Origin of the sequence: Mesobacterium pallidum, assembly GCF_019966535.1 — a bacterium.
In the GTDB taxonomy this organism is placed as follows: Bacteria; Pseudomonadota; Alphaproteobacteria; order Rhodobacterales; family Rhodobacteraceae; genus Mesobacterium; species Mesobacterium pallidum.
Map to the genome: position 1 here is coordinate 108875 of NZ_JAIMID010000005.1, position 57671 is coordinate 166545.

Annotated in this window: 44 protein-coding genes and 1 riboswitch (2 of these 45 running past the window's edge); of the genes, 19 read left to right on the forward strand and 25 right to left on the reverse strand. The window is 68.1% G+C overall.

Annotated elements, in window-relative coordinates:
* From MF270_RS09465 to MF270_RS09475, 3 genes are all read left to right on the forward strand, one after another.
* Positions 1–365, forward strand: partial view of a LysM peptidoglycan-binding domain-containing protein gene (locus MF270_RS09465; RefSeq protein WP_238365634.1) — the final stretch only. Its footprint begins 493 nt before the window's first position; only the last 365 of its 858 coding nucleotides appear in the window; the start codon falls outside the window, past its left edge; the stop codon is at positions 363–365.
* A 185-nt stretch (positions 366–550) separates the two neighbouring features.
* Positions 551–1420, forward strand: a complete 870-nt coding sequence (locus MF270_RS09470) for a DMT family transporter (protein ID WP_238365635.1) — start codon at positions 551–553, stop codon at positions 1418–1420.
* A 90-nt stretch (positions 1421–1510) separates the two neighbouring features.
* Positions 1511–3568 (forward strand): methyl-accepting chemotaxis protein, encoded by a 2058-nt coding sequence (locus tag MF270_RS09475; protein WP_238365636.1) that lies wholly within the window; start codon positions 1511–1513, stop codon positions 3566–3568.
* Between the two features lie 27 nt (positions 3569–3595).
* Here the strand turns inward: MF270_RS09475 and aroC are convergent, their stop codons facing one another.
* A complete protein-coding gene (gene aroC / locus MF270_RS09480) occupies positions 3596–4708 on the reverse strand; it encodes a chorismate synthase (RefSeq protein WP_238365637.1) in 1113 nt (370 codons plus the stop codon).
* Between the two features lie 188 nt (positions 4709–4896).
* Positions 4897–5006: riboswitch (TPP riboswitch) on the forward strand.
* Between the two features lie 34 nt (positions 5007–5040).
* Between aroC and thiB the strand changes: the two genes are divergently transcribed.
* The 3 genes from thiB to MF270_RS09495 are packed head-to-tail and all read left to right on the forward strand — an operon-like array spanning position 5041 to position 8202.
* The gene (gene thiB / locus MF270_RS09485; protein WP_238365638.1) at positions 5041–6027 is read left to right on the forward strand and encodes a thiamine ABC transporter substrate binding subunit; all 987 of its coding nucleotides are present in this window, start codon (positions 5041–5043) and stop codon (positions 6025–6027) included.
* Positions 6003–7520, forward strand: coding sequence for an ABC transporter permease family protein (locus MF270_RS09490; RefSeq protein ID WP_238365639.1), 1518 nt, complete (start codon positions 6003–6005; stop codon positions 7518–7520). Before thiB ends, MF270_RS09490 begins: the two co-directional genes overlap by 25 nt.
* On the forward strand, positions 7507–8202 hold the full coding sequence (locus MF270_RS09495) for a thiamine ABC transporter ATP-binding protein (protein ID WP_238365640.1): 696 nt from the start codon (positions 7507–7509) through the stop codon (positions 8200–8202). The genes MF270_RS09490 and MF270_RS09495 overlap by 14 nt, the downstream gene beginning before the upstream one ends.
* Positions 8203–8276: 74 nt before the next feature.
* Here the strand turns inward: MF270_RS09495 and MF270_RS09500 are convergent, their stop codons facing one another.
* The 3 genes from MF270_RS09500 to MF270_RS09510 form a co-directional block, all read right to left on the reverse strand.
* Positions 8277–10613: an aldehyde dehydrogenase family protein gene (locus MF270_RS09500; protein WP_238365641.1), complete on the reverse strand. Its 2337-nt coding sequence runs from the start codon at positions 10611–10613 to the stop codon at positions 8277–8279.
* A 48-nt stretch (positions 10614–10661) separates the two neighbouring features.
* On the reverse strand, positions 10662–11648 hold the full coding sequence (gene deoC, locus MF270_RS09505) for a deoxyribose-phosphate aldolase (protein ID WP_238365642.1): 987 nt from the start codon (positions 11646–11648) through the stop codon (positions 10662–10664).
* Positions 11649–11842: 194 nt separating this feature from the next.
* A complete protein-coding gene (locus MF270_RS09510) occupies positions 11843–13015 on the reverse strand; it encodes a thiolase family protein (protein ID WP_238365782.1) in 1173 nt (390 codons plus the stop codon).
* 88 nt (positions 13016–13103) lie between these two features.
* Here MF270_RS09510 and MF270_RS09515 point away from each other — a divergent pair, with 88 nt between their 5' ends.
* From MF270_RS09515 to MF270_RS09530, 4 genes are all read left to right on the forward strand, one after another.
* Positions 13104–13442: an STAS domain-containing protein gene (locus MF270_RS09515; RefSeq protein WP_238365643.1), complete on the forward strand. Its 339-nt coding sequence runs from the start codon at positions 13104–13106 to the stop codon at positions 13440–13442.
* On the forward strand, positions 13435–13926 hold the full coding sequence (locus tag MF270_RS09520) for an ATP-binding protein (RefSeq protein ID WP_238365644.1): 492 nt from the start codon (positions 13435–13437) through the stop codon (positions 13924–13926). Before MF270_RS09515 ends, MF270_RS09520 begins: the two co-directional genes overlap by 8 nt.
* 413 nt (positions 13927–14339) lie before the next feature.
* Entirely contained in the window at positions 14340–15917 is a 1578-nt protein-coding gene (locus MF270_RS09525; protein ID WP_238365645.1) for a gamma-glutamyltransferase family protein, read from the forward strand.
* A gap of 2 nt (positions 15918–15919) precedes the next feature.
* Positions 15920–16309, forward strand: a complete 390-nt coding sequence (locus MF270_RS09530; RefSeq protein WP_238365646.1) for a rhodanese-like domain-containing protein — start codon at positions 15920–15922, stop codon at positions 16307–16309.
* 35 nt (positions 16310–16344) lie between these two features.
* Here the strand turns inward: MF270_RS09530 and hspQ are convergent, their stop codons facing one another.
* Positions 16345–16671, reverse strand: coding sequence for a heat shock protein HspQ (gene hspQ, locus MF270_RS09535; protein ID WP_238365647.1), 327 nt, complete (start codon positions 16669–16671; stop codon positions 16345–16347).
* Between the two features lie 85 nt (positions 16672–16756).
* On the opposite strand from hspQ, the gene MF270_RS09540 reads away from it, so the two are divergent.
* The gene (locus MF270_RS09540; RefSeq protein WP_238365648.1) at positions 16757–17638 is read left to right on the forward strand and encodes an AEC family transporter; all 882 of its coding nucleotides are present in this window, start codon (positions 16757–16759) and stop codon (positions 17636–17638) included.
* A gap of 91 nt (positions 17639–17729) precedes the next feature.
* Positions 17730–18320, forward strand: coding sequence for a transglycosylase SLT domain-containing protein (locus MF270_RS09545; RefSeq protein ID WP_238365649.1), 591 nt, complete (start codon positions 17730–17732; stop codon positions 18318–18320).
* 35 nt (positions 18321–18355) lie between these two features.
* On the opposite strand, the gene MF270_RS09550 is transcribed toward MF270_RS09545, so the two are convergent.
* The 6 genes from MF270_RS09550 to MF270_RS09575 all read right to left on the reverse strand — a co-directional run bounded on the left by MF270_RS09550 (position 18356) and on the right by MF270_RS09575 (position 26420).
* The gene (locus MF270_RS09550; protein WP_238365650.1) at positions 18356–18937 is read right to left on the reverse strand and encodes a LolA family protein; all 582 of its coding nucleotides are present in this window, start codon (positions 18935–18937) and stop codon (positions 18356–18358) included.
* 247 nt (positions 18938–19184) lie between these two features.
* Positions 19185–22523 (reverse strand): DNA translocase FtsK, encoded by a 3339-nt coding sequence (locus MF270_RS09555; RefSeq protein WP_238365651.1) that lies wholly within the window; start codon positions 22521–22523, stop codon positions 19185–19187.
* Positions 22524–22536: 13 nt separating this feature from the next.
* Positions 22537–23715 (reverse strand): aminotransferase class I/II-fold pyridoxal phosphate-dependent enzyme, encoded by a 1179-nt coding sequence (locus tag MF270_RS09560; protein ID WP_238365652.1) that lies wholly within the window; start codon positions 23713–23715, stop codon positions 22537–22539.
* A gap of 292 nt (positions 23716–24007) precedes the next feature.
* Positions 24008–25114 (reverse strand): site-specific DNA-methyltransferase, encoded by a 1107-nt coding sequence (locus MF270_RS09565; RefSeq protein ID WP_238365653.1) that lies wholly within the window; start codon positions 25112–25114, stop codon positions 24008–24010.
* A gap of 110 nt (positions 25115–25224) precedes the next feature.
* Positions 25225–25863, reverse strand: coding sequence for a ribonuclease HII (locus MF270_RS09570; protein WP_238365654.1), 639 nt, complete (start codon positions 25861–25863; stop codon positions 25225–25227).
* A 152-nt stretch (positions 25864–26015) separates the two neighbouring features.
* Positions 26016–26420 carry a hypothetical protein gene (locus MF270_RS09575; protein ID WP_238365655.1) on the reverse strand — a complete coding sequence of 135 codons (405 nt, stop codon included), beginning with the start codon at positions 26418–26420 and terminating at the stop codon, positions 26016–26018.
* Positions 26421–26613: 193 nt separating this feature from the next.
* Between MF270_RS09575 and MF270_RS09580 the strand changes: the two genes are divergently transcribed.
* The 3 genes from MF270_RS09580 to MF270_RS09590 all read left to right on the forward strand — a co-directional run bounded on the left by MF270_RS09580 (position 26614) and on the right by MF270_RS09590 (position 29406).
* Positions 26614–26898, forward strand: a complete 285-nt coding sequence (locus MF270_RS09580; protein ID WP_238365656.1) for a hypothetical protein — start codon at positions 26614–26616, stop codon at positions 26896–26898.
* Positions 26870–27574, forward strand: coding sequence for a winged helix-turn-helix domain-containing protein (locus tag MF270_RS09585; RefSeq protein WP_238365657.1), 705 nt, complete (start codon positions 26870–26872; stop codon positions 27572–27574). The genes MF270_RS09580 and MF270_RS09585 overlap by 29 nt, the downstream gene beginning before the upstream one ends.
* Before the next feature lie 281 nt (positions 27575–27855).
* Complete coding sequence (locus tag MF270_RS09590; RefSeq protein ID WP_238365658.1) at positions 27856–29406, forward strand: acetolactate synthase large subunit; 1551 nt, start codon at positions 27856–27858, stop codon at positions 29404–29406.
* An 18-nt stretch (positions 29407–29424) separates the two neighbouring features.
* Here MF270_RS09590 and MF270_RS09595 read toward each other — a convergent pair whose 3' ends face one another.
* From MF270_RS09595 to pncA, 4 genes are all read right to left on the reverse strand, one after another.
* Entirely contained in the window at positions 29425–30984 is a 1560-nt protein-coding gene (locus MF270_RS09595; protein ID WP_238365659.1) for a calcium-binding protein, read from the reverse strand.
* A gap of 323 nt (positions 30985–31307) precedes the next feature.
* Positions 31308–32600 (reverse strand): nicotinate phosphoribosyltransferase, encoded by a 1293-nt coding sequence (gene pncB, locus MF270_RS09600; protein WP_238365660.1) that lies wholly within the window; start codon positions 32598–32600, stop codon positions 31308–31310.
* A 57-nt stretch (positions 32601–32657) separates the two neighbouring features.
* Complete coding sequence (locus MF270_RS09605; protein WP_238365661.1) at positions 32658–34934, reverse strand: hybrid sensor histidine kinase/response regulator; 2277 nt, start codon at positions 34932–34934, stop codon at positions 32658–32660.
* Between the two features lie 71 nt (positions 34935–35005).
* A complete protein-coding gene (gene pncA / locus MF270_RS09610; protein WP_238365662.1) occupies positions 35006–35602 on the reverse strand; it encodes a bifunctional nicotinamidase/pyrazinamidase in 597 nt (198 codons plus the stop codon).
* 117 nt (positions 35603–35719) lie between these two features.
* Between pncA and trhO the strand changes: the two genes are divergently transcribed.
* Positions 35720–36631, forward strand: a complete 912-nt coding sequence (gene trhO / locus MF270_RS09615) for an oxygen-dependent tRNA uridine(34) hydroxylase TrhO (RefSeq protein WP_238365663.1) — start codon at positions 35720–35722, stop codon at positions 36629–36631.
* Positions 36632–36763: 132 nt separating this feature from the next.
* On the opposite strand, the gene MF270_RS09620 is transcribed toward trhO, so the two are convergent.
* From MF270_RS09620 to MF270_RS09635, 4 genes are all read right to left on the reverse strand, one after another.
* Complete coding sequence (locus MF270_RS09620; protein ID WP_238365664.1) at positions 36764–37975, reverse strand: MFS transporter; 1212 nt, start codon at positions 37973–37975, stop codon at positions 36764–36766.
* A gap of 97 nt (positions 37976–38072) precedes the next feature.
* Positions 38073–39146, reverse strand: coding sequence for an acyl-CoA dehydrogenase family protein (locus MF270_RS09625; protein ID WP_238365665.1), 1074 nt, complete (start codon positions 39144–39146; stop codon positions 38073–38075).
* 1 nt (position 39147) lies between these two features.
* Complete coding sequence (locus MF270_RS09630) at positions 39148–40335, reverse strand: acyl-CoA dehydrogenase family protein (protein WP_238365666.1); 1188 nt, start codon at positions 40333–40335, stop codon at positions 39148–39150.
* Between the two features lie 3 nt (positions 40336–40338).
* Positions 40339–42426, reverse strand: coding sequence for a 3-hydroxyacyl-CoA dehydrogenase NAD-binding domain-containing protein (locus MF270_RS09635; RefSeq protein ID WP_238365667.1), 2088 nt, complete (start codon positions 42424–42426; stop codon positions 40339–40341).
* A gap of 155 nt (positions 42427–42581) precedes the next feature.
* Here MF270_RS09635 and MF270_RS09640 point away from each other — a divergent pair, with 155 nt between their 5' ends.
* The gene (locus MF270_RS09640; RefSeq protein ID WP_238365668.1) at positions 42582–43076 is read left to right on the forward strand and encodes a GNAT family N-acetyltransferase; all 495 of its coding nucleotides are present in this window, start codon (positions 42582–42584) and stop codon (positions 43074–43076) included.
* A complete protein-coding gene (locus MF270_RS09645; RefSeq protein ID WP_238365669.1) occupies positions 43069–43773 on the forward strand; it encodes an NYN domain-containing protein in 705 nt (234 codons plus the stop codon). The genes MF270_RS09640 and MF270_RS09645 overlap by 8 nt, the downstream gene beginning before the upstream one ends.
* A gap of 224 nt (positions 43774–43997) precedes the next feature.
* Here the strand turns inward: MF270_RS09645 and pbpC are convergent, their stop codons facing one another.
* Together pbpC and MF270_RS09655 are read right to left on the reverse strand one after the other, a co-directional pair.
* Positions 43998–46037 carry a penicillin-binding protein 1C gene (gene pbpC / locus MF270_RS09650; RefSeq protein ID WP_238365670.1) on the reverse strand — a complete coding sequence of 680 codons (2040 nt, stop codon included), beginning with the start codon at positions 46035–46037 and terminating at the stop codon, positions 43998–44000.
* Positions 46034–51439 (reverse strand): alpha-2-macroglobulin family protein, encoded by a 5406-nt coding sequence (locus tag MF270_RS09655; protein ID WP_238365671.1) that lies wholly within the window; start codon positions 51437–51439, stop codon positions 46034–46036. Before MF270_RS09655 ends, pbpC begins: the two co-directional genes overlap by 4 nt.
* Before the next feature lie 154 nt (positions 51440–51593).
* Between MF270_RS09655 and MF270_RS09660 the strand changes: the two genes are divergently transcribed.
* On the forward strand, positions 51594–53822 hold the full coding sequence (locus tag MF270_RS09660) for a response regulator (RefSeq protein WP_238365672.1): 2229 nt from the start codon (positions 51594–51596) through the stop codon (positions 53820–53822).
* A 3-nt stretch (positions 53823–53825) separates the two neighbouring features.
* Here the strand turns inward: MF270_RS09660 and yaaA are convergent, their stop codons facing one another.
* From yaaA to MF270_RS09680, 4 genes are all read right to left on the reverse strand, one after another.
* Positions 53826–54614 (reverse strand): peroxide stress protein YaaA, encoded by a 789-nt coding sequence (yaaA, locus tag MF270_RS09665; protein WP_238365673.1) that lies wholly within the window; start codon positions 54612–54614, stop codon positions 53826–53828.
* 27 nt (positions 54615–54641) lie between these two features.
* A complete protein-coding gene (gene recQ / locus MF270_RS09670; RefSeq protein WP_238365674.1) occupies positions 54642–56696 on the reverse strand; it encodes a DNA helicase RecQ in 2055 nt (684 codons plus the stop codon).
* Between the two features lie 83 nt (positions 56697–56779).
* Positions 56780–57193 (reverse strand): alternative ribosome rescue aminoacyl-tRNA hydrolase ArfB, encoded by a 414-nt coding sequence (gene arfB / locus MF270_RS09675; RefSeq protein WP_238365675.1) that lies wholly within the window; start codon positions 57191–57193, stop codon positions 56780–56782.
* 273 nt (positions 57194–57466) lie between these two features.
* Positions 57467–57671, reverse strand: partial view of a queuosine precursor transporter gene (locus MF270_RS09680; RefSeq protein ID WP_238365676.1) — the 3' end only. 425 nt of this gene lie beyond the right edge of the window; only the last 205 of its 630 coding nucleotides appear in the window; its start codon lies off the right edge, out of view; its stop codon occupies positions 57467–57469.

Genomic DNA, 57671 nt, shown 5'->3' on the forward strand with positions numbered 1-57671 from the left:
AGGCCGCGGGCCGGGGCGACGTGTCGGTCCCCAAGGCGCTGGTCACGAACGAGGGCCGCGTCGACACTTCGACCCTCTTGGCCAGCATCGTCGCCCAGGCCCGTGTCGCGGCAGGCGAAGAGATCGCCCCGCCCGAGGTCGCGGGCGGCCGCGGCGTCGAGGTCCGGCTGCAACAGGGCATCGGCAGCGAGATGCAGCAGCGCCAGTTCTACACGGTGAGCAGCGGCGACAGCCTTGGCGCCATCGCCGTCAAGTTCTACGGCGACGCCAGCCGCTTTACCGCCATCTACGAGGCCAACCGGCGCATCCTGTCCAGCCCGGACCAGATCCGTGCCGGCCAGCGCCTTGTCATCCCGACCATCTGAGTTTTCCCGCAGGCAGCAATACCGACGGCAGGAAGGATTGAGGGGCCGAACCAACGGCCCCCTTTCTTTTTCGGCCTTTCGTCCCGCCCGGGCGGCCGGTAGAGGGTTCGGGCATGTTACTGCCCGGCGGGCTATGCGTGGCCCGGCGCCCCGGGCACAGTCGCGCCGAAGTCAAAGGGGACCACATGGACATCCGCGCACTCTTCATGGGCCTGGCCTTTGCCTTCATGTGGTCCTCGGCCTTCACCGCCGCCCGGACCATCGTGGCCAGCGCGCCGCCGCTTTTCGCGCTGTCGATCCGGTTTTTCCTCGCCGGGATCATCGGCATCGTCCTTGCCCGCGCGCTGGGGCAAAGCTGGAAGCTGAGCCGCGTGCAATGGCGCGCCACGATCATCTTCGGCTTTTGCCAGAACGCGCTGTATCTCGGGCTGAACTTCGTCGCGATGCAATGGATCGAGGCCTCGCTGGCCGCGATCATTGCCTCGACCATGCCGCTGATCGTGGCGCTGCTGGGCTGGCTGGTCTACGGCGAAAAGGTCCGTCCGCTGGGCGTCGCCGGCCTTGTCATGGGCCTGGCTGGCGTGGCGCTGATCATGGGCGCGCGGCTGCAGGGCGACGCCGATCCGCTGGGCATCGCGCTGTGCATCGTGGCCGCGATTTCGCTGGCCGTGGCGACGCTGGCGGTGCGCGGCGCGTCCAGCAATTCCAACGCGCTGATGGTCGTGGGCCTGCAGATGCTGGTCGGCAGTGTCGCGCTGATCGGGCCAGCCCTGGCGCTCGAGACCTTCGACGTGACCTGGTCCTGGACCCTGATCGCCGCCTTCACCTACACCACGCTGGTGCCGGGGCTGCTGGCGACCTTCGTCTGGTTCAAGCTCGTGCACCGGATCGGCACGGTCAAGGCCTCGACCTTCCACTTTCTCAACCCGTTCCTCGGCGTCGCCATCGCCGCCGCCCTGCTGGGCGAGACGCTGGGCGCCTGGGACGTCGTCGGCGTCGCTGTGATCACGCTGGGCATCCTGGCCGTGCAACTGTCGAAACAGGTCAAGGTCTGACCCGGGCGGCGGAAAGCATTCCTTAAGCCGGATGCCCTAGACCCAACGCGGACGCACGGCGTCTGACGACTGGTCACAAGGGTTCGGCGCATGGACAACGGGTACATCCGGCTTTCCGCCTTCATGAATTTCATCCTGTCGGTCCTGATGATCGCCGGCCTCGTCGGGGCCTGTGTCTGGATCGTCCATTCCAGCACCAGGGTGATCCACGCCACCCACGACGCGATGGACCAGCGCATATTCGTCGCCGAGGCGGAGGCAGAGGCGCGCAGCCTTGCCCAGGCGGGGGATGCCGGCGCCGACCTGTCGGCGTTCCGGACCGAGTTGAGCGAGGCGCAGCGCCTCTTCGACACGCCCTCGGTCGCCGACCTTGCCGACCCGGAGGCCTCGCGCGAGGTGCAGGATGTGACGCGCCAGGTCATCGCGCTGGCAGGGGAAGACCCCGCCGCGTTCACCGCCGGCATGATCGAGGTGGCAGACAGGCTTGCCCGGCTCGGCACGCGGCTTGACGCCCGTCTGGCCGGGGTCGAGGAGCAGGGCGATTTCGTCTCGACCGTGCTGGATCGCGTCGCGATCTACGGCGGCATGGTGGTCGTCCTGGGCTTCATCGTTCTGGGCTTCATCCTGTCATCCAGCAGCCTGCGCACCCGCTGGCAGGTGGCCCAGGCCATCGCCCGCATCCGCGAGGGCGATCTTGATACCCAGGTCACGGGGATCGAACGGACCGATATCATGGGCGACGTCTTCCGCAACGTCGAGGACCTGCGCCTGTCGACCCGCAAGTCCCGCGACGTCGAGGCAAGGTCCAAGGTCGAGAACGACCGCCGCCAGGCCCTGCTGGACGAATTGAGCAAGGTGCTTTCGGCCTTCACCGTGGGCAAGTTCACCGACCGGATCGACCCGTCGCGCTATGAATCGCTGGGCGAGGAATACGCGATCATCTGCCAGGACATGAACGAGCTGGGCGGCCATCTGTCGGCTTTGGTCACCGCGGTGCGGGGCAGCGTCGACACGGTCGAAAAGGACGCGCAAAGCCTCAAGACCATGGCCGACAACATGTCGGACCGGTCGCAATTCCAGGCCGCCGCGCTCGAGGAAAGCTCGGCCGCGCTGCAGCAGCTGGCGCAAAGCGTCAAGAATTCCGCCTCGCGCGCCGAGGATGCGAACAAGATGGTCACGCAAGGCCGCGACCGCGCGGGCGAAGGCGGCCGGGTGATGAAACGCGCGCTCGAGGCGATGGCCTCGATCGCCAATTCCTCGCAGCAGATCACCCAGATCATCGGCGTGATCGACGACATCGCCTTCCAGACCAACCTGCTGGCCCTGAACGCCGGGGTCGAGGCGGCGCGCGCCGGCGAATCCGGGCGCGGATTCTCGGTCGTCGCCTCCGAGGTGCGGTCCCTGGCCCAGCGCGCGTCGGAATCCGCAAAGGAAATCAAGGCGCTGGTGTCCAATTCCTCGCAGCAGGTCAAGGACGGCGAGGACCTGGTCGAGGAAACCGGCACCGTGCTGGAAGGCATCGTCGCCAGCGTCAGCGAGGTCGCCGACATCGTCCGCGACATCTCGGTCACGGCGCGCGAACAGGCGCTCAGCGTCGAAGAGCTGAGCTCGGGCGTGTCGCAGCTGGACAAGTCCACGCAGGAACACACCCAGATCGTCGAGGATGCCGCCGCTTCCAGCCAGCGTCTCAGCGACGAGGCCTCGCGCCTGTCGGTGCTGATCGGCAATTTCGCGATGGATGCGCCCGGCAAGCCCTCGGCATCGAAACCGGCCGCCGCGACCAGCCCCGCGCGCGCCACACCCAGGCCCTCCGCACCCGCGAGATCTGCGCAGACACCGCGCAGCGCGAAAGCCGCGCCTCCGGTCGTCACCGCCAAGCCCGCGCCCGCCCGCAAACCCGCCCCGGCTGAGCCTGCACGCAAGCCCGCCACGGCGGCGAAAGGCGCCCAGCGCAAGACAGCGCAGGACCTCTGGGCCGAGGACGGCGCGCCGGTCGGCAAACCCGCCGCCTTCCCTGGCGAAAAGCGTGACGCGGCGAAGCCCCGCGAAACCGCCAAGCCCGCCGCGGCCAAGTCGCCCCCGCCGCCTGCGCCGGCTGCCAAGGCGGTCAACGCCCCGTCGAACGATGGCGGTTGGGAGGATTTCTGACCGTGCCGCGGCTGGCCGACCCTTTGGTCAGCCGATCTTGCCGCGGGTCTCGCCGACCGCCCCGCCGACCTGGCCCCGGTGCAGCAGGATGTGATCCAGCAGCACGCAGGCCATCATCGCCTCGCCCACCGGCACGGCGCGGATGCCGACGCAGGGGTCATGCCGCCCCTTGGTCACCACCTCGATCGCGCTGCCATCCTTGCGGATCGACTGGCGCGGTGTGAGGATCGACGAGGTCGGCTTGACCGCGAAGCGCACGACGATCTCCTGCCCGGTCGAGATGCCACCGAGAATGCCGCCAGAATGGTTCGAGGAATATTCCGGCCCCTCGGGCCCCATGAAGATCTCGTCCGCATTGTCGGTCCCGGTCAGCTCCGCCGCCGCCATGCCTTCGCCGATCTCGACGCCCTTCACGGCATTGATCGACATCATCGCCGCCGCGAGGTCCGTGTCGAGCTTGCCATAGACCGGCGCGCCCAACCCCGCGGGGACGCCGCGCGCCACGACCTCGACCACCGCCCCGACCGAGTTCTGCGCCTTGCGGATCTGGCTCAGGTAGCTGTCCCATTCCTCAGCCGCGACCGGATCCGGGCACCAGAACGGGTTCCGCTCCACCTCGGCGGCATCGAACCGCGCCCGGTCGATGACCTTCGCACCGATCCGCGTCATGTAGCCCTGGATCTCGATCCCCGGCGCCAGCGCCTTGAGCGCGGCCCGCGCCACGCCCCCCGCCGCGACCCGCGCCGCGGTCTCGCGCGCCGAGGAGCGCCCGCCGCCGCGATAGTCGCGGATGCCGTATTTCTGCCAATAGGTGATGTCGGCATGGCCGGGCCGGAAAGTCTCGGAAATCTCGCCGTAGTCCTTGGACCGCTGGTCGGTGTTGCGGATCATCAGCTGGATCGACGTGCCGGTCGACTGCCCTTCGAACACCCCCGACAGGATCTCGACCTGGTCCGGCTCGCGCCGCTGCGTCGTGTGCTTCGACTGCCCCGGCTTGCGCCGGTCAAGCCAGTGCTGCAGCGCCTCCGCCTCGATCGGCACACCCGGCGGGCAGCCATCGACGGTCGCCCCCAACGCCGGGCCATGGCTTTCGCCCCAGGTGGTCACGCGAAACAGGTGTCCGAAGCTGTTGAACGACATGGTGCTCTCCTTTGTCCCGCCCTCTAGCCGAAAGCGCCTCTGCTTGGAAGACCCGCAACGCTTGCACAGGGGCCGGCGGGGGCCGGGCGGCGCAGCCGCGCGGCCCCCGCCCCCGGTCGGATCGCGCCAGCGATCCGAAACCAGCCCCAAACCACCCCTTGAAACCCGCGCGCCGCCGCTCTACCCCTTAAGACACCTCGGGGTGCCCCGCCGAACCGGCGCGGGGCTGAGATGCGAATGCGAACCCGTTGAACCTGAACCGGTTAGAACCGGCGGAGGGAAGGTCGCAGGCACAATCCTACGCCCCCTTCCGCGTGCAAAGGAGACATGCCATGCGCATCCCATCACTTGCTGCGGGAATCCTGATGACCACGGCCAGCCTGGCCGCGGCAGAGACCCCCGTGCTCACCGTCTACGCCCCCGACTATTTCACCTCCGAATGGGGCCCCGGCCCGGTGATCGAGGCCAAGTTCGAGGAAACCTGCGCCTGCGACCTGCAGTTCCTGCCCGGCGACCTGATGCCGCGCCTGCTGCTCGAAGGCGCGCGCACCCGCGCCGACGTGGTCATCGGCCTGGAAACCGACGTCACGAAGAAGGCCCGCGAAACCGGCCTCTTCGCGCCCCATGGCCAGGACCTGTCGTCGCTGACCCTGCCGCTCGACTGGACGGACGACACCTTTCTGCCCTTCGACTGGTCCTACGTTGCCTTCGTCTACGACACGACGAAGATCGACACGCCCCCGACCAGTTTCGACGACCTCATCGCCATGCCCGAGGACGTGAAGATCGTGATCCAGGACCCGCGCAGCTCGATCTCGGGCCTCGCGCTGCTGCTTTGGGTCAAGCAGGTCTACGGCGACGAGGCCGAGGCCAAGTGGGCCGCCCTCGCCCCCCGCATCCTGACCGTCACCAAGGGCTGGTCCGAGGCTTACGGGCTCTTCACCGATGGCGAGGTGCCGATGGTGCTCAGCTTCAACACCTCGCCCGCCTACCACATCGCGGCCGAGGGGGACGAGACCAAGGCCGCCGCGATCTTCGATGAAGGGCATTATGCCTACGTGGAACTCGCGGCCAAGGTGGCCTCTACCTCCCAGCCCGAGCTGGCGGATGCCTTCATGTCCTTCATCCTCTCGCCCGCCTTCCAGCAGGCGATCCCGGAGACGAACTGGTCCTACCCCTCGGCCCTGCCGCGCGAAGACTGGCCGCAGGTGTTCCGCGACCTGCCTGCGCCGGACACCGCGATCCTGCTGGACGAGGACGCGGCTGCCGCGATCCGTGACGAAGCGTTGGACGAATGGCGCCGCGCGCTGTCGCAATAATCCCGGCGACGCTGGTGGCGGGGCTGGTCCTGGCCCCGCTGACCGCCGTGCTGATCCGCGGGGGCGGGCCATCCGCGCTTGGCCCCGCGGACTGGGCCGCCCTGCGCTTCACGCTGCTGCAGGCCGTGGTGTCGTCTGCCCTGTCGGTCGGCCTTGCGATCCCCGTGGCACGGGCGCTGGCCCGCCGCCGCTTTCCCGGCCGGAGCCTGCTGATCACCCTGCTCGGCGCGCCCTTCATCCTGCCGGTCCTCGTGGCCGTGCTGGGCCTGCTGGCCGTCTTCGGCCAGAACGGCTGGCTGTCGGCCCTGCTGGGTGTGTTTGGCCTCCCCCCCGTGCAGGTCTACGGGCTGCACGGCGTGGTCCTGGCCCATGTCTTCTTCAACCTGCCGCTGGCGACGCGGCTGATCCTGCAAGGCTGGCTCTCGATCCCGGCCGAGCGCCTGCGCACCGCGGCCACCCTCGATCTGCCTCCCTTCGCCATATTCCGGCTGATCGAGGGCCCCATGCTGCGCCACATCGCCCCCGGCGCGGCACTGATCGTCTTCACGCTCTGCCTCGGCAGCTTCGCCGTGGCCCTCACCCTGGGCGGCGGCCCGGCCTCCACCACCGTCGAGCTGGCGATCTACCAGAGCTTCCGCTTCGATTTCGACCTGTCGCATGCGGCCACGCTGGCGACGGTGCAGCTGGCGCTGGTCGCGGTCTCGGCGCTGCTCCTGCTCCGCCTGCCGCTGGGCGAGGCGATGGGCGCCGGCCTCGACCGCACCCTGCGCCGCTGGGATGCCGAGACACCGCGGCTGCGCGTGCTGGACGCGGTCTGGATCGCCCTCGCCGCCACCTTCCTGCTGCTGCCGCTTCTCGCCATCGCCCTTCGGGGCGTGCCGGGCCTCGCCACCCTGCCGGCATCGGTCTGGCAGGCCGCCGGCTTCTCACTGGCCGTGGCGCTTGGCTCGACCGCCCTCTGCCTCGCCCTTGCCCTGCCGCTGGCGCTGGGGCGCGGAGAGCCCGCCGCGCTCCTCGGCCTCGCCATCTCGCCGCTGGTGCTGGGCACCGGGCTCTTCCTGCTGATCCAGCCCCATGCCAGCCCCTTCACCCTCGCCCTGCCGGTCACGGCCCTCGTCAACGCGCTGATGTCGCTGCCCTTCGCGCTGCGCGCCCTGCGCCCCGAGGTGCAGGCCATCACGGCCCAGTACGGCCCCCTCGCGCAATCGCTCGACCTCAGCCCCCACGCCTGGACCTTCCGAATCCTGCTGCCCCGCCTGCGCCGCCCATTGGGCTTTTCCGCCGGGCTGGCGGCCGCCCTGTCGATGGGCGATCTCGGCGTCATCGCCCTCTTCGCCGACCCCGAGCGCGCCACCCTGCCGCTGCAGATGTACCGCCTGATGCAGGGCTACCGGATGGAGAGCGCCGCCGCCGCGGCACTCCTGCTGCTCGTGCTGTCCCTGGGCCTGTTCTGGATCTTCGACCGCGGAGGCCGCGCCGATGCTGACACTTGACCGCGTGATCATCCGTCAGGGCGATTTCGCCCTCTCAGCCGACCTGACCCTGCCCAAAGGCGCGATCACCGCCATCATCGGCCCCTCGGGCGCCGGGAAATCGACCCTGCTGAGCGCCATCGCCGGCTTCCTGCCGGTCTCGGGCCGCATCGCCTGGGACGGCACCGACCTCGGCCCCCTGCCCCCCGGCAAGCGCCCGCTGGCCATGCTGTTCCAGGACAACAACCTCTTTCCCCACCTCACCGCCGCGCAGAACGTCGCCCTGGCCCTCACCCACCGCGCCCGGCTGACCGAGGCGCAACGGGACAAGGTCACCGACGCCCTCGCCCGCACCGGCCTGTCAGGACTGGAAGACCGCAAGCCGTCGCAACTCTCCGGCGGCCAGCAAAGCCGCGTCGCCCTCGCCCGCGTGCTCTTGCAGGACAAGCCGCTCCTGCTGCTGGACGAACCCTTCTCCGCCCTCGGACCCGCGCTGAAATCCGAGATGCTCGACCTCGTGGCAACCCTCGCGCGGGACACCGGCCAGACGGTGCTGATGATCACCCACGACCCCGCCGACGCCCGCCGCATCGCCGATCACACGCTGGTCGTCGCCGATGGCACCGCCAGCCCGCCACAGCCGACCAAAGACCTCTTCGCCAACCCTCCCAAGGCCCTGCGCACCTATCTCGGCACAGCCTGACCCCAGGTCTTCATTGTTTCGAAAATACCTCGGGGGGAGCCGCAGGCGGGGGGCAGCGCCCCCCTCTTCCCCGCTCACTCCCCGTAGGGCACCCAGACGGTCTTCACCTCGGTCGCCTGCGCCAGGAACGCGCGCCCCTCGGCAGCCTCCCAATCCGTCGTCTGCCCGCTGTTGACCCAAGTCCGTTTCAAATTCCCCGCCGCCTCGCGCTCGATCACGCCCGACAGGTCCGAGGACGAGAAGGACCAGACCGCGTCGACGCCAAGGTGCCCCGCCAGCTGCGGCGCCAATTCGGTATGACTGCCGGTCAGGATGTTGACCACCCCGCCCGGCACGTCCGAGGTGTCGAGCACCTGGTAGAAATCCGTCGCCGCCAGCGGGAAGGGCTCGGACGCCACCGCCACGACGCGGTTGCCCATCGCCATGGCCGGCGCGATCACCGAAACCAGCCCCAAGAGCGGCGCCTCGTCCGCGCAGAAGGCGCCGATCACGCCCACGGGCTCGTGCATCGCCAGCGCCACGCCGCGGATCGGCACGCCCTTGACGGCGCCGTCGTACTTGTCTGCCCAGGCCGCATAGGTGAAAAGCCGCCGGACCGAGGCCTCGACCTCCGCCGCGCCACCTCTCTTGCCGGTCATCGCGTCGATCCGCGCGGCGAACTCGCCGGCGCGGGCCGACAGGTTCTCGGCCATGTAGTAAAGGATCTGCGCCCGCAGGTGCCCCGTCGTCCTGGCCCAGCCGGCGGCACCCGTCGCCGCCTCGACCGCGTTGCGGATGTCCTTGCGGTTGGCCAGTGGCGCCTGCCCCAGCAGCGCGCCCGACTTGCCCCAGACGTTGCGCGAATAGCCGCCATCGGGCCGCGCCTGCTTGCCCCCGACATAAAGCTTGGCCGTCCGGTCCAGCGGATCGGCAGGCGCACCTTCGCCGGCAAAGGCCTCGACCTTGGCAAGCGGCTTCGCCTTGCCGGTCCCGCGGGTGTAGGCCGACAGCCCCTCCCACCCGCCTTCACGGCCAAAGCCGCTTTCGCGCACGCCGCCGAACCCGGCCGCCGCGTCGAACATGTTGGTCCCGTTGACCCAGACCACGCCCGCCGCCAGCTTGGGCGCCACGTCGAGCGCGAGGTTCACGTTCTCGGACCAGAGCGTCGCGGCCAGGCCATAGCGCGTGTTGTTCGCCAGCTGCACCGCCTCTCCGGGCGTGCGGAAGGTCGTGGAGACGAGCACCGGGCCAAAGATCTCTTCCTGCATCAGCGCATGCGCAGGATGCAGCCCGGTGATCAGCGTCGGCGGGTAGAAACAGCCCGCCCCCGGCACCTGCCCGGCGCTGAAAACCTCTCCGCCCTCGCAGCCGTCCACCAGCGACTTGATCCGCTCCAGCTGCACCGGGTCGACGATGGCGCCGACGTCGATGCACTTGTCCAGCGGATCGCCGATGCGCAGCTTGCCCATGCGGGCCTTGAGCCTGGTGTGGAACGCCTCGGCAATGCCTTCCTGCACCAGCAGGCGCGAGCCGGCGCAGCAGACCTGCCCGCCGTTGAACCAGATCGCGTCGACCAGCCCTTCGATCGCGGAATCGATATCCGCGTCATCGAAGACGATATAGGGCGACTTGCCCCCCAGCTCGAGCGTCAGCGCCTTGCCCGACCCGGCGGTGGCGATGCGGATCGCGCGGCCGACCTCGGTCGAGCCGGTAAAGGCGATCTTGTCGATCCCGTCGTGCGCCACGATCCTCTCGCCCACCGCGCCGTCGCCGGTGACGATGTTCACGACGCCCTTCGGCACCCCTGCCTGCCGGCAGAGATCGGCAAAGCAGAGCGCGGTCAGCGAAGTATACTCGGCCGGCTTCAGAACCACCGTATTGCCCATCGCAAGCGCCGGCGCGATCTTCCACGCCAGCATCAGCAGGGGGAAATTCCACGGGATGATCTGCCCGCAGACGCCCAGCGCCTCGCGGCCGGGCAGTTCCGCCTCCATCAGCTGGGCCATGCCCGCGTGGTAGTAGAAATGCCGCTGCGCCAGGGGGATGTCGATGTCCCGGGCCTCACGGATCGGCTTGCCGTTGTCGAGCGTTTCCAGCACCGCCAGAAGCCGGGAATGTTTCTGCATCAGCCGCGCCAGCGCATAAAGCACCCGCGCCCGGCCATGGCCGCCCAGCTTTTCCCACCCCGGCTGCGCGCGCCGCGCGGCCTTGACGGCTGCGTCCACTTCGGCCTGCGTTGCCTGAGACAGCGTCGCCAGCACCTCGCCCGTCGCCGGGTTGCGACTGTCGAACCCGTCGCCGGGGGCGGTGAAGGCACCGTCGATGAAGTGACCGAACCGGCTGCCGTGGTCCACGAGCCAGGCCAGCGCCTCGGCGGCGGATTCGGGGGCGGGGCCATAATCCATGGTCTCAAAGATCTCGCTCACGCTCATGCTTTCATTATTCCCCAAATACTCGAATCCAACAGCTCAACCCCACGATCACGCCAGCGCATGGCGGTACCCGACCGAGTAGCGCCCGGTCACGTAGTGCTCGAGCTGCCGTTCGATATCGCCCAGCAGCGACGAGGCGCCAAAGCGGAAAAGGTCGGGCCGCAGCCAGCGGTCGCCGAGTTCGTCCTTGATCAGCGACAGGTAAGTCAGCGAGTCCTTTGCCTTGGAAATCCCGCCCGCCGGCTTGTAGCCGACGCGGTAGCCGGTCCGTTCAAAGTAATCGCGGATGGCGCGGATCATCACCAGGCTGACGGGCAGGGTCGCATTGACGCCCTCCTTGCCGGTCGAGGTCTTGATGAAATCCGCCCCGGCCATCATGCAGATGACGCTGGCCCGGGCGACGTTGCGCAGGGTCCCCAGCTCTCCGGTGGCGAGGATCGCCTTGACATGCGCCTCGCCGCAGGCGGCGCGGAAGGCGCGCATCTCGTCATACAGCGCCTGCCAGTTGCCGGTCAGCACGTGGCGGCGCGAGATGACGATGTCGATCTCATGCGCGCCGGCGGCGACGCTGGCCTCGATCTCCGCCACCCGCAGCGGGAAGGGCGAGAGGCCGGCCGGAAAGCCGGTCGAGACGGCCGCGACCGGGATGCCCGAGCCCGCGAGCGCCGCGACGGCCGGTTCGATCATGTCGTGGTAGACGCAGACCGCGCCGACCGTGAGGTCCGGCAGGCCGATGGCGTCCAGGATATCCGCCCGCACCGGCTGCCGCGCCTTGGCGCAAAGCCGCGCGACGCGGCCCGCGGTGTCATCGCCCGCCAGCGTCGTCAGGTCGATGCAGGAGATGGCGCGGGCCAGCCAGGCGGCCTGGTAGTCCTTCTTGACCGAGCGGCGGCCGGGCAGCGTGGCCGCGCGGCGTTCGATGGCCGAGGTATTGGCCTGAAGCCCCCGCACCCAGTCGAGGTCGAGATCCATCCCCGGGTTGCGCGGCTCAAGCGCCTGGGCCGTACGCGAGCTGTGGGTCGTGCTGCTGTCCATGGGAAATTTTGACCTCTTGGTAAAATTTCTGCCAACCTGCCAGTCTTTGGCCGGTCGGGCAATCCCGGTTGAGTATAGACGTTCCGTCGCCTGTGGCGAGGGATTGCATCAAGGTCGGCGATGCGCCCTGTGGCCGGGGGCGGGACCGGGGCGCTGCCCCGGACCCCGGAGTATTTGTGGAATAATGAAAGGGATCAGGGGCGCTCGATGGCGATGGCGGTGCCTTCGCCGCCGCCGATGCAGATCGCCGCGATGCCGCGTTTCAGCCCGCGTTTTTCCAGTGCGTTGAGCAGCGTCACCATGATCCGTGCGCCGCTGGCGCCGATGGGGTGGCCCAGCGCGCAGGCGCCGCCGTTGACGTTCACGATGTCGCGGGGCAGGCCCATCTCCTTCATGAAGGCCATGGGGACGACCGCGAAGGCCTCGTTCACCTCCCACAGATCGACGTCGCCGCGGTCCCAGCCGAGCCTCTCCATCAGCTTGCGGGCTGCCGGGACGGGGGCGGTGGGGAATTGCGCGGGCGCCTGGGCGTGGCTGGCATGGCCAAGGATGCGGGCGCGGATCTTGAGGCCTGCGCTGTCCGCGTGGTCGCGGGACGACAGGAGCAGCGCCGCCGCGCCGTCCGAGATCGAGGAGGAATTGGCCGCCGTCACCGTGCCATCCTTGCGGAAGGCGGGTTTCAGCAGCGGGATCTTTTCGGGCCGGGCCTTGCCGGGCTGTTCGTCGCGGGTGATGACCTCTTCGCCCGACCGGGCATGGACCGTGACGGCGCAGATCTCGCCGTCGAAGGCGCCGCTACGTTCGGCGTCGAGCGCGTTGGAGAGCGAGCCCAGCGCGTACTGGTCCTGGTCCTCGCGGGTGAACTGGAACGCCTCGGCGCAATCCTCGGCGAAGGTGCCCATGAGGCGGCCCTTGTCATAGGCATCCTCGAGCCCGTCGAGGAACATGTGGTCCTGCGCCGTCTGGTGGCCGATCCGGGCGCCGTCGCGCATCTTGGGCAGCAGGTAGGGGGCATTGGTCATGCTCTCCATCCCGCCGGCGATCATGGTGGCGGCATGGCCAAGCGCGATCTGGTCGAAGGCCATCATCGCCGCCTTCATCCCCGAGCCGCACATCTTGTTGAGCGTGGTGGCCGGGACCTCCTGGCCAAGGCCCGCAGCAAAACCGGCCTGGCGGGCGGGCGCCTGGCCCTGGCCTGCGGGCAGCACGCAGCCCATGAGCACCTCGTCGGCCGTTTTGGCCCCCGCGTCCCTGAGCGCGGCGCGAATCGCCGCACCGCCCAGCGCGCTGGCCTCGACGCCGCCAAAGACGCCCTGGAACCCTCCCATCGGGGTCCGCGCGGCCCCCGCGATCACCACGTCCTTCATGTCGCTCCCTCCGATATCATGGGTCATGCATACCGGGTGTTAAGGATTGCGGTCTAGTCTGGCGTCACCTGATTTAGCGGAGACTTCCATGGACCTTTCCAGCAAGATCGAACGCGACGTTCAGATCGTCACGGCCGAACTGGACCGAATCGACGCCGCGGTGGCGATCCAGTTCAAGGATTGGATGCGGGACGTGACCGCCGGGAACGAGTGCCGCGTGATCCTCGATCTCGGCAAGGTCGGCTTCATCGATTCGAGCGGACTGGGCGCCATCGTCGCCTCGCTCAAGCAGATGCCGGACGGTCGGCGGCTCGACCTGGCCTGCCTGCAGCCGACGGTCGAGAAGGTGTTCCGCCTGACGCGCATGGACACGGTCTTTGCCATCCACAGGACCGTCGCCGAAGGGCTGGGACACGGCCGTGCGTGAACAGCCGGGGGCACATTTCCACAGCGATCCGGCGGCGCGCGGGTCGGCCCGCACGCCCGGCGACACCGGATTCCACCTCAGTTTCGAGAGCGGTGACCTGGCGACCCGCGACGCACTGAAATCCGTGGTCGGCAACCTGCACAGCCGCGGCCTTGGCGGCGAACTGGTCGGCTCGGTCGAGCTGGTGCTGGCCGAAATCCTCAACAACATCTCGGAACATGCCTATGCGGATCGACCCACCGGGCCGGTCGACCTGCGCATGTCGGTCAGTGGCGGCCTGTTGCGGGTCGAGATCGTGGACCAGGGCATTCCGCTGCCCGACACCGGTCTGCCCGGGATGGGCGATGCCGACGTGCCAGCCGAGACAGCCGAGCTGCCCGAGGGCGGGTTCGGCTGGTTCCTGATCCACCAGTTGACGGAGTCCCTGCAGTACCGCCGGGACACCGGGCGCAACCGCTTGACCGTGACCTTCGCCTGCACCTGAAGCGCCCCGCGCATCACGGCCCGGCCCCGCGGTCGCGTGCTGCACGGGCTCTTGAAGGCCCCCGAAACCGCCCCAGTGACCGCAATACGGGCGCCGCGCGCGCCGTGCTGCACCGCGGGTCGCGACGCGGTTCGATCGTTAACCACGATAGGTCCAAAAGCCGCGAAAGCGCCGCATTCGTTCCTCAAACGAGCCCAGATGGACCCGCATAAGGAACGGGTAGCTGCATATGGCTTCCCTCGGTGCCGCGTCTTCAATAGCCCCCACCCAGTGCGCGGCACCGAGGTCTATACCATCCGCTACGACACGCAGCGCCCGCCGGAAGGCGGGCGTTTGCGTTTGCCCCTTTATTCCCCCGCGCGTCCCTGACTAATCTGCACCGACCAATCCGGACCACTCGAGGACCTGACAGCATGCGCGATTTTTCCCTTCCCGGCCGCTCTGCCACATATGCTGCGAACGGGATGTGCGCGACGTCGCATCCGCTGGCCGCCAAGGTCGCGCTGGATATCCTGCAAGCCGGTGGCAACGCGGTGGACGCCGCCGTTGCCGGGGCGGTGCTGCTGGGGGTGTGCGAGCCGTCGATGACGGGCCTCGGCGGCGATTGCTTTGCGCTGATCGCGCAGCCGGGCGCGCCGGTGCAGGCGCTGAACGGCTCGGGCCGTGCCGTCGCGGCCGCCGACCCGGAGGCGCTGCGCGCCCGCGGCCTGACGGCCATCGAGCCCCATTCCACGGATGCGATCACCCTGCCCGGCGCGGTCGATGCCTTCTGCCACCTGGCCGAGACGCAGGGCAAGCTGGGCCTGGACCGCCTGCTTGCCCCCGCGATCCACTATGCCGACGCGGGCATTCCCGTCGCCCCCCGTGTCGCGCGCGACTGGGTCGCCGACGGGCCGGCCTTGCAGGGTCATGGCCGCGACCATTACCTCGACGCGGGCAATCCGCTGACCATCGGCCAGCTTTTCCGCGCGCCCGGCCAGGCCGAGGCGTTGCGCCGGGTCGCGCGCCAGGGCCGCGACGGCTTCTACGCCGGCGAGGTGGCCGAGGACATGGTCGCCAGCCTGCAAGCAGCAGGCGGCGCCCATACGCTGGACGATTTCGCGCGCGTCGCCTGCACCCCGACCGCGCCCATCGGCGCCCCGGTGGAAGGCTACGAGCTGCTCGAGCATCCGCCGAACGGCCAGGGCGCGACCGCGCTCTTGATGCTGAACATCCTCGGATACTTCGACATCGCCGCCATGGACCCCTTCGGCGCCGAGCGCGCGCATGTCGAGGCAGAGGCGGCCAAGCTGGCCTACGACGCCCGCAACCGTTTCATCGCCGACCCGGATGTGCTGGACGCCACCGAACGCATGATCTCGCCCGCCACGGCCAAGGCGCTGGCGGCGCTGATCCACCCGGACAGGGCCCTGCCGTACCCCGTCAGCCCGCTGACCGAGCAGGTGCACAAGGACACCGTCTACATCACCGTGGTCGACCGTGACCGCATGGCGGTGTCGCTGATCTACTCGATCTTCAACGGCTTCGGCTCGGGTCTTGCGTCGAAGAAGTTCGGCATCCTGTTCCAGAACCGCGGCGCGGGCTTCAACCTGACCAAAGGGCACCCGAACGAGCTGGGTCCGGGCAAGCGCCCGCTGCACACGATCATCCCGGCGATGCTGATGCACGGCGGCCGCGCCGTCATGCCCTACGGCGTCATGGGCGGACAGTACCAGCCGGTCGGCCACGTGCGGGTGCTGCAGAACATGCTGCTGTGGGGCATGGACCCGCAGGAAGCCATCGACGGCGCCCGCTGCTTTGCCGATGCCGGCAAGCTGCAGCTGGAAAGCGGATATTCCGACGCCGTCGCGGCCGAGCTGGCGGCGCGCGGCCACGACATAGACCGGATCACCAAGCCGCTTGGCGGTGGCCAGGCGATCCGCATTCTCGGAAACGGCGTGCTGGAAGGCGGGTCGGACCCCCGCAAGGACGGCTGCGCGATAGGATACTGACCATGCCCATCACCCCCGTGAAAGACCTCGTGGCCCAGGCAAAGACGCAGATCCGCACCCTGCCGGCGGACGAGGTGCAGCGCCTGTCCGACGCGGGCGAGATCCTGCTGGTCGACATCCGCGACCCGCGCGAGCTGACGCGCGACGGCAAGATCCCCGGCGCCTTTTCCGCCCCGCGCGGGATGCTGGAATTCTGGGTGGACCCGTCCAGCCCCTACCACAAGCCGGCGCTGGTGACGGACAAGATGCTGGTTCTCTACTGCGCCAGCGCCTGGCGCTCGGCCCTCGCGGTCAAGGCCCTGCAGGAGATGGGGGTCGAGAACATCGCCGAGCTTCAGGACGGCTTTTCCGCCTGGAAAAAAGCCGGCCGCCCGGTCGAAACGCCGGAATGACGATGTAAGGTGGGCATCCTGCCCACCGCCCGGCCTCAGTTGAGCTGGAAGTGCAGCGGGTAGTACCCGTCCTCGAAGGGTCCGAAAAGATCGGGAATATCCGGGTGTTCGACCGGCTCGCCGGAGTAATCGGCGATCAGGTTCTGCTCGGACACGTAGGCCACGTAGTAGCTTTGGTCGTTCTCGGCCAGCAGGTGATAGAACGGCTGCCCCTTGGCGGGCCGCGCATCCTCCGGGATCGACTCGTACCATTCCTCGGTATTCGAGAATTCGGGGTCGACGTCGAACACCACCCCCCGGAAGGGATGCTTCCGATGGCGCACGATTTGCCCGAGATTATATTTTGCGCGTGTCTTTAACATGTCATTGCAGCCCCTTGCCCCTGTTAGTAAGGGGATTCTTGGTAAAAAGTCCAATACCCGACGTGACTTTTCGGAGAAACACTCTGTGAACACAGCACTGACAGTCCTCGAAATCGTCTCGCCGGTGTTTTTCCTGGCCGTGATCGGCTTTGCCTGGGTCAAGGCGGGCTGGGATTTCCGCCTGGAATTCGTGACCCGGATGGCGATGACGCTGTCGGTGCCCTGCCTGATCTTCGTCGCCCTGATGAAGGCCGATATCGACCCCGCCGCGCTGCGCAACCTGTCGCTGGCGGCACTGGCGGCTTACGGCGCGGTCATCGTCGTCGTGTCGATCGTCGTGCGTGTCGCGGGACTGACGGCGCGGACCTATTCGGCGCCGCTGATCTTCGGCAACACCGGCAACGTCGGCCTGCCGCTGGCGCTCTTCGCTTACGGAGAGATCGGGCTCAGCTACGCCGTGGTGGTCTTCGCGGTCATGGCGATCCTCAGCTTCACCTTCGGGGTCTGGCTGGTGTCGGGCGGCGGCAACCCCTTCCGCGCGCTCAAGGAACCGATGGTCTGGGGCACGATGGCCGGCGCCCTGTTCCAGTGGCAGGGATGGGAGACGCCAACCTTCCTGACCAACACGCTGCAGCTCATCGGCCAGATGGCGATCCCGCTGATGCTGATCACGCTGGGCGTCGCCGTGGCGCGGCTGACGCCGGGGCGGGTAGCCCAGGCCATCGGGCTGTCGCTGCTCAAGCTGGTGATCTGCATCGCGGTGCCCTGGGCCGTGGGGCTGGCCTTCGCGCTCGACCGGGTGGCCTTTGCCGTGCTGGTGCTGCAGGTCTCGACCCCCGTGGCGGTGACGTCCTACCTGCTGGCGACCAAGTATGGCGCCGACGCGGATTCGGTCGCGGGCCTCGTCGTGGTCTCGACGCTGCTGTCGGTCGTGGCCATGCCGCTCTTGTTGGCGGTTCTCCTCTGACGGCCTGGTCACCTGTGGAAATCGTGATTTCAACTCTGCGCGCTTTTCGCTAGACTGGCCTCAAAACAAGACAAGACCAAGCGAGGGGCAGATGAGCAGAACTCTTCGCGCATTGATCGTATTACTCCTGGTGGCTTCCTGCGGGGGCAGCCGGGACGCGACAGCGCCGCGTTCACTGGACGACGCCTGCGCCATCCTGGCGCAACGTCCGCATTTCGTGCGGGCCTTCCGCGACACCGAGCGTCGCTGGAAAGTGCCGACGCATGTGCAGATGGCCACGATCTACCAGGAATCCAAGTTCATCGGAAACGCGCGCACGCCGTTCCGCTACACGCTGGGGATCCTGCCGATGGGCCGCCAAAGCTCGGCCTACGGCTATGCGCAGGCGCTGGATGCGACCTGGGACGAATACCGCCAGGCCACCGGAAACCGGGGCGCCAAGCGGGACGACATCCGCGATGCCACGGATTTCATGGGCTGGTACATGAACCTGACGCAGGAACGGAACGGCATTTCGCTGCACGACGCGCGCAACCAGTACCTGAACTACCACGAAGGCCATTCGGGCTATCGCCGCGGCACGTACAACAGCAAGTCCTGGCTGCTGCGCGTGTCCGGAGAGGTCGGCCAGCGGTCCGAGCTCTACAAGGCGCAGCTACAAAGCTGCCCGCGCTACCGCTAAGCGTACCGGGCGGGCCCTGGGCCCGCCCTGCCGCATCAGTTCGTGGGGATGGCGAACAGCCGGTTCGGGATCGACCCGCCCTTGGTCAGCTCGCCCAGGATCACCGTGGTCTGGCTGCCCGAATCATCGTTGATCAGCCACTGGCGCAGTTCCGGGTTCGGCCCGGTGAACACCATCTGGATATTGCCATACTCCGGGTGCTCGGGGTCCTGCGCCGTGACGATGGTCTTGTTGCCGTCCTCGCGGTGCCCGGTCACCATCCGCGCCCGCGTCAGATCCACGTCCTTGGCCAGGATGATCGACAGCGGCGTGCGGTTCAGCGGGTATTGCTCGGGCGGCATGTTCGACTTCCGGTCGACGATCGCCACCGTGCTGCCCGAGGCCAGCACCAGCGCAGTTTCGGGCGGGTCGTATTCGAACCGCACCCGGCCCGGCCGCTTGATGTAGATCGTCCCGGTCGAGATCGTGCCGTCATCGTTGATCTGGGTGAATTTCGACTGCGCCGTGGTCAGGCTGTTGAGGTATTGCGACAAGGCGCCCAGCGACAGCTTTTCGGCCGAGGCGGGCAGCGCCGCCATCACGGCCAGGGCGCTTGCGGCGAACAGGGTACGAAACATTCTGACTTCCTTTGTTGTCCGGTTCGGTCCGATCCTGCCGGATCGCGCGCTGTCATGCGATAACAGGCGGCTTACATCTCATATCGGTCCGTCGGGCCCTCCGATCAAGACACCCAACGCGCCGCCAACCCCGTCGGTTCCACGCGAAACGGGGCCGCACATGCAGCCCCGCCCTTCACTTTTCCGAAAATACTCCGGGGGAGTCCGCCAACGGCGGACGGGGGCAGCGCCCCCTCCCCCGCCGGCCTTACTGCTGTTCCGGCACGAGAATCTCGCGCTTGCCCACGTGGTTCGAGGCGCTGACGACCCCCTCGTCCTCCATCTGCTCAACCAGGCGCGCGGCCTTGTTGTAGCCGATGCCCAGCTTGCGCTGGATGTACGAGGTCGAGCATTTGCGGTCCTTGATCACGATCGCGACAGCCTGGTCGTACAGCGCATCCTCGCCGCCCGTGTTGCCCCCGGTGTTCAGCCCCAGCACCGCGTCGATGTTGTCGGCCTTTTCCTCGTCCGGCCCCTCGACCACGCCGCCCACGTATTCCGGCGGGCCGAATTGCTTGAGGTGGTTGACGACCTCCTCGACCTCTTCATCGCTGACGAAGGGCCCGTGGCAGCGGGTGATCTTGGCCCCGCCGGCCATGTAAAGCATGTCGCCCATGCCCAGCAGCTGCTCGGCGCCCATTTCGCCCAGGATCGTGCGGCTGTCGACCTTGGACGTCACCTGGAACGAGATCCGGGTGGGGAAGTTCGCCTTGATCGTGCCGGTAATCACGTCGACCGACGGGCGCTGCGTGGCCATGATGATGTGGATGCCAGACGCCCGCGCCATCTGGGCAAGGCGCTGGATGCAGGCTTCGATTTCCTTGCCCGCCACCATCATCAGGTCGGCCATCTCGTCGACGATCACGACGATATAGGGCATCTTCCTCGGCTCGAATTCCTCGCTCTCGAAGATCGGCTCGCCTGTCTCGTCGTCGAACCCGGTCTGCACGGTGCGTTCGAACATCTCGTTGCGCGACAGGGCGTCGGCGACGCGGCTGTTGTAGCCGTCGATGTTGCGCACGCCCATCTTAGACATCTTGCGGTAGCGGTCCTCCATCTCGCCCACGACCCACTTGAGCGCCACGACGGCCTTCTTGGGGTCGGTCACCACGGGGCTCAGCAGGTGCGGGATGCCGTCATAGACGCTGAGTTCCAGCATCTTGGGGTCGATCATCACCAGCCGCAGGTCGTCCGGCGTCAGCTGGTAGAGCAGCGACAGGATCATGGTGTTGATCGCAACCGATTTACCCGACCCCGTGGTCCCCGCGATCAGCAGGTGAGGCATCTTGGCCAGGTTCGCGACCATCGGATCACCGCCGATGTCCTTGCCCAGCGCCAGCGGCAGCTTGTGGTTGCGGTCGCCGTAATCGCGGCTCGACAGGATCTCGCGGAACGACACCATCTCGCGCTTCTCATTGGGCAGTTCGATACCGATGACGCTGCGGCCGGGCACGGTGGACACGCGGGCCGACAGCGCGGACATGCTGCGCGCGATGTCGTCCGCCAGGCCGATGACGCGGCTCGCCTTGAGGCCCGGCGCGGGCTCCAGCTCGTACATGGTGACGACGGGGCCGGGTCGGACGCTGACGATCTCGCCCTTCACGCCATAATCGTCGAGCACGGATTCCAACATCCGCGCGTTCTCTTCCAGCGCCTCGTCCGAAAGGTGATGCCGCTCGATGCTGGCCGGGTTGCGCAGCAGCGACAGCGGCGGCAGCTCGTAATCCGCGGTGGCGTCGTCGAACTTGAGCGACGGCTGCGCCTCGGCCCGGGCCCGGGTCGAGGGCTGCATCGGCTTGCGGGTCGGGTGGACGACCTTGGCGGGCTGCGCCACGGGCGCGGCCGGGATCGGCGCGGCGACGCGGGGCTGCGGCGCCGGGGCCGCGTAGCCCGGCTCGTCATCAGCCGGAAAGCCGTCGTAGGGATCCTCGTCGTCGTAGGTCATCGCCGGATCGTCGTAGCGGTCGTCCGCTTCGGCCGCGTAGGCGTCTTCGGCGTCGTCCAGCTCGGCGGTGTAGCCGTCGTCGGCATAGGCATCCTCGGCCGCATAGGCGACGCCGGGGGCATCGTAACCCTCGTCTGCCGGCGCAAGCGCGGCCTCGGCCCAATCGGCCTCGTCCTGCCAGGGTGCCATCTCGCGCGCGACCGGAGCCTCGATCGGCTCGGCCGCGACGCGGCGCGGGCCAGACACGCGGGCCGCAGCCGGCGCCGCGGGCACGGGCCTGCGGGGCGCGGTCAGCGCGGGTTCGGGCGGCAGCGCATCACGGTGCTGCGCGGTCAGAGGCGGCTCAGGCGGCAGCTCGCGATGGGCGGCGGTCAGCGGCGGTTCGGCCATCACCATGCGCGGGCGCGAGGTGTCGAGCACCAGCGCCGAGGGGCCACGGCCCCGGCCCTTGGTCAGCCCCGTCGCCTGCACGCCGGTGACCGTCGTCGCACGGCCCTGCGGCGCGCGCACGCGCGACCGGATCACGTCGCCGATCTTGGACTTGATCCGTTCTTCGGTGGGCATGTCGGCCTCGAAGTCCAGCGCCTGGGGCTCGACCAGCTCGGGCTCGGGATCGGCGGCCAGCGGCGTCCGCTTCATCATCCGCGACAGGAAGCCGGGCTTGTCCTGCGGCATGTCGATCAGCGGCTCGTCGTCGAAAGGCGCATGGTGGTCGCTGACCACCGCGATGGGCGCGGGCCGCTCAAAGAAGGGCTCGTCATCGATCACCGGGTCCGTCGCAGGACGCCGCACGCGCGTGGCGGAGTGCGCAGCGGGAATGGTGCTGGCGACGGCATATTCCTCGGTCTGCTGGAGGGCGGCCCATTCGGCGGCCTCGGCCTTTTCGATCCGGCGCTGTTCGCGGCGGGCCTGCGCCCTGTGCTGCATGTCCTGCGCCCGGGCCAGCGCGCCAGAGGCGCCGCGACCGGCAAGGTTCATCGCCGTGGCATAGGCCATGATGATCCCGATCAGCAGGAACCGCCCGATGGTCTTGAGCTCGTGCTGCGTGAACCCCAGGACAAAGGCGCCGACGGCGAGGATGGCGACCCCCATCAGGAAGGACACGACCTTGAGACCAAAGGCGGTGCCCAGCGGCAGGATGTTCAGGAAGGTGCCCAGCACCGTGTCGCCGAAGAGGCCCCCAAGGCCAAAGCTGTGCGTCCAGTCGTCACCGGGCACCAGGGTCGAGGCGTAGACCGAGGCAAGCGCGATGGCGATGGGCGCGAAGATCAGCCGCGACACGGCGCGGTCGTCGCCGCGATGCAGGGCCAGGCGCAGCCCCCATGCGGCGAGAACGACGGCGATGCCCCAGGCCCCCTTGCCCACGATCATGAACAGCGGCGCCGACAGGGACGCGCCGAAGCGGCCCATCCAGTTCTGCACCGGCGCATCCGTGGCCGACAGCCAGGACGGATCATCGGGCGTGTAGGACCCGATCATCATCGCTGCCATGACCCCCAGGGCAATCAGCGCGAGCCCGGCCAGTTCCTTGCCACGCTTCTCGATCGCCATCGCCATGTTGCTGTCCAGCAGGGGGTCTCTCCCTTTTGTCTGATATGCCATGCTCGCCTCGTTCTTATTTGAAAAGACAGTCGCGAAGCTTTTCCAGCCCCGTCGCCATCTCGTCCCTTGGGGCCACCATCGCGACCCTTATGTATGTGCGGCCGGGGTTGTCTGCCCCCACGGTCCGCGACAGGTAGGCCCCCGGCAGGACCCGCACGCCGGTCTCCTGCCACAGTTTCAGGGCCGCCGCTTCGCCGTCGCCCACGTCGAGCCAGAGGAAGAATCCGCCTTCGGGCCCTTCGTACCCTGGCACGCCCGAAAAAATCTCGTCCGCGATGCGGAACTTGTCCTGGTAAAGCGCGCGGTTCTCGACCACATGCGCCTCGTCCGCCCAAAGCCGCGCCGACGCGGCCTGGATCGGCCCCGGCAGCGGCGCGCCCGCGTAGGAGCGCAGGAGCTGGATGCGTTTCAGCGATTCCGGCCCGCCCGCCACAAGACCCGAGCGCAGGCCCGGCACGTTCGACCGCTTGGACAGCGAGTTGAACAGCACCACCCGCTCGGGGTCCGCACCCATCGCGGCCGCGACGGTCAGCGCGCCGACGGGCTGGGCATCGCGGTAGATCTCGGAATAGCATTCATCCGCGAGGATCTGGAAGTCGTGCTTTTCGGCCAGCGCGATCAGGTCGCGCCAGTAGCCTTCGGTCGCAATCGTGCCCTGCGGGTTGGCCGGAGAGCAGATGTAGGCCAGCGCCGTGCGGTCCAGCACCTCGGGCGCGACGCTGCCGTAATCGGGCAGGAAACCGTTGTCTTTCGTGGCCGGCAGGAACACCGGCTCGGCCCCCACCGACATCGCCGAGATCATGTAGACCTGGTAAAACGGGTTGGGGATCAGCACCACGGGCCGCTTGCCGCGCAATGTCTCGGGACACAGCGCCATGCCGGCGTTGTACAGCCCCTCGCGCGTGCCGTTCAGCGGCATCACCTGCGCGGGCGGCAGGTCGACGCCGTAACGTCGGGAAATCCAGCCGGTCAGCGCCTCTTGCAGCGCGGGCGTGCCTTCGTTCTTGGGGTAGTCGTTGAACTCGGCCGCATGGGCCGCGATCACCTCGGGGACCCAGGTCGGGAAGGGGTGTTTCGGCTCGCCAATCGTCATGTGCAGCACGTCGCCGCCGGGGGCGTGCGTGTCCAGCAGCGCCCGCAACCGCGGGAACGCATAGGCCGGAAGGTCCGAGAACCGTTCGGATAGCTGCATGGGTCTGCTCTGCCTCGGGTTCGGGGTCGTTTTTCGCCCCGGGTTTGCGTGTCACGATAGCAACGCCTCGCATGCTCCGTCCAGAAAGATGGTGTGGAATTGGGCACTTGTGGCAGGAAGGTCGCATTTTGCGGCGAGCCGCAAAATCTATGAGTGGCCCGCGCGGGCGAACACCATCCCTTGTGTCCACCGCCAAAAAAATGCCCCGCCGCAAGGGACGGGGCATCAGTTGAGTGCCCATGTCAGACGCATGGGCACCGGCGGTGTTCGAATGTCGTTGAAAAACCGGGGCTCAGTTCGGCCGGTCGGTCATTTCCGAGCGGATCTGCTGGCGCAGCACGTCGATCGGCACGGTCTTGCCGTCGCGCTTGAAATGCCAGTAGGTCCAGCCGTTGCAACTGGGCGCGCCCTCGAGATGGGCACCGACCTGGTGGATCGAACCCTTGACGTCATCGCCGATCAGCGTGCCGTCCGCGCGGACCTTCACCATCTGGCCGCGGGCGTTCATCAGCATCTCGCCGGGGCGCAAGAGCCCGCGTTCGACCACCTGGCCAAAGGGCACCCGCGGCTCGGCCCGCTTGGAGGCCGAGACCTGCAGCGCATCACGATCAAAGCGGCGGACCTTGGACAGGCGCTTTTCGGCGACCTCGCGGTAGGCGGCCTCGCGTTCGATCCCGATGAAGTCGCGGCCCAGCATCTTGGCCACGGCGCCGGTAGTGCCTGTGCCGAAGAACGGGTCCAGCACCACGTCGCCGGGGTTGGTCGAGCCGACCAGCACGCGGTGCAGCAGCGCCTCGGGCTTCTGCGTCGGGTGGGCCTTGTCGCCGTTGCCGTCCTTGAGCCGCTCGCCGCCGTTGCAGATCGGCAGCACCCAGTCGCTGCGCATCTGGATGCCCTCGTTCAGGGCCTTCAGCGCTTCGTAGTTGAAGGTGTACTTGGCGCCTTCGCTTTTCGACGCCCAGATCATCGTCTCGTGGGCATTGGTGAACCGCTTGCCGCGAAAGTTCGGCATCGGGTTCGACTTGCGCCAGACCACGTCGTTCAGGATCCAGTAGCCGGCATCCTGCAGCGCGGCCCCCACCCGGAAGATGTTGTGGTACGACCCGATGACCCAGATCGCGCCGTTCGGCTTGAGCAGCCGCTGCGCCGCCTTGAGCCACTGCCGCGTGAACTGGTCATAGGTGGCAAAGCTCGCGAACTGGTCCCATTCGTCATCGACCGCGTCGACACGGGAATTGTCCGGCCGGTGCAATTCGCCCTTGAGCTGCAGGTTGTAGGGCGGATCGGCAAAGATCAGGTCCACGCTTTCGGCCGGGAGACTGTTCATCATCTCGATGCAATCGCCCGCAAGGATCGTGTTGAGCGGGAGCGATTCCGCCCGCGTCTTGGTCTTGGTCATCACTGTCTGCCTCTGACTGCGCCCATGGCGCCTGCCTCGTGCACCTTTGCGGTGCTGTTGTTGGCATCAGGATGAGTCAGGACCGAATCGCCGTCAATTTCTTTTTTGAATCAAGAGGTTGAGGATTTGGCTTGATACAAGATATTGTGGACCGGCTTGAAGGTTCGTCTATGGTGTGGGGTAACCCCGAGATTTTGAAGCGCCGCTTTGTGGCTTTTTGTCGGGTATCCGGCGTTTGTTTCCCAGCCGTATCCGGGCCAGTGTTGCGCCAAATCCCGCATGACATAATCTCGCCTGATTTTGGCCACAATCGAGGCCGCCGCGATCGACATCGACCGGGCGTCGCCCTTGACGATCGGAGTGGCGGGCAGGTTCAGGCCACGGGGAATCATCTTGCCGTCGATCAGCAGGTGATCGGGGCGAATCGCCAGCCCCTCGACCGCGCGGCGCATGGCGAGATGGCTGGCCTGCAAGATGTTGATCTCGTCGATCTCGTCGACCGTGGCCTCCCCGATGGACACGATGGCCGAGGCATGGATCTCTTCGGCCAGCCGTTCGCGGGATTTCGCGGTCAACATCTTGGAATCGCGCAGGCCCAGGGGCAGGTGCGCAAGATCGAGGATCACCGCCGCCGCCATCACCGGCCCGGCCAGCGGCCCGCGCCCCACCTCGTCGACGCCGGCGATCGCGGTGGCACCGGCTGCCCGGGCGGCCTCTTCGAAACTCAGGTCGGAGTCATATCGGTCCATCATGGTCCCTTCAAACCGCAGGACCCGATCCGACGCAAGAGACCGGGGGCAGGTCTGCACCTGCCCCCGGTCCGGCCGCCCCCTGCCCCAGGGACAGGCCTGATCACGCGCCGCGCCTGAAAAAGGGGATGCGCCGCGACGCGCTGCCTGTCTCAGTTGCCCGCGAATGGGCGCGGCATGTGGCGCTCGCGGTCGTGCCGGCGGTCCTGGTCGCGCCAGGTGTGACGCTCGACCTCGCGGGTGACGACCTTCTTCTTGGGCTCGACCTTCACCACCTTGGTCTTCGGATGCACGTAGACCACCTTTTTCTTCGGCTGGATATAGACCACCTTGGGCTTGGGCTGCACGTAGATGACCTTGGGCTTGGGCTTGACGTAGACCACCTCCGGCTCGGACTTGCGGTCGTTGCTGTCCGAGATGATCTTGCCCAGGATGAACAGCGTGGTCAGACCGGCAAGCGCGTTGCCGAGGTCGCTGTCGGCCCGGGCGGGGGCGGTTGACAGGCCGGTGATCGCGATCGAGGCGGCGACGATGCCGGCAATGAAGGTACGGGACATGGGGTCATTCCTTTTGCTTGGGTTGGCCCGCCCCTCACCGTGACGGGCAAGCGATGACTCGACCCTCGCCCCGGCCCCCGAAATCGGGCAATAACAGCCCCCTGTTATCGCATATCAACCGCTCCATACCCCTTTGGTTATTGAATAACCGCGGCTCGGCACGCATTGTCGGCCCATCTCAACAGAGGCTGCCATGACCCGCCCCATCCTCCTTTCCATCGGCTTCGTGCTGGCGCTTTCGGGTGCCGCCCAGGCCGCCTGCTACGCCGATTACAAGGCCAAGCAGGACAAGCCCCTGCGCCTGCACTACGGTGTCGCCGAGATCACCGGCCGCTGCACGGAAGACGCTGCCGAACGCGCACTGCGCCCGCGCCTCGACGCGGCCGGCTGGACCCTGCTCAACGTGGTGTCGGTGTTTGACGAGGACGGGCTGAAGGAAAGGAAGGCGAGTGCGGGAAACTTCTACCTCCGCTATTGAGGCCCGTCGCTCGGGCAGCCGCATCGTCGCGCTTGGCATCGCCGCCATCGTGATGGTGCTGGGGGTGGTCTCGGCCTTCCTCGTCTTCACCCTGCCCGACGCAAACGCCTTCAACACCCGGGTCGAACGGATCTTCGTCGAGAACGACAACCTGACCTCCGAGGCCGAGATCAAGCTGCTCGAGATCCTCGCGCAGTCCGGCACGGCCTTTTCCGACACGCTGGCCAGCTACCGGGTGGTGATCTTCATCCTGCTGGTCTTTGCGACCGCGATGATGATCGCGGCGCTGGTGTTCCTGGTGGGGCTGGTGGTGCTGAACCGCCGCATGGCGCAGATCGAACGCTCGGGCATCCAGGTGAGCGAGCTGATGATCAGCCGCGAGGAACGCACGGTCTACATCAACACCATGGGTTTCAAGCTGACCGAGGCGGCGATGGAGACGCTGTCGATCCTGGCTGAGGCGCGCATGGACGACGACGTGCTCACCGGCGCCGAGATCGAGGGCATCATCTCGGGCCGCGACGCCAGCGACTGCGAGGAAGCCGCCGGCGCCACCCGCATCAAGCGCCTGCGCGACGCGCTCGGCAACCAGCTGGTCAGCGAGCTTTTGGTCAAGACCATTGCCCGCCGCGGCTATGTCCTGGCCATCGACAAGACCGTCATCAAGATGGTCTAGGCGCCGGCCCGCCCTTCATTATTCTGGAATTACTCCGGGGCGCGCGAGGGGCAGGCCCCTCGCGCTGCGTTCAGTGATTTCGCGCCAAGGCGCGAAAGCCTCCGGCGGGAGTATTTCGGGAAAAGTGAAAGGCAGGGGCGCCCCGATCCCTTTTCATCTTGCCGATAAACTCCGGGGGTATGGGGGCTGGCCCCCATTCGCGCCTTCCGCCAAGCGCCCCCCTTGCGTCTGGGCGCCCCGCCCCCCACGATGCCGCCAAATTCCCCGCGAGAGGACGGCACATGAATACCCGCACGGGCGCCCACGACCTGATCGAGACCCTTCTGGCCTCGGGCATCGACACCTGTTTCGCCAACCCCGGCACGTCGGAAATGCACTTCGTCGCCGCATTGGACGACTATCCGCAGATGGACCGGGTGCTGTGTCTCTTCGAAGGGGTCGTGACCGGCGCCGCCGATGGCTACGGCCGGATGACCGGCAAGCCGGCGGTCACGCTGCTGCACCTCGGGCCCGGCCTCGGCAATGGCATTGCCAACCTGCACAACGCGCGCAAGGCCGGCACCGGCATCCTCAACGTGATCGGCGACCACGCGACCTTCCACAAGGGCCTCGACGCGCCGCTCAACTCGGATATCGAGGCGCTGGCCGCCGCCTGTTCCGACTGGGTCCACACCTCGCCCGACGCCCCCAGCCTTGCCCCCGACACCCGCGACGCCATCGCCGCGGCGCAGGCGCGCGGCATCGCTTCGCTGATCCTGCCGGCCGACAGCGCCTGGTCGGGCAGCCACGGCGCGGGCGACGCGGTGCCCCCCGCGAGTTTCCCGCAGGTCGAGGCGGGCATGATCGCCGAGGCCGCCCGGTGGCTCGGCAATGGCAAGAAGACCGGCCTCGTCCTTGGCGGCGCGCTGTGCCACGGCGAGGGGCTGGACCTTGCCGGAAGGATCACCGCCCATACCGGCGCCACGCTTTTTGCCCCCTACGCCACGGGCCGGCTGGACGGCGGCGCGGGGCGGCCGACGATCACCCGCATCCCCTTTCCCGTCGATCTGGCCGTGGCGATGCTGCAGGGCTACGACCAGCTGATCCTGCTGGGCGCGCGCGAGCCCGTCGCCTTCTTTGCCTACCCGGGCAAGCCCAGCCGCGTGGTCCCCGAGGACTGCGCCATCCTCGATCTCGCCGACCGGACGATGGACCTGTTGGCCGCCGCCCATGCGCTGGTCGCCGCCACCGGAGCGCTTGAGACCGCGCCCGAAACGCCCGACCTGCAGCTGCCCGATGCGCCCGACGGCCCGCTGACGGTCCCGAACCTGTGTGCCACGCTCACCCGCGCCCTGCGCCCCGGCCATGTCGTGATCGACGAGGGCATCACCTCGACACGCGGCTTTTACGAGCTGGCCCGAACGGCCCCGCAGCACGATTTCCTGATCAACGTCGGCGGGTCCATCGGCGCGGGGCTGCCGCTGACGCTGGGCGCCGCGACCGCCTGCAAGGACCGGCCGATCCTGTCGCTGAACGGCGACGGCTCGGCCAGCTACACCCTGCAAGCCCTCTGGTCGATGCAGCGCGAGATGCTGGACGTGGACGTGGTGATCTGCGCCAACGCCTCTTACCAGATCCTCAAGGGCGAGATGGAGCGCGTCGGCGCGCTCGATCCATCCAAGGGGCCCAACCCGCTGCTGGAGCTTGACCAGCCGGTGATGGACTGGTGCGCCATCGCCCGCGGCTTCGGCCTGCGCGCCACGCGCGTCACCACCTGCGCCGAACTGGCCGCCGCGCTGGCCCCCGAGGATCGCCCCCGGGGCCCGCAGCTGATCGAGGCGGTGATGGCCTGACGCGGCCCCCCCGCCGGGTCAGAGCAGCACGATATCGCCCAGCAGCCCGGCGGTGGAGGTCACCCCGTCCAGCGTCACCGTCGCCCCGGTGTCGAGCGTCAGCACCAGGTCGCCGTCAACCAGCGCGGCGCGCGCGTCAAGCTCTCCTTGCGTCAGCGGACCGCTCCAGAGCGCGCCGGTGAAGCTGAGCTCGTCCTCGCCCACCGCGAAGTCGGTGATCAGGACGTCGCCCACCAGGTCGTCAAAGCTGAGGTTGCCAAGCACGAAGCTGTCGCTTCCCGCGCCGCCGGTCAGCGTGTCGTTGCCGGCCAGCGACTCGATCGTGTCCCAGCCGCCGCCGCCGAACACCTGGTCGTCGCCGAAGGTGGTCTGTGCAGCGTCCTGCCAGACGTCCGCACCCTTGCCCAGCACCGCGTAATCCGAGCCGCGCCCGCCGTTGATCAGGTCGTTGCCGTCATTGCCGTCCAGCGTGTCGGACTGGTCGCCGCCATCAATCGTGTCGAACCCCTTGCCGCCGCGGATGTAATCGCCGCCGCTGCCGCCGTTGAACAGGTCGAACCCGTTGCCGCCAAGGATGATGTCATCGCCGTCCTCGCCCCAGACCGAGTCGTTGTTCCACGGGCCCGGCTGCGCGTTGTCCTCGAAGACGTCGTCGCCATCGCCCAGGCGCACCGAATCCTGGCCGTTGCCGCCGAACACCGTGTCGTCGCCATCGCCTCCGTGCAGCGAATCGTAGCCGTTCCCGCCATAGAGCAGGTCGTTGCCCCTGTAGCCCGAGATCAGGTCGCCGCCCGTCCCGCCGGCGATCGTGTCGGCCCCGTCGTGGCCCTCGAGCGTGTCGTCGCCCGCGTTGCCCTCCATGCTGTCGCCGCCGACCCCGCCCAGCACCAGGTCGTTGCGGTCGCCGCCGATCAGCGTGTCGACCCCGTCTCCGCCGTCGAGCACGTCACCGCCCAATCCGCCCGTGATCAGGTCGCCCCCGCCATAGCCGTAGATCGTGTCACGGCCGCCGAGCCCGTCCAGGACATCGGCGCCCGGGGAGCCAAGCAGCCGGTCGGCCCCGTCGGTGCCCGTGGCGGGCGTGGCCGCGCCGCTGTTGACGGCCCCGACGCCGTAGATGGCGCCTTCGATGTCACCGCGCCGCAGGAAGATCGAGCTGACCTCCGCGCCCTCCGCCACCCCGAGATCGCTGAGATCCACGGCGAGCAGGGCCGAGTTCGGATTGAACAGGAAGGGGTTGCGCGGGCTGTCGTCCAGGAAGATCTCGGAGTCCGCCAGGTTGGCGTTGAAGGACGACGTGTTGGCCGGGTCGAAATCGGCACTGAGCGAGACGCCGATGGCAAAGACCTCGCCGGGGACGTAGACGAAGATGTCCGCCCCGGCCCCGTTCACCGCCACGTTGTCGGTAAAGACGACCTCGACCGTGGGGGAATTGTTGAAGGTGCCGAGATCGGCAAAGCTCTGGTTGCTCGACCCGATGAGGCCGCTGAAATCCGAAGTGAAAGGCGTGCCGCTGTTCGGGAAGACCGCGTCGGCGAAAGCATCGTCGTCAAAGGTGATGGGACCAAGTGTTGGCATTCGAATTCTCCTGCTTACAAAATCAGACGAGCCCGGGTCTCTCCAGGGCCTTCCGATAGAAGCAAGGGTCAGCGAACATGCGCCGATGGGCCTGTCGTCTGGGGCGGAGGGTCGCGCTTTGCCGTGCGCAGATCAAGGATTTTCCCTCATGAGTGGAGTGCGGCGGGTTTGAATCGCGCGGGCTATTGCCGTGCCGGTCAAATCTCCGGCACGTCGTCCACTCCAACAGGTTCGCAAGACCTGGACCTGTGACGCAGCCTAGGGGCCTTGATGGGGCCGCGTCGCCCGGTCGGGGTCGTTCTGGGAACACGGGGTTCCGGAACTCACACCAGGACTTCCCGCCGCACCTGCTCTCCCACCCCGAACACGCGCTTGTAGCGCGCGATCTCGTCCGCCGGGCCCATCGCCTTTTCCGGGTTGTCGGACAGCTTGACCGTGGGCCGGCCGTTGGCCGAGACCGCCTTGCAGACCAGCGAGAACGCGTCGAGCCCGCCGTCCGGAACCAGCCCGCGGAAGTCGTTGGTCAGGTTCGTGCCCCAGCCAAACGACACCTTCACCCGACCCGCGAACTGGCGGTGCAGGGCGACGATGTTCTCCACGTCCAGCCCGTCGGAAAAGATCACCAGCTTGGTCATCGGGTCCTCGCCACGGCTTTGCCACCAGCGGATCGCGGCCTCGGCCCCGGCGGCCGGGTCGCCTGAATCGATGCGGATGCCGGTCCACTGGGTCAGCCAGTCAGGCGCGCGGTCCAGGAAGCCCTCGGTCCCGTAGGTGTCGGGCAGGATGATGCGCAGGTTGCCCTCGTGCTCGGCGTGCCAGTCGGACAGCACGTCGTAGGGCGCGCGGGCGAGGGCCGCGTCATCCTCGGCCAGGGCGGCGTAGACCATGGGCAGCTCGTGGGCATTGGTGCCGACCGCCTCGAGGTCGCGGTTGCGGGCGATCAGGCAATTCGAGGTGCCGGTGAAGGCGCCGCCCAGCCCTTCCAGCATCGCCTGCACGCACCAATCCTGCCAGAGGAACGAATGCCGGCGACGGGTGCCGAAATCGGCGATGCGCAGGCCCTCGATCCCGCGCAGCCGCTCGACCTTTTCCCAAAGCTTGGTCATGGCGCGGGCGTAAAGCACCTGCAGCTCGAACCGGCCCATGTCCTTGAGGACGGCGCGGCCGCGCAGCTCCATCAGCACGGCCAGCGCCGGGATTTCCCACAGCATGACCTCGGGCCAGCTGCCTTCGAAGGTCAGCTCGTACTGGCCATCGCGCTTTTCCAGGTGGTAGGGCGGCAGTTGCAGGTTTTCGAACCATTCCATGAAGTCCGGCCGGAACATCTGCCGCTTGCCGTAGAACATGTTCCCGCGCAGCCAGGTCGACTCGCCCCGGGTCAGGCGCAGCGACCGCACGTGGTCAAGTTGTTCGCGCAGCTCTCCCTCGTCGATCATCTCGGCCAGGCGGATGGTCTTGCTGCGGTTGATCAGCGAAAAGCTGACCGTCACGTCGGGCTTGTTGTGGAACACCGACTGGCACATCAGCAGCTTGTAGAAATCCGTGTCGATGAGCGAGCGGACGATCGGGTCGATCTTCCACTTGTGGTTCCAGACACGTGTCGCGATGTCGACCATGGGATGTCCTCCTTGCGCGGAGCTGTTTAGAGCAAAGTTGACAGCACAAGGAAAGGGTTAACGATTCTGGCCGCCCGAGGCCGTGGCGTCGGGCGGGGGCAGGACGCCGGTCGCCACGCCATGCAGCTGATCCAGCAGGTCGGCGCGTCGGATCGGCTTGGCAAGGAAATCGTCCATCCCGGCGGCCAGGCACAGCTCGCGGTCCGAGGCGAAGGCATTTGCCGTCAGCGCGATGATGCGCGGTTGCGGCGCCTCGGGATCGGCGCGGATCTGGCGCGTGGCCTCGAGCCCGTCCATCTCGGGCATGGACATGTCCATGAAGACCACGTCCGGTGCAAGGCGCAGAGTCTCGGCCACCGCCTCGCGGCCGTTGGCGGCAAAACTGAGGCCAATGGGCAGGCCCCTGAGGTAGCGTTCGACCAGCAGGCGGTTGGTGCGGTTGTCCTCGGCCACCAGCACCGACAGGCCGCGCAGCAGCGCCGGGTCCGGCTCGGACCTGGGCGGGTCGGCGGGCCTGGGGGCGGGAAGCTCGGCGCGCTCGGCCATGGGCAGGGTCAGCGACACGGTGAATGTCGACCCCTCGCCCAGGGTCGACCGGACGGTGATGTCGCCGCCCATGCCGCGCGCCAGCAGGCGCGAGATCGTCAGGCCCAGCCCGGTGCCACCGTAGCGCCGGGTCGTGGCGCCCTCGGCCTGGCTGAACTTTTCGAAGATATGCTCCAGCCGCGCCTCGGGGATCCCGGGGCCGGTGTCGCGCACCTCGATCACGGCGCGCTGGGCATCCTCGACGCGCTCGTACCGGGCGGTGACCGACACGCCGCCCTGCTCGGTGAACTTGATCGCGTTGCCGATGAGGTTGACCAGGATCTGCCGGATGCGCCCGGCATCGCCCAGCACACTGGCCGGGATGCCGCCCGACAGGTCCAGGTCGAAGGTCAGCCGCTTTTGCGACGCCTGCGGGCGCAGCAGCCCGACCGCGTCCGAGATGCAGGCCCGCAACGACATGGGCGCGGGGTCGATCGTCAACTTGCCCGCGTCCAGCTTGGAATAGTCGAGGATGTCGTTGATGATGCTCAGCAGGGAGTCGGCCGAGGACCGGATCGTTTCGGCATAGAGCTTTTGTTCCCGGTCCAGCGCAGTGGCGCCCAGCAGGTCCGCCATGCCGATCACCGCGTTCATCGGCGTGCGGATCTCGTGGCTCATGGTGGCCAGGAAATCGGCCTTGGTCCGCTCGCTCGCCTCGGCGGTCAGCTTCGCCTCCATCAGCTGGCGGGCGGCTTCGCGCGCCTCGGTGATGTCGCGCTGGACCGAGATGGCGTTCACGATGTCGCCCCCCTCGCCGATGATGGGGACCAGCTGGAAATCGGTCCAGCGGTCCTCTCCGGCGCCGTTGCGCACCAGCAGGGGGGTGCGGTAGGGGCGCCGTTCGGCCGCGGCGCGAAAGATGCGGCGCAGCGACTCGGGGTCGGAATTGGGGCTCGCGTTGTATTTGGACGGCGGGTCGCCCTTCACCTGGTCAAGCGTGACGCCAAAGAACTCCTCGAACGCGGTGTTGACCCAGAGGATGCGCGCCTTCGGGTCGGTCACGACGACCAGGTCCTGGGTGTGGCGCGCGACCAGCGACAGCAGCAGCAGCTCGTCCTTCTGGCGGGTCAGGTCGAGGTTCGCCTGCTCGGTGCGCTGCTGGCCCAGCAGCACCTCGCGCTGTGCCATCCGCCCCTTGGACAGGGTCGTCAGCGTGATGTTCAGCAGCCGCCGGGTCGAGAACATGATGATCGCGGCGCCGACGAAATCGGGCAGCACCGCCATCACGTTGCCGCTGCGGATCACGTCGATGATTAGCACGGCGACGCCAGCCAGCACCAGCACGAGGCCCCGCAGGTAATTGGGCCAGTAGATCAGCCGCGTGTCGACGCCGGCATTCATCATCAGGCCCGTCAGCAGGCCGAGGTTGTAAAGCAGCGGATCTCCCGGCGGCGCGGTCGAGGTGATCAGGATGACCCCGAAGGCGACCGAGGCGGAATGCATCAGCCCGAAGCCGATCAGGATCGCCCGCGCCCTGTCCACCCGGGCGGGCGTGTCCAGCCGGCGGACCAGCACCCGCATTGCGCCCAGCTCGGCCAGGTCGAAGACGGCGGGCGTGAGATGTGCCGCCAGCGCGATCACCGGGTCGAAGACGGCCCAGACTAGGACCAGCCCCATCAGTGTCACCACCTGCCGGGCCACAAAGCTGTGCGTGCGGCTGCGGACATAGCCGATCAGCCGCCCCCGGCGGGAATTCCGTTCCTCGAACGCCGAGAGCGCGTCCGATGTGGTGGGCGTGGTGACCTGCATGCGCTCGCGGTGACGTCCGGGGCCTCTTCCTGAGGCATCGGTCTAACCGCAAAGCCGTTAATTTTCCGGTATCAGGCGCCTGTGAGGCGGCATCCGGCGCCCCGCATCCCGTCCAGCGCGGCGGCCAGCGATCCTTCCATGTCGATGGCGCGACAGAGGTCCAGCCGGACCTCGACGTCGAACCCCAGTTTCGCCGCATCCACGGCCGAGAAGTTGACGCAGAAATCCGTCGCCAGCCCGACCAGCGTCAACTTGTCGATCCCGCGCGTGCGCAGGTAGCCCTCGAGTCCCGTCGGCGTCTCGTGGTCGTTTTCGAAAAAGGCCGAATAGCTGTCGATCGCGGGCCGGAACCCCTTGCGGATGATCAGGTCCGCATCCGTGCGCAGGCCGGGATGAAAGGCCGCGCCTGTCGTTCCCTGCACGCAATGGTCGGGCCAGAGCACCTGGGTGCCGTAAGGCGCCTCGTAGGTCTCGAACGGTCCCTTGCCGGGGTGGGACGAGGCGAAGGACGAATGCCCCGCCGGGTGCCAGTCCTGCGTCAGGATCACGGCGTCGAACCCCTCCATCAACGCGTTGATCCCGGGCACGATGGCATCACCATCGGCCACGGCCAGCGCGCCGCCGGGGCAGAAATCGGTCTGGACATCAATGACGAGAAGCGCGTGCATGGGGCCCCCTTGGCTGGTTCCGGGGCCACCCTACCGACGCAGAGGCCAAGGTCAACGGCGGCGATGCGGCACGGCGGCCTCTTGCGCGGCGGGCCCGGCCGGGTTTATGCCGCGCGCATGTACACGATCGCTGCCCTCTACCACTTCACCCGCTTTCCCGACCCGGCCGCGCTGAAAGCCCCGCTCGAGGCGCTGTGCGCGCGGCATGACGTGCGCGGCACGCTGCTGCTGGCGCGCGAAGGCATCAACGGCACCATCGCCGGCCCCCGCGCCGGGATCGACGCGGTGCTGGCGCATGTGCGCGCCCTGCCGGGCTGCGCCGATCTCGAGTGGAAGGAAAGCGCCGCCGATCATCCGCCCTTCCCCCGCATGAAGGTGCGGCTGAAGAAGGAGATCGTGACCATGGGCCAGCCCGACGTGGACCCGCTGGCGCGCGTCGGCCATTACGTCGAGCCGCAGGATTGGAACGACCTGATCCGGTCCGAGGACGTGGTCGTGATCGACACACGCAACGATTACGAGGTGGCCATCGGCACCTTCGATGGGGCGGTGGACCCGCAGACCGAGAGCTTCCGCGACTTCCCGGCGTGGTGGGAGGCGAACAAGGACCGGTTCCACAACAAGCGGGTGGCGATGTTCTGCACCGGCGGCATCCGTTGCGAGAAATCGACCAACTGGCTGCTGGGCCAGGGCGTGGCGGATGTCTACCACCTCAAGGGCGGCATCCTGAAGTACCTCGAAGAGGTGCCGGCCGAGGAGAGCGCCTGGCAGGGCGCGTGCTTCGTCTTCGACGAACGGGTGTCGGTCGGGCACGGGCTGGCCGAGGGGCCGCATATCCTCTGCCGCGCCTGCCGCCGGCCGATCCTGCCCGAGGATCGCGCGCGGCCCGAATACGAGGACGGCGTCGCCTGCCACCTCTGCGTCGATGAAACCTCGGACGCCGACAAGGCGCGGTTCCGCGAGCGGCAGAAGCAGATCGCCTTGGCGAAAGCGCGGGGCGCGCAGCACCTGACCGGCGCGCGGGACTGAGACCGGGCATGGGGGGGCTAGCCCCCCGCGGGCAAGCCCGCTCCCCCCAAGGTATTTTCGAAACAATGAAGACTGGGGCGCCTGCCCCTTTCATTATTCCGGAAATACTCCCGCCGGAGGCGCAGGGTTGCGTCAGGCGGGGACGGCGGTGCGGGGCGCGCGGGTGCGGGTCAGGATCAGCCCCAGGATCACGATGTTCAGCAGGTTCCAGGCGATGCCGTTCCAGAAGGCGGCCTGGTAGCTGCCCGTGACGTCATAGATCCAGCCGGACATCCAGCCGCCCAGCGCCATGCCCAGCACGGTCGCCATCATGACGAAGCCGACCCAGGTGCCGGCGTCCCGGGCTGGCATGTATTCGCGGACGATGATCGCGTAGCCCGGCACGATCCCGCCCTGCGCGAGGCCGAAGACCAGGCTGACCATGTAAAGCGAGGCGAGCCCGTCCCATGGCAGGTAGAGCGCGAGGCCGATGCATTGCAGGACCGAGCCGATCAGCACGGTGCGCACGCCGCCCAGCTTGTCGGAAATGAGCCCCGATACGAGGCGCGAGGCGACGCCGCCCAGCAGCATCAGCGACAGCATCTCGGCCCCGGCGGCGGGGCCGTAACCGAGGTCGACGCAATAACTGACGATATGGACCTGCGGCATGGACATGGCCACGCAGCAGCCGATCCCCGCAAGGCCCAGCAGGATGGCGAGGGTGCGGCTGGGCAGGCCGACGCTGGCCACGCGGGCGGCAGAGGCGGCGTCCGACGCGGCGCTGGCCTCGAGCGGGATGCGGCGGCGCAGGAGCAGAGACAGCGGGATGACCGTGCAGATCACCACGGCGGCGAGGGTCAGGTAGACGACCCGCCAGCCTTCGGCCGCCAAAAGGCCCGACAGGGCCCAGGGCCAGAAGGCGCCCGAGATGTAATTGCCCGAGGCGGCGATGGCGACCGCGATGCCGCGCCGGCGCAGGAACCAGTGCGAGATATCCGCGATCAGCGGGCCAAAACTGGCTGCAGTGCCGAAGCCGACGAAGAAATGGATGATCGAGACCAGCCAGATTCCCGGCGCCAGCGCCGACAGCGCGAAACTGGCCGAGATCAGCGCCGCCGCCCCGCTCAGCGACCAGGTGATGCCGAAGCGGTCCACCGCGCGGCCGATCACCAGGTTGCCAAGGGCAAAGCCCAGCATGGTCAGCGTGTAGGGCAGCGCCGCATCGGCGCGGTCCACGCCGAATTCGGCCTGCATCGCCGGCATGATGGTGATGATGGCCCACATGCCGATATTGCCGGTGGCGGCGATCAGCAGGGTGACGGCAAGGCGCAGCCAGGAATAGGCGGAATCGTGAGTCGCGTTCATGGCGCGACGCTAGGCCCGGGCGGGCCCGGCGTATAGGGCCTCTTTGCAGGTGCGGTAAGGCCAGAGGCGGGTCTGCGGCCCGCCCCTGGTCATGACGTCATGCGGCCTTGTAGCCGTCGATCAGCGTGCCGAGGTGGTGGTCGGTGTCGCCCAGCTGTGCATCCAGCAGCGTGATCCGCTTGGCGTAATGCGCCAGCGGGTATTCCCAGGTCACGCCGATGCCGCCATGCATCTGGATCGCCTCTTCGGCCACCAGCCGCCCGGCGCGGCCCACCAGCGCCTTGACCATGGCGCAGAAACGGGACGCCTCGGGCCCGTCCAGCTCGGCCGCGGCCTTGATGACGAGGGATCGGGATTGCTCGATCTCGGTCAGCATGTCGACGGCGCGGTGTTGCAGCGCCTGGAACTTGCCGATGGTCACACCGAACTGTTTGCGCTGGCGCAGGTAGTCGACGGTCATCTCGTGGGCGACGGACATGAGGCCCACCGCCTCGGCTGCCAGCGCGACGATGCCGGCGTTGACCGCCGACTCGATGACTGCACCCGCGTCGGCCAGCAGCAGTGCCGCCGGCGTGTCGTCGAGCAAGAGCTCGGCCGCGCCGCCACCGTCCATCAACCCGTAGCCCACGACCTGCGCCTGGTCGGCGCGCACCTCGAACACCGCCGGCTTGCCGTTCATCAGAGCCACGACAAGGAAGATCTCGGCCACCTGGCCGCCATAGATGGCGGTCTTGCGGCCGGAGAGGGTGATCGCCTCTCCGTCGCCCTTGGCCGTCACGCCGATGGACCCGAGGTCATAGGGCGCATCGGGTTCGGCAATCGCCACGGCATATTTCGTGGCACCCGAAAGCAGCGCGTCCTGTTCAGCCCCCGCCGCGCCCAGCAGGCGCGAGGCCATGAGCGCGCCCAGAACGGGCTCGGGGCACATGGCGCGGCCCAGCGCCTCGAACACCACCGAGATGTCGAAGCCGGTGCCGCCAAAGCCGCCCTGCGCCTCGGGGGCCAGCGCGTACAGCGCGCCCAGCTCGGTCAACTCTCCCCACAGTGCCGGGTCATGGAACGGCGCCTCGTAGGCGACTTTCACCCGATGCTCGGCCCCGTACTTGTCGGCAAGGAACCGCGTCAGGCTGTCCTGCAACATCCGGCGGTCATCGGTCAGCGAAAAGTCCATGTCACAGCTCCAGCATCGTCTTGGTGAGGATATTGCGCTGGATCTCGTTCGACCCACCGTAGATCGAGGTCTTGCGGTTGTTGAAATAGCGCGCGGCGTTGTGTTCGGTGTCGGGCGGGCCGAACATCAGGTTGCCCTCGGTCACGTGACCGGGGAAGGGCGCGGCCATGGGGCCCAGCGCCCGGCGGGCGAGGTCCTTCAGTTCCTGGAAGATCACCGTGCCCTTGATCTTGAGGATCGAGGTTTCCGGCCCCGGCGCCCCCTGCTGCTGCGCCTGGAAGAGCATCCGCAGGTTGGTGATCTTCATCGCCTCGAGCTGGATTTCCACCTCGGCGATGCGGGCGGCGAACAGCGGATCCTCGATCAGCGGACGGCCGCGGCGTTTCATGGTGCGGGCGAGGGCCTTGACCTCTTCCAGCGCCTGCATCGAGAAGCCGACATTGGCGATGTTGGTCCGCTCGTGGGTCAGCAGGTACTTGGCTATGGTCCAGCCCTTGTTCTCTTGCCCGACAAGGTTCTCGGCCGGCACCTTCACGTCGGTAAAGAACACCTCGTTCACCTCGTGGCCGCCCTCGATCAGCTTGATCGGGCGCACCTCGATCCCCGGCGTCTTCATGTCGATCAGCAGGAAGGAGATGCCCTCCTGCGCCTTCACCTCGGGGTCGGTGCGCACAAGGCAGAAGATCCAGTCGGCGTGCTGGCCCAGCGTGGTCCAGGTCTTCTGCCCGTTGACCACGTAGTGATCGCCCTCGCGCACGGCCCGGGTTTTGAGCGAAGCCAGATCCGACCCCGCGCCCGGTTCGGAATAGCCCTGGCACCACCAGATCTCGCCGTTCAGGATGCGCGGCAGGTGGTAGTCCTGCTGTTCCTTGGATCCGAACTTGTGCAGCACCGGCCCCAGCATGTTGGTGCCGAAGGGCACGATGCGCGGGGCATAGGCGCGGCAGCATTCTTCCTCGAAGATGTGCCGCTCGACCGGCGTCCAGCCGGTGCCGCCGAATTCCACGGGCCAGGTGGTCGCCAGCCAGCCCTTGGCATGGAGCAAGGCGTGCCACTCCTCCATGATCGCCTTGGTCAGCTCGCCGCCGCGCCGGACGGCATCGCTGATATGAGACGGCAGGGTGTAGGCGAGCCAGTCGCGGACCTCCCTTTGAAAGGCCTTCTCCTCGGCCGAATAGCTCAGCTCCATTCCTCAACCCTCCCTGTTGAGATCGGCAAAGGTGCCGCCCTCCGCCGCCATGCGGCGCAGGATCTCGGGCACCTGCCAGTACTGCGCATCCTCCTGCGCATAGGCTTCGATCCGCCGGATCAGCTCGGCCGCGCCGATGGTGTCGGCGTAGCACAGCGGCCCGCCGCGAAAGCGCGGGAAGCCGTAGCCGAAGAGGAACACCGCATCCACGTCGATGGGACGCAGGGCGATGCCGTCCTCGACCACGCGGGCGGCTTCCGAGATCATGGCGGTCATGTAGCGGTCGACGATGTCCTGGTCGGTGTAATCGCGCTGCGGGGCGCCGTCCTTGGCGCGGGCGTCCTCGAGGATGTCGCCCAGCGCCGGGTTCGGCCCCGTCTCCCTGCCGTCTTCGTAGACGTAGAACCCCTTGCCAGTCTTGCGCCCGTACCAGCCGTTCTCGCACAGCGCATCGGACACGAGGCCTGCGTAGCGTTCATTCGACGGGCGCTGATCCGCCATCCGCTTGCGGTTCGCCCAGCCGATGTCGAGCCCGGCCAGGTCGCCGACCCGGTTCGGCCCCATGGCAAAGCCGAAGGCTTCCAGAGCGTCGTCCACCTGTTGCGGCGAGGCGCCATCCAGCACCATGTAGCTGGCCGACTTGGAATAATGCGCGAGGATGCGGTTGCCGATGAAGCCGTCGCAGACCTCGGCGCGCACGCCGATCTTTTTCAGCCGCTTGGCCAGCGCAAAGCCGGTGGCGACCACGGCGGGGTCCGTCTTGTCGGCCACCACGATTTCCAACAGCCGCATCACATGCGCGGGCGAAAAGAAGTGCAGGCCGATCACATCCTGCGGCCGGCCCGTGGCCGCCGCGATCTCGTCCACGTTGAGATACGAGGTGTTCGAGGCCAGAACCGCCCCCGGCTTGCAGATCGTGTCGAGCTTGCCGAAGATCTCTTTCTTGACGTCCATGTTCTCGAACACCGCCTCGATCACGAGATCGACCTCGGCCAGGTCCTCCATCGCCAGCGTTGGGGTCAGCGCGGCCATGGTCGCATCGTACTTGGCCTCGCTCAGCTTGCCGCGCTTGACCGCGCCCTGGAGGTTCTTGGTGATCGTCGCGACGCCGCGATCCAGCCCGTCCTGCGCCACCTCGACCAGCGTCACCGGCAGCCCGGCCAGCAGGCAGGAGGTCGCGATGCCCGACCCCATGGTGCCGCCGCCGATCACGCCGACGCTCGCGATCTCGCGCGGGGTTTCCTTTTTCTCGGGGATGTTCGCCACGGCCCGTTCCGCGAAAAACGCGTTGATCAGCCCGGCGCGTTGCGGCGTGTCCATGCAGGCCATGAACTGCGCGCGCTCGAACTTGAGCCCTTCGTCCATCGGGCCGGTGGATTTCTCGACCGCGTCGACCACGCGATGCGGGGCAAAGAGATGCGCGGCGGTCTTTTCCAGCTTGGCGCGGGTGGTGGCGATGGCCTCGGGGTCGGGGGTCGTCTCCAACGCGCCGGTGCGGCGGGTGACGAGAGTGCCGTCGATGACCTCCTGCGCCTTTGTCAGCGCCACATCGCGCGGATCGCCGTCGACAAGCTGGTCAATCACGCCATGCTCCAGCGCCTCGGCCGCCGGGACCATCCGCCCCGACAGCGCCATGTCGAGCGTGAAGGGAATGCCCGCCAGCCGCGGCAGGCGTTGCGTGCCGCTGGCGCCGGGGATGACGCCGATGTTCACCTCGGGCAGGCCCACGCGCAGGCCGGTGAGGCCGATACGCGCATGCGAGGACAGCCCCAGTTCGAACCCGCCACCCAGCGCGGTGCCATGCATGATCGCGATGACCGGGATCTCCGAGCTCTCGACCGTGTTGTAGACGTCGGGCAGCGCCGGCGGCTGCATCGGCTTGCCGAATTCGCGAATGTCGGCGCCCGCGACAAAGGTCCGCCCGGCGCAGTAGATGGCGATGGCGCGGGCCTTGCCCTCGGCGTTCAGCTCTTCGATGCTGGCCTTGATCCCGGCACGGACGGCCTGTCCGGTGGCGTTCACGGGCGGGTTGTCGATCCGGATCAGGGCGATGTCGCCCTCGCGCTCGATGGTGACGGGCTGGTCGGTCATGCGGGTCTTGTCCTCCTCGTGCCCCACTTAGCTAGCGGGGCTGCTGGAAATTCCTACCGACCGAATCGAAAGGGGTCAAACCTTTTGGAATGGCTTTCCGCAGGGTGGAATAATCCGGCCTTGCAACGGGTTGGCAGGCTGCTAGGGTCGCGCGCATGACAACGATCCGCCCCGCGACAGTCAGCGACCACGACGCAATCTGGCACCTGCTGGAACCGGTGTTCCGCGCCGGCGACACCTATACGATCGACCCGGGCGTCAGCCGCGACGACGCGCTGGCCTACTGGCTGGCGCCGGAAAAGACGACATATGTCTGCGAGGACGGCGGGCAGGTCCTGGGCACCTACTACCTGCGCCCCAACGCGGCGGGCGGCGGCGCGCATGTCTGCAACTGCGGCTACATCACCGCCCCCCAGGCGCGCGGCCGCGGCATCGCCCGCGCCATGCTGGCGCATTCGCTTGACGCGGCCCGCACCGCCGGATACCGCGCCATGCAGTACAATTTCGTGGTGGAGACGAACCAGCGCGCCGTGCAAACATGGCTGCGGGCCGGGTTCGACGTGGTCGGGCGGTTGCCTGGCGCCTTTCTCCACCCCCAGGGCGGCTATGTCGACGCGCTGGTCATGATGAAGGACCTCACCGATGGCTGACCCCGACCACCTGCTGGCCGTATTGATCGACGCGGACAACGTGCCCGCCAAATACGCCAAGGCGATCTTTGACGAGATCGCGACCCTGGGCGAGGCTTCGGCCCGCCGCGTCTACGGCGACTTTTCGTCCGACCGCATGAACTCCTGGGCCAAGGAACAGGGCGACCTGGGCCTGACCCCGATTCACCAGCCCAGCTTCACGGTCAAGAAGAACTCGAGCGACATCGCGCTGGTGATCGACGCAATGGACCTGATGCATTCGGGTCGTTTCGACGGCTTCGTGCTGGTGAGCTCGGACAGCGACTTCATCCGGCTCGCCAACCGGCTGCGTGAACAGGGTCTGGGCGTCTACGGCATGGGCGAGAAGAAGACCCACGAAGCCTTCCGCAAGGCCTGCAAGCGGTTCATCTACCTGGAAAACCTCGGCAGCAACGAGGACGAGAAGGCCCCCGCGCCCAAGTCCGAAAGCAAGCTGGACGAGGCGCGCAAGCTGATCCTGCGCGCCATGGACAGCGTCGAGCAGGAGGACGAATGGGTCACGTTGGGCCAGATCGGCCAGCAGATCACCGCGCTGCATCCCGATTTCGACACCCGCACCTATGGCAAGCGCAAGCTGTCGGAACTGGTGACCGAGCTGAAGATCTTCGAATCCCGCAACGGCCCGGGCAACCAGCTGCAGATCCGCCGGCTGGACTGACCCGGCCCAAAGCGACGCGCATGTCTATCATGCCTTGTCCGGGCTGCACGCCGTAGGGTGGGCATCCTGCCCACCATCCCCGGCCAACCACCCCCCCGACGGTGGCCCATGCGCGCCCCCGTCACCGGCCGTAGGGTGGGCCTGCTCCCCACCGCACTTGGGCAATCATCCGGCGCCGACCTCACCCTGTGTGGTCAGGTGGGCCTCCTGCCCACCATCCGCCCTCACCGCAGCTCGACCGTCACCCGGTCCGACCGGCCTGTCGCATCCAGCACCGTCACCTGCGTCCAGCCCCGCCCCGGCAGGGTCAGCGCGATCTCGCGCCGCCGTTCGCCGGTGCGCAGGGGCCGGCCGTCGGCCAGCACGGTAAAGGGCGGCGTGCCGTCGCGCAGCTTGACCACCAGCGCGCCACCGTCGGTCCTCACCTGTGCGCCATCGGGCGGATAGGCCAGTTTCGGCGCATCATCCGCCGCCTCGAACACCGCGTCACGGCCGCGGAAACGTTGCAAGGGCGCGGGCAGCTGCGCGTTGCCCAGCAGCAGCGTTTCGGGCGGGGGCGGCGGCAGGGGCGTGCGCTGCGGCGTCAGCCGCTGGAAGGCGTCGAACAGCACCGGCGCGGCGAGGCTGCCGCCAAAGGCCCCCGGCACCGGCGTGCCATCCGCGCGGCCGATCCAGACCCCCACGACATGCCGCCCGTCAAAGCCGATGGCCCAGGCGTCGCGGTGCCCGTAGGACGTGCCCGTCTTCCACGCGACCGGCCCCTGCGGCGCGCCGGACGGCGGCGTCAGCGCGGCGAGGATATGCCCGACCTGCCAGGCGGCCGAACGGCTGACCAGAGGGCCAAGCTCGGCGCCCATTCCGGGGGTGGCGTGCACCTCGATGGCCTCCCCGCCCCGCCCCAGCGCCGCGTAGAGCCGCATCAGGTCTTCCAGCGTCATGCCGATCCCGCCCAGCGCCACGGCCAGACCCGCCGTCCGGCCCGGCAGTTCGGGCCGGATACCGGCGCGGCGCAGGGCGGACATCAGGCGCTCGGGCCCCAGTTCCGAGGTCAGTCGCACCACGGGGATGTTCAGCGATTGCCGCAGCGCCTCGGCCACGCGGATCTCGCCCCGGAAATGCCCGTCGAAATTCTGCGGCGCGTAGCCGTCGAAACTGACCGGCCGGTCGTCGATCAGCGTCTCGGGATGCGCCAGCCCCTGGTCGAAGGCCATGGCATAGACCAGCGGTTTCAGCGTGGACCCGGGCGAGCGCTGCGCCTGTGTCATGTCCACGTAGCCCTGCCGCAGGTCCGCATCCGCATAGCCGGGTGAGCCGACGGAGGCGCGGATCTCTCCGGTCTGGTGATCGACGGCCATCAGCGCGATCGACAGCCGGTCCGGCCGGTTCAGCAGCGCCTGCGCGGCGAGGTCTTCGAAGGCCCGCTGGGCGGTGCCGTCGATGGACAGCACATGCCGCGTGACCAGCGGCGCCTCGGTCCGCACCCGGTCGGCCAGATGCGCGGCCAGCGCGGGGAAGTCGCGGCGGGCATGGGGCACCGGCTCGGTCTCGGCGGCATGACGCGTCTCGGCGTCGATCACGCCCGCGCTCTCCATCCGCGCCAGCACGCGGGACCGGGCGGCGGTGGCGGCATCGTGGTGCCGGTCGGGGCGGCGGCTGGTCGGCGCCTGCGGCAGGGCGACCAGCAGCCCGGCCTGGGCGGGGGTGAGGCGCTTGGGCTCCTTCCCGAACCAGGCGAGCGACGCGGCGCGCACACCTTCCACGTTACCGCCGAAGGGCGCGAGCTTGAGGTAGAGGCCAAGGATCTCGTCCTTGGTCAATTCCCGCTCCAGCGCCAGCGCGACACGGGCCTGGCGGACCTTGCCCTCCCAGCGGCCCGTGGTGCCGTCTTCGAGCAGCCGCGCCACCTGCATGGTCAGGGTAGAGCCGCCCGAGACCAGCCTGCGATAGCGCAGCGCCTGCGCGACGGCGCGGGTCACGGCGACCGGATCGACCCCGGCATGGTCGCGGAACCGCTTGTCCTCGTAGGCGATCAGCATCGACAGGTAGAGCGGATCGACGTCCCCCACCCCCGCGTCGAGCCGCCAAAGCCCGTCCGCCACCGTGTAGGGCCGCAGGAGGTCGCCATCGCGGTCGCGCACCTCGGCCCCCGTCTCGATCACCAGCACGGGCAGGTCGGTCGCCCCGACCCAGATGTCGAAGCGGTCGCGCGCCAGCCCGATGGCCGTCAGGCCGATGGCCAGCAGGACGGGCCAGCGCGCCTTCATTCGACGATCAAACGGCCCGATGCGGTGCGGGCGCGGTACTGCGGGCGATACATGTCCTCGACCGAGGCGGCCGGGTGGTGGAACGCGCCCGGAGAGATCGCGCGCACCACGTAGGCCAGCCGGAACGGATCGGCCGAGCGCCAGTCGACGGCGGCAAGGAACCTGTCGGCGCGGAACTCGGCGTGGTCCGCCTCGGCCGGCGACAGCCATGCCAGTTCGCGCACATCGCCCGAGCGCAAGAGCGACGGGTTGTCGATCTCGAGCCCCGCGGGCAGCGGATCGTCGACCATCAGCCGCGCGCCGCCCGCCTCGGAGGGGCGCACAGTCAGGACCACGACCATGCGGTCTCCAGTCTGGACAGGGTCCGTCACCGGCTGGCCGTCCATCGTGTAGTAGGCCCGTTCGATCGCGTAGCCGTAACCGGATTTTTCCACCGTCCCCAAGGGCTTGCCGAAGGTGGTCAGGGTGATGTCGGTGTCGCGGCCCGAGGCGTTGGTGATGGCGAGCGGCTGGGCCACATCATCCTCGATCACGCGCACCAGCGGGCCGTCGATGGGCTGGCCGTTGATCCGCATCCCGCTCATCGACGGGTCGGCGACCATGGCATGGGCGGCCAGCAGCGACCAGGCCTGTTCCTGAGTGGACATCGGCCGGTCGGTGCTGAGGGACGCCGCCAGCAGGTCGCGGTTGACGGCGTTCGACCCGGCCTCGACCGCCAGCGACAACACGCCCGCGGTGTCGCGCAGCACCGTGCCGTAATCGGCGCGCCATGCCCGGCCGCCATCGGGGTTTTCCGCCGCGATCATCGCCGCCGCGCGGGTGAACATCGCATCCGCCCGGGTCTGGTCGCCATAAGCCGCCAGCGCCGCGCCCAGCTGCGCGGCGGCAAGCGGGGTGGCAAAGCTGGTGCCCTTGACGTCCGCGTAGTAGCGCAGATCGCCCATGGCGGCCGCCCCTTCGCGCGCGAGGACCATGAGCGCATAGGCGATATCCTCTCCGCCATAGTCGAAATCGGGCGCGTAGTTCACCCGGTTGCGCAGGTTGTCCATGGCGTTGCGGAACGCCATCTGCGGCACCTCGTGGCCCTGCGCGCGGGCGCGGGACAGGAAGTCGCTGACATAGGCGTCGAGCCAGAAGTCGCCCGAGTCGGCCCGCCAGAGGCCGAAGGCCCCGTTGGCCGCCTGCCGCGACAGCACGCGGTCGATGGCCTGGCCGATGCGCAGGTCGATCTGGCCCTGGTGACCCAGATCCAGCGCCTCGGCGACGGACGAGAAATAGAGCATCGGAAGCGCCTGGCTGGTCACCTGCTCGGTGCAGCCGTAGGGGTAGCGGTCGAGGGCCGACAGCAGCCCGGGCGCGTCGAACCTGGCCAGCGGCCCGGCCGAGAGCATGGCGCTTCCGGTGCCCGGCCGTAGCCCGGCAAAGACGGCGGTGTCGAAGGTGAAGGTGTCGCCGTCCGACAGGCGGAAGCGGCGGGTCGTGGCGATCTCGGGGTCGCCCGCGCGCACGCCGAGGGTCAATTGCTTGACCAGCTGCTTGCCGTCCGGCGTGGTGAGCGCCACGCGGATCGCGTAGTCACCGACCGCGCCGGCCGCCAGCGGGATCTCCAGCCGCGCGGTCTGCTTGTCGCCAAGATCCAGCCCCGAGGGCCGCGCGCCCAGATCGAGCCCGGTGGAGGAAATATCCAGCCCCATCCGCCCGGTCGGCCCCTGCGCATGGGTCACCTCGAGCAACATCCGCGAGGTGTCGCCGGGGGCGAGGAAGCGCGGCAAGCTCGCCGTCACCACCACCGGGTCGCGCACCAGCACGTCCGCCTCGGCCTGGCCCACGCCGGTGGGCGACCAGGCGACGGCCATCAGGCGCACGGTGCCGTTGAACCCGGGGATGTCGAACGTGACCTCGGCCCGGCCATTCTCGACCCGCACGGGGCCCGAGAACAGCGCGACCAGATCCTCGGTCGGCGGCGGGCTTTCCATCCGCATCAGGCTCTCGGCATCGCCGCCCTGCCGGATCTCGCCCATGGCGCCGGACATGCCGTCGATAAGCCGGCCGTAGAGGTCACGCACCTCCATCCCCAAGCGCCGCTGGCCGAAGTAATGCGCCTGCGGGTCGGGGCTGTCGAAGCCGGTGAGGTTGAGGATGCCCAGGTCGACGGCCGCTACGGTGACCCAGGCGGTCTCGCCCTCGGCCGCGTCCACGGTGACGGCGGCCGTCAAAGGCCCGCGCGGATCGCTGGTCTCGGGCGCGTCGAAGGCGACGCGCAGCGCCTTGGCGCCGGGATCGACCGGCGCATAGCTGAGGCCCAGCGCGCGGGCGGGGTTCAGGCCGGCGGGTGCGTCCATCGGGCGGATCACCTGCGCGGTCACGTAAGCCCCGGCGCCCCAGTCGTCGGTCACGGTGAGGGGGACGATGTTTTCGCCCTCCACCACTTCGATGGCTTCCATGTGGATCAGCCGGTTCGACATGACCGTCACCAGCGCCTTGCCCGCGTAGCGCGGCACGATGCGCAGCTGCGCCGTCTCGCCGGTGGCATAGGCGGGCTTGTCGAGCGACAATTCCAGCGTGTCGGGGGTGGAGGAGGCATCGGCGGGCGCGTACCAGCCCGCGTAGAACTCGACCGACGACGCCACGTAGTCGCCGCCAACACGTTCCACGATCAGCTCGTAGCGGCCCCAGTCGACGGGGCCCGACACCTCGACGGGCGCATCGCCCAGCATCACTTCACCGCCGGTGACGCGGCTGCGGGTGGTCGTCACCTCCCAGTTCCAACTGCCGTAAAGCTGGTACCATTGGTAGCGCGTCTCGACCCGGTTCAGGGTCCATTTCACCGGCATCTGAGTGCGTTCCAGCGCGGGCGAGATCGCGGCGAGGTCAAAGGCGGCCTCGGTCCCTTCGCCCACCACGCCGTCGAAGAGCGGCTTGATGCCGATCATCGGTGCGCCGGGGGCGAGGGTGCGGGTCAATGCGCGTTCGACCGGGCGGCCGGAGCCCTCCTGCACCGTGACCCGGATGCGCGCCTCGAGCGGGCGGTCGACGCCCTCGAGCTCGGGGAACTCGACGGCCATCTGCGCCATGCCCTGGGCATCCGTGCGGACATTCTCGCCAAAATAGCGCGACCGGGGACTGAGCTCGGCATCGTATTGGCCGAATTGATAGCCAGGGAAGGCGTCCAGCGTGCGGCGCGGACGCAGGAGCACGTTCGCCTCGACCGGAAGGTTCCCTGCAGGGGCGCCGAAGAGATAGCGCGCCTCGATGCTGAGCGGCGGGCTGTCCGTGGGGCGGATCGGGCCGTCGGGCAGCGAGAGGTCGAAGTCGATGCGTTCGGGCAGGAAATCCTCGACCAGCAGCGCGGTGGTCGCCAGCGCGGGCGCCTCGGTATCGGCGTGGATGTCCAGCCGCCAGGTCCCGCGCGGGGCGGTGCTGCCCACGGGCAGATCGAACACATGGCCACCCGCCGTGCCGTCCGTCGACGTGATGCGGGAATATTCCACCCCGTCGGGCCGGTGCAGGATCGCGGTCAGCGGCAGGCCGGGGATCGCCGCGGCCACGCCGTCGCGCGCGAGGACCGTGGCATGGATAACCTCACCCGCGCGGTAGGCGCCGCGGTCGGTGGCCAGGAAGACGTCGATCGGCGGGCTGGGTTCGCGCCCCTCGACGCCCCGATCCGACAGATCGAACGCCGGGTCGGTGAGCGACAGGAACGCCATGTCGGTGTCGGTCTTGATCGTGACCAGCGCAGGCTCTGCCCCGCCAGTGCCGCGCGCGAGGCCGGGATCGAAGCGCGCATAGCCCTGCGCATCGGTCGTGGCCGTGCCGAGCACGCGGTTGGCGCGCGACACCAGCTCGACCGTGACGCCGCCCTGCGGGTCGGCCGAGGCGAGCGAGCGGACGAAGACGTGCAGGCCATCGGTGCCCGACAGGGTCGTCAACCCGAGATCGGACAGCACGAACCATTGCGTCGCGCCCGGGTCGTCGTATTCGTCGCCGTCCGGGTCACGGGCGGTAAGGGCATAGATGCCGGGATCGAGCGCGGCGACGACCTCTCCCAGCGGCAGGCGGGTGGTGATGTCGCGGTTCAGCGGCGCGTCCACGGGGGCGGAGCCGGTCCAGACCTCCTCGCCGATGTTGCGGAACTGGCTGAGCTGCCAGTAATCCAGCGGCCGGCCGAAGTAATCGTTCTGGATCGCGCGCAGGATGTTGCGGTCGGAAATCCGCGCGAGCGTGAGGTCGATGGAGGCCAGGTTCACCGTCTCGACCGGCAGGCCGGCATCGGCGCTGCGCGGCAGCACGTAGGCCCGGCCGGGAAAGCGGACCGACGGCGCGCGGTCGCGCACGTAAAGCGTCAGGGTCACGTCCCGTGCGAGGGTCTCGCCCGACGCGGCAGGCAGGCCGGCGCGGAAGGTGATGGCGTGGCGGCTGCCATGGGTGACGCCCGCGACGCAGAGCCGGTTGCCCTGCGCCTCGACGGCGAGGGTCTGGTCTGGCAGGCGCACGTAAGGCGCGTAATCGACGCCCGCCCGCACCAGCGGTTCGTTGAACTCGGCGCAGATGCGGGGGGTGGGGCTGTCGGCCTCGACCTCGTGCTCGACAATGCGGAAACCGTACTTGCCGATGGCGTCATCCAGCTGCGCCGCGATGTCGTCGCGGGGCCGGATGTCCTGCGCCAGCCGCAGCGCCGGGATCATGTCGCGGCCGCGGCGGTTTTCCTCGAGCGCTTCGGCCAGGACCACGAGGGCCGAGACCTTCTGCGCGTCATTCCCGGCCCGCAGGTAGGCGTTCGTTGCGGCAGAGAGCGCGTTCTGGCGATAGGTGCGGGTCTGGCTGCCGTTCGGCGTCTCGACCATCAACATCAGCCGGGCGAATTCCGCCCATTGGTCGCTGGCATCGCTTTGCGACACCGCCGCACCCTGCCAGTAGATCGCGCCGGGCAGGTTGCCCTCGGCCCGCCGGTCGGCCACGGCGCGCAGCAGCGCCTCGACCGACCATTGCCCGCCGGGATGGTTGGCGCCCAGCCCCTCGGCCTGTTCGACCGCGCGGTCGATGTCGCTGTCCGACAGGAAGAACAGCTCGCCCCGCAGCGCGTCGGACCGCGACAGCACGCCCGGATCGGTGGCGACGGTGATCGCCGACAATGCGCCCTCGTAGGGTTGGCGGTCGGTCACGCCGGTCTTGGGGAAACAGGCGTTCGACCGGGTGTTGAAGGTGAAGGCGGCGCAGCGCGGCTCAGCCAGGCAGGTGCGCTGGCAGGCGCCGAAAGTGGTGTCGAACAGCGCCTGCAGGTCGCCACCGTAGAAATCCACGTCACGGGTCACGACAATGCGGCGATCCGGAACGGTCGGTTCGGCCCCGGCCCAGGTGGCGGACAGCAGGGCAAACAGAATGGCGGCAAGAAAACGGTGCATCGAAAACCTCCCCTCGGGAATGGGTCCATCGTGCACGGCGGACCCGCGCGGCGCAACGATTCCCGCCATCCTGCCCTGACGTCCTTAACAGGATATTCACCCGGGCAGCGGCACATTCGCCGGGTCCGGACGACCCCAAGAGCACCCCATTGGCATGAGCCTCGCGGAAAGACTTGCCCAGGAACGGCGCGCCCGTCTTGCCGCCGAGCGCCTGCTTGAACTCAAGCAGGCCGAGCTTTTTGCCGCCAATCGCAAGCTTGGCCGCCACGCCAAGGCCCTGACCGAAGAGATCGTCGAAACCCGGGCCGAGATCACCAACGTCCGCACGCAGAACCTCAAGTACCGCAGCGCCATCACCGCCGCCCACGAGCGGATCGAGCTGATCGAGCGGCGGATGTGGCAGACCATCCAGACGATCCAGGACGGATTTGCCTTTTTCGACGGGGACAACCAGTTGATCATCGCCAACGGCGCCTATCTCGAGGCGTTCGACGGGCTTGAAGAGGTCAAGCCGGGCGTCAGCTATCCCCGCCTTCTGCAACTGGTGACCGAGGAAGGGGTGGTGAACACGGGCGATCTTGGCCCGGCGGAATGGCGCGCCATGATGATCGAGCGGTGGAACTCCGCCACGCCGGACCCGATCACCATCCGGCTCTGGAACAACCGCTACGTCCGGCTGATCGACCAGCGCGGGCAGGGCGGCGACGTGGTCAGCGTGGCCAGCGACATCACCCGCGAGATGCGCCACCAGACGCAGATCAAGAACGCCCGCCAGCGGGCCGAGGCGGCGAACCGCGCGAAATCGGCCTTTCTGGCCAACATGAGCCACGAGATCCGCACGCCGATGAACGGCGTTGTCGGCATGTCGGAACTCTTGGGCGACACCCCGCTGACCGAAGAGCAGCGGCTGTATGTCTCGACCATCCGGTCCTCGGCCGAGGCGCTGCTGGTGATCATCAACGACGTGCTCGATTATTCCAAGATCGAGGCGGACAAGCTGGTCCTGCACCCCGAACCCTTCGACCTGGAACGCTGCATCCACGCGGTCACGATGATGTTGCAGCCCACGGCACGCGACAAAGGGCTGAGCGTGCTGATCGATTACGACATCTTCCTGCCGACGCTGCTGGTGGGCGACCCGGGGCGCGTCCGGCAGATCCTGACGAACCTCTTGGGCAACGCGATCAAGTTCACGCAGAAGGGTCACGTTCTGACCCGCGTCACCGGCTATGTCGAAGGCGAGACCGCGCAGATCATCGTCACAGTCGAGGATACGGGCATCGGCATCGCGCCCGAGATGCTCGATCATGTCTTCGGCCAGTTCAACCAGGTGGAGGACGAGCGGAACCGCAAGTTCGAGGGGACGGGCCTGGGCCTTGCCATCACCAAGCGCCTGGTCGAGCTGATGGGCGGCGAGATCTGGGTCGAAAGCCGCCTCTGCGAGGGCTCGGCCTTTGGCTTCCGCCTGTCGCTGCCCATGGCAGAACCGGTGCGCGCACCGGACAAGCGCATCGCACGGGTGCTGCGGCGGGTGATGGTGGTCGATTCCCTGGCGGCGAACCGGCAGATCATCGGGCGGCAGCTGGGACAGTTCGGGCTCGAGGTGGTCGAGGCGTCGAGCGCGGCACAGGCCATGGCGCAGATCGACGCGCGCATCGACCTCGTGCTGACCGAGCATTCCATGCCCGATACCGACGGGCTGGAACTGGCCGAACAGATCCGCGGCAAGGGCCTGTCGGTGCCGATCCTGCTGCTCTCGGCCAATCCCGGTTTCGCCGAGAACGACCCGGCCCGCGTGCTGCTGGCAGGCGTGTTGCAGACCCCGGTCCTGCGCAGCGAGCTGCAGGCGGCGATCGGAACCATCGCCGAGCTGCCCCTTGCCCCCTCGGTGCCGGCCCTGCCCGAGGTTGGCAGCATGCCGGATTTCTCGTCGGTGCGGGGCCGGCCCACAGCCAAGGGCACGGGGCGGCGCATGCGCATCCTCGCGGCCGAGGACAACAAGACCAACCGGCTGGTGTTCGGCAAGATGGTGAAGGACGCCGAGATCACGCTCGAATTCGCCGAGAACGGGGTCGAGGCGGTCGAGGCTTTCGGCGTCAACCGGCCCGACCTTGTCTTCATGGACATCTCGATGCCGGTGATGGACGGCAAGGAGGCGACGCAGGAAATCCGCCGCCTCGAGGCGGAGACCGGCGGCCATGTCCCAATCGTCGCCATGACCGCCCATGCCATGACCGGCGACCGCGAGGCGATCCTGGCGGCGGGGCTGGACGATTACCTGACCAAGCCCTTGAAGAAAAAAGAAATCCTGGACATGATCCGGCGCCACGCGCCCGAGGATGCCATGCCGCCCCTGCCCGTCGCCGACCGGGCTGCGGTCTAGGGGTCAGGCGGCGGCCTCGGCCCCCTCGGCGCGCAGGAACACCGGGCGATCGGGTTCCGACCGGTCCGCGTCAAGTCGGTAGCCGCCGTAGTCGAAATCGCGCAGGGCCTCGGGGTCGGTCAGCCTGTGCTGGATGATGTAGCGCGCCATCGACCCGCGCGCCCGCTTGGCGAAAAAGCTGACGATGCGCGGCTCGGCACCGTCCTTCTGCTCCATGAACTGCGGCGTGATCACCCGCAGTTTCAACGCCTTGAGGTCGACCGCGCCGAAATATTCCTGGCTGGCGCAGTTGACCAGCACGTCGGTGCCCAGCTTGTCGGCCTCGGCCCTCAGCAGCTTGGCCGGGCCGTCGCGCCAGTAATCGTACAGCGACTTGCCCCGCCGGGTCTTGAGGCGCGAGCCCATTTCCAGCCGGTAGGCCTGCATCGCGTCGCGCGGGCGCAGCACGCCATAAAGGCCGGACAGGATGCGCAGGTGATCCTGCGCCCAATCCATTTCCTCGGCCTCCAGGCTACCGGCGTCCAGCCCGATGTAGGTGTCGCCGGCAAAGGCCAGCGCGGCGGGGCGGATCGCCTGCGCCTCCGGCGTGTCGGACCAGGCCTTGAACCGGTCGCGGTTCAGCCGCGCCAGATCATCGCTGAGGTCCATCAGCTTTTTCAGGTCGCCCAGCGTCAGGTTCCGCGCGGTCCTGGCCAGCCGGTTGGCATCCTCGATCAGCGCGGGTTCGGTCATGGGGACGCCCGGGCGCTCGTCCCAGTCAAGCCGCTTGGCGGGGGAAATCACGATCAGCATGGCAGCACTCCTGTCTTGGGGCAGGATCTAGTCATCCTCGGCCAGGACGTCCAGAAAGGCGGGGCCGAAACGTTCCGTCCGCTTGTCGCCAAGGATACGGTCCATCGATGCGAGGTCACCGGGCCGGGACTGCGCGACCTTGGCCAGTTGCGAGGCGGAACAGGACAACGGCTTTTCCATCCCGTCCATCCCGCGCGCCAACCCGGCCTGCACCTGCAAGAGGCGATCATAAAGCGCGCCCGCATCGCGGCCGGCCAGCTTGCGGCGGCTGGGATGCATATGCTCGGCCTCTCCGCCGATCACGGCCAGGAAGGCGTCGCCGTAGCGTTCGAGCTTTTTCGCGCCGACACCGCTGATCCGCGCCATGGCATCCAGCGAGGTCGGCCGCGTCTCGGCCATCTCGATCAGCGTGCGGTCGTTGAAGATGACATAGGCGGGCACCCGCGCCTCTTCGGCCAGGGCGCGGCGCTTGGCCTTGAGGGCCGAGAGCAGCGGCGCGTCCTCTTCGCTGACCATGGCCTTGGCGGCGGGGCGGCTGTCGCGGGCGCGGTCGATGCTGTCCTTGCGCAGGGTGATCGAATCCTGTCCGCGCAGGATCGGCAGGGCGGCGTCGGTCATCCGCAGCGCGCCGTGGCGTTCGCGGTCGGGTCGACAAAGGTCCTTGCCCAGCATCTGCCGGAACACCGCGTCCCATTGCCCCTTGGACAGGTCCTTGCCCACGCCAAAGGTCGGCAGGCCGTCGTGGCCGCGCGCCCGCACCTTGTCGGTCGCCTTGCCCATGAGGATGTCGATCAGGTGGCCCTTGCCGAAAAACTCCTCGGTCCGCAGCATGGCCGACAGGGCCTTGCGCACCGCCTCGGTCCCGTCGAAAAGCTCGGCCGGTGTGTCGCAGAGATCGCAATTGCCACAGGTCACGCCGGTTTCACCGAAGTAGCCCAGCAGCGTCTCGCGCCGGCAATGCTGCGCCTCGGCCAGCCCGAGCAGAGCGTTGAGCCGCCCGTGGTCGGCATCGCGCCGCTCGGCCGGGGCGGGGCTTTCGTCGATCTGGCTGCGGCGCAGGGCGATGTCGTCCTGCCCGAAGAGCGTCAGCGTCTCGGCCGGCCCGCCATCGCGGCCGGCGCGGCCGATCTCCTGGTAATAGGCCTCGATCGATTTCGGCAGGTCCGCATGTGCGACCCAGCGGATGTCGGGCTTGTCGACACCCATGCCGAAGGCGACCGTGGCGACGACGATCAACCCGTCTTCGCGCTGGAACCGCGTCTCGACCTCGCGGCGGTCGTCGGCCTCCATCCCGCCGTGGTAGTGACAGGCGCTGTGGCCGTCGTCGCGCAGCGCGCGGGCCAGGCTTTCGGTCTTGGCCCGCGTGCCGCAATAGACGATGCCCGACTGGCCCTTGCGGGCAGCGGCAAAGGCCAGGACCTGCCGGCGCGGGTTGTCCTTGGGCTGAAACGCCAGGTGGATGTTCGGCCGGTCGAACCCGTGCAGAAAGCTGGTCGGCGCCTCGCCGTCGAACAGCTTGACAACGATCTCGTCCCGCGTCTCCTGGTCGGCGGTGGCGGTGAAGGCGGCGAGCGGGACGTCCAGCGCGCGCCGCAGCTCACCGATGCGCAGGTAATCGGGGCGGAAATCATGGCCCCACTGGCTGACGCAATGCGCCTCGTCCACCGCGATCAGCGACACGCCCGCGCGGCGCAGCAGGTGATGCGCCCCGGCCGAGGCGAGCCGTTCGGGCGCCATGTAAAGCAGCTTCAGCCGGCCCTCGTCGATGGCGGCAAAGACCTCTTCGGTCTCGTCCTCGGTGTTGCCCGAGGTCAGCGCGCCCGCGGGCACGCCGTTTTCGCGCAGGGCCCGCACCTGGTCGCGCATCAAGGCGATCAGTGGCGAGATGACCACCGTCACCCCGTCGCGCAGCAGGGCAGGCAGCTGGAAACACAAGGATTTCCCGCCCCCGGTGGGCATGATCGCCAGCACGTTGTCGCCGCGGGTGACGGCGGTCACGATCTCCTCCTGCCCGGGGCGGAAGCTGTCGAACCCGAAGGTATCGCTCAGAATCGACAGGGCGGCGCCGGAGTCGCGGGGCATCGGGGGAACCTGTTGGTTTGGTAAAACTGCTCTTAACGGAACAATCGCAGCTTAAGATTCGGTGAACAAGGGGGGTTGGCGCCTCACCTGTCCCAGCCGCGCTTCTCTTTCACCTCGGCCCGGGCCTTCTTGGCCTCGACGCGCTTGCGCTTCTGGTTGGCCGAGACCTTGGTGGGGATGCGCCGCTTCGGGGCCACGAGCGCCTGCTGCACCAGCGCCGCCAGCCGCTCGCGGGCGATCTCGCGGTTGCGGGCCTGCGAGCGTTCCTCCGACACCTGGATCACCACCGCGCCGTCCTTGGTCCAGCGCCGCCCGGCCAGCCGCCGCAGCCGCCGCTTGACCGGATCGGGCAGCGAGGGCGAGCGTTCGGCCTCAAAGCGCAGTTCGACCGCGGAACTCACCTTGTTCACGTTCTGGCCGCCCGGGCCGGACGCGCGCACGAATTGCTCGGTCAGCTCCCAGTCCTGGATGACGATGTCGTCGGTGATGCGCAGCATGACGGCCCCTTTCGCACCCTACATAACGCGCCGCGCGGCAACGAAAAAGGGCCGCCCCCGCGTCGGGACGGCCCTTTCGGAAATCGTGGAGGTGATGGCGGTTAGGCCTGCACCAATGTCGGGGTTTCGAAACCCAGGGGCTGCCCTAGGTTCGCGCCTCCAACACTGTTCCGACGCCACTCTCCAGGTTCCTGATAGACACTAGAGCACCTCCTTTCCAATGTTTCGCGATACATTGAGGGTGGCACATCTTGTGTTTCAGTCAAATGAATTTCACACCGGTTGAGCAGAAATTTTTTCGACGATCGCGCGGAACGGAAAAAGTGCCACCAAAGCGAGCGCAAGTTTCACCAGCCAGTCGGCAAACGCCAGGCTGACCCAGAGCGGCGCCATCGGGCCGAAGGTCAGGAAGGGCATCGGGTCGAGCGCCCAGGCGGTCGCCTCATTCGCGGCGGTGCCGAAGACGGCCAGCGTGGCC

What these genes read in the sequence shown, in the direction of transcription:
- MF270_RS09470 (WP_238365635.1), top strand. Translation starts at nt 551, where the DNA reads ATGGACATCCGCGCACTCTTCATGGGCCTGGCCTTTGCCTTCATGTGG.
- MF270_RS09475 (WP_238365636.1), top strand. Translation starts at nt 1,511, where the DNA reads ATGGACAACGGGTACATCCGGCTTTCCGCCTTCATGAATTTCATCCTG.
- aroC (WP_238365637.1), bottom strand. Translation starts at nt 4,708, where the DNA reads ATGTCGTTCAACAGCTTCGGACACCTGTTTCGCGTGACCACCTGGGGC.
- thiB (WP_238365638.1), top strand. Translation starts at nt 5,041, where the DNA reads ATGCGCATCCCATCACTTGCTGCGGGAATCCTGATGACCACGGCCAGC.
- MF270_RS09490 (WP_238365639.1), top strand. Translation starts at nt 6,003, where the DNA reads ATGGCGCCGCGCGCTGTCGCAATAATCCCGGCGACGCTGGTGGCGGGG.
- MF270_RS09495 (WP_238365640.1), top strand. Translation starts at nt 7,507, where the DNA reads ATGCTGACACTTGACCGCGTGATCATCCGTCAGGGCGATTTCGCCCTC.
- MF270_RS09500 (WP_238365641.1), bottom strand. Translation starts at nt 10,613, where the DNA reads ATGAGCGTGAGCGAGATCTTTGAGACCATGGATTATGGCCCCGCCCCC.
- deoC (WP_238365642.1), bottom strand. Translation starts at nt 11,648, where the DNA reads ATGGACAGCAGCACGACCCACAGCTCGCGTACGGCCCAGGCGCTTGAG.
- MF270_RS09510 (WP_238365782.1), bottom strand. Translation starts at nt 13,015, where the DNA reads ATGAAGGACGTGGTGATCGCGGGGGCCGCGCGGACCCCGATGGGAGGG.
- MF270_RS09515 (WP_238365643.1), top strand. Translation starts at nt 13,104, where the DNA reads ATGGACCTTTCCAGCAAGATCGAACGCGACGTTCAGATCGTCACGGCC.
- MF270_RS09525 (WP_238365645.1), top strand. Translation starts at nt 14,340, where the DNA reads ATGCGCGATTTTTCCCTTCCCGGCCGCTCTGCCACATATGCTGCGAAC.
- MF270_RS09530 (WP_238365646.1), top strand. Translation starts at nt 15,920, where the DNA reads ATGCCCATCACCCCCGTGAAAGACCTCGTGGCCCAGGCAAAGACGCAG.
- hspQ (WP_238365647.1), bottom strand. Translation starts at nt 16,671, where the DNA reads ATGTTAAAGACACGCGCAAAATATAATCTCGGGCAAATCGTGCGCCAT.
- MF270_RS09545 (WP_238365649.1), top strand. Translation starts at nt 17,730, where the DNA reads ATGAGCAGAACTCTTCGCGCATTGATCGTATTACTCCTGGTGGCTTCC.
- MF270_RS09550 (WP_238365650.1), bottom strand. Translation starts at nt 18,937, where the DNA reads ATGTTTCGTACCCTGTTCGCCGCAAGCGCCCTGGCCGTGATGGCGGCG.
- MF270_RS09555 (WP_238365651.1), bottom strand. Translation starts at nt 22,523, where the DNA reads ATGGCATATCAGACAAAAGGGAGAGACCCCCTGCTGGACAGCAACATG.
- MF270_RS09560 (WP_238365652.1), bottom strand. Translation starts at nt 23,715, where the DNA reads ATGCAGCTATCCGAACGGTTCTCGGACCTTCCGGCCTATGCGTTCCCG.
- MF270_RS09565 (WP_238365653.1), bottom strand. Translation starts at nt 25,114, where the DNA reads ATGACCAAGACCAAGACGCGGGCGGAATCGCTCCCGCTCAACACGATC.
- MF270_RS09570 (WP_238365654.1), bottom strand. Translation starts at nt 25,863, where the DNA reads ATGGACCGATATGACTCCGACCTGAGTTTCGAAGAGGCCGCCCGGGCA.
- MF270_RS09575 (WP_238365655.1), bottom strand. Translation starts at nt 26,420, where the DNA reads ATGTCCCGTACCTTCATTGCCGGCATCGTCGCCGCCTCGATCGCGATC.
- MF270_RS09580 (WP_238365656.1), top strand. Translation starts at nt 26,614, where the DNA reads ATGACCCGCCCCATCCTCCTTTCCATCGGCTTCGTGCTGGCGCTTTCG.
- MF270_RS09590 (WP_238365658.1), top strand. Translation starts at nt 27,856, where the DNA reads ATGAATACCCGCACGGGCGCCCACGACCTGATCGAGACCCTTCTGGCC.
- MF270_RS09595 (WP_238365659.1), bottom strand. Translation starts at nt 30,984, where the DNA reads ATGCCAACACTTGGTCCCATCACCTTTGACGACGATGCTTTCGCCGAC.
- pncB (WP_238365660.1), bottom strand. Translation starts at nt 32,600, where the DNA reads ATGGTCGACATCGCGACACGTGTCTGGAACCACAAGTGGAAGATCGAC.
- MF270_RS09605 (WP_238365661.1), bottom strand. Translation starts at nt 34,934, where the DNA reads ATGCAGGTCACCACGCCCACCACATCGGACGCGCTCTCGGCGTTCGAG.
- pncA (WP_238365662.1), bottom strand. Translation starts at nt 35,602, where the DNA reads ATGCACGCGCTTCTCGTCATTGATGTCCAGACCGATTTCTGCCCCGGC.
- trhO (WP_238365663.1), top strand. Translation starts at nt 35,720, where the DNA reads ATGTACACGATCGCTGCCCTCTACCACTTCACCCGCTTTCCCGACCCG.
- MF270_RS09620 (WP_238365664.1), bottom strand. Translation starts at nt 37,975, where the DNA reads ATGAACGCGACTCACGATTCCGCCTATTCCTGGCTGCGCCTTGCCGTC.
- MF270_RS09625 (WP_238365665.1), bottom strand. Translation starts at nt 39,146, where the DNA reads ATGGACTTTTCGCTGACCGATGACCGCCGGATGTTGCAGGACAGCCTG.
- MF270_RS09630 (WP_238365666.1), bottom strand. Translation starts at nt 40,335, where the DNA reads ATGGAGCTGAGCTATTCGGCCGAGGAGAAGGCCTTTCAAAGGGAGGTC.
- MF270_RS09635 (WP_238365667.1), bottom strand. Translation starts at nt 42,426, where the DNA reads ATGACCGACCAGCCCGTCACCATCGAGCGCGAGGGCGACATCGCCCTG.
- MF270_RS09640 (WP_238365668.1), top strand. Translation starts at nt 42,582, where the DNA reads ATGACAACGATCCGCCCCGCGACAGTCAGCGACCACGACGCAATCTGG.
- MF270_RS09645 (WP_238365669.1), top strand. Translation starts at nt 43,069, where the DNA reads ATGGCTGACCCCGACCACCTGCTGGCCGTATTGATCGACGCGGACAAC.
- pbpC (WP_238365670.1), bottom strand. Translation starts at nt 46,037, where the DNA reads ATGAAGGCGCGCTGGCCCGTCCTGCTGGCCATCGGCCTGACGGCCATC.
- MF270_RS09655 (WP_238365671.1), bottom strand. Translation starts at nt 51,439, where the DNA reads ATGCACCGTTTTCTTGCCGCCATTCTGTTTGCCCTGCTGTCCGCCACC.
- MF270_RS09660 (WP_238365672.1), top strand. Translation starts at nt 51,594, where the DNA reads ATGAGCCTCGCGGAAAGACTTGCCCAGGAACGGCGCGCCCGTCTTGCC.
- yaaA (WP_238365673.1), bottom strand. Translation starts at nt 54,614, where the DNA reads ATGCTGATCGTGATTTCCCCCGCCAAGCGGCTTGACTGGGACGAGCGC.
- recQ (WP_238365674.1), bottom strand. Translation starts at nt 56,696, where the DNA reads ATGCCCCGCGACTCCGGCGCCGCCCTGTCGATTCTGAGCGATACCTTC.
- arfB (WP_238365675.1), bottom strand. Translation starts at nt 57,193, where the DNA reads ATGCTGCGCATCACCGACGACATCGTCATCCAGGACTGGGAGCTGACC.